This is a genomic window from Roseateles depolymerans (assembly GCF_003387155.1).
Taxonomy (GTDB): domain Bacteria; phylum Pseudomonadota; class Gammaproteobacteria; order Burkholderiales; family Burkholderiaceae_C; genus Roseateles; species Roseateles depolymerans.
On sequence record NZ_QUMT01000005.1, the window covers coordinates 173,015 to 230,685 of the forward strand.

At 65.4% G+C, this 57,671-nt stretch carries 45 protein-coding genes, 1 pseudogene and 1 riboswitch (1 of these 47 cut by a window edge); of the genes and pseudogenes, 24 read left to right on the forward strand and 22 right to left on the reverse strand.

The window, feature by feature from the left end; translation table 11 throughout:
- Positions 1–7, forward strand: the 3' end of a protein-coding gene (mscL, locus tag DES44_RS21335; RefSeq protein ID WP_058934181.1) for a large conductance mechanosensitive channel protein MscL. Its footprint begins 443 nt before the window's first position; only the last 7 of its 450 coding nucleotides appear in the window; its start codon lies beyond the left edge, outside the window; its stop codon occupies positions 5–7.
- A gap of 120 nt (positions 8–127) precedes the next feature.
- On the forward strand, positions 128–2,641 hold the full coding sequence (locus tag DES44_RS21340) for a DUF1631 family protein (protein WP_058934180.1): 2,514 nt from the start codon (positions 128–130) through the stop codon (positions 2,639–2,641).
- Here the strand turns inward: DES44_RS21340 and pdxA are convergent.
- Positions 2,638–3,666 (reverse strand): 4-hydroxythreonine-4-phosphate dehydrogenase PdxA, encoded by a 1,029-nt coding sequence (pdxA, locus tag DES44_RS21345; protein ID WP_058934179.1) that lies wholly within the window; start codon positions 3,664–3,666, stop codon positions 2,638–2,640. The two genes, DES44_RS21340 and pdxA, sit on opposite strands and share 4 nt — an antisense overlap.
- Positions 3,663–4,415, reverse strand: a complete 753-nt coding sequence (locus DES44_RS21350; protein WP_058934178.1) for a Nif3-like dinuclear metal center hexameric protein — start codon at positions 4,413–4,415, stop codon at positions 3,663–3,665. The genes pdxA and DES44_RS21350 overlap by 4 nt, the downstream gene beginning before the upstream one ends.
- On the opposite strand from DES44_RS21350, the gene DES44_RS21355 reads away from it, so the two are divergent.
- Positions 4,414–5,586: a S1C family serine protease gene (locus tag DES44_RS21355; protein WP_198164917.1), complete on the forward strand. Its 1,173-nt coding sequence runs from the start codon at positions 4,414–4,416 to the stop codon at positions 5,584–5,586. The two genes, DES44_RS21350 and DES44_RS21355, sit on opposite strands and share 2 nt — an antisense overlap.
- Before the next feature lie 61 nt (positions 5,587–5,647).
- Here the strand turns inward: DES44_RS21355 and tatC are convergent, their stop codons facing one another.
- The 13 genes and pseudogenes from tatC to argB all read right to left on the reverse strand — a co-directional run bounded on the left by tatC (position 5,648) and on the right by argB (position 14,410).
- Complete coding sequence (gene tatC / locus DES44_RS21360; RefSeq protein ID WP_058934176.1) at positions 5,648–6,457, reverse strand: twin-arginine translocase subunit TatC; 810 nt, start codon at positions 6,455–6,457, stop codon at positions 5,648–5,650.
- The gene (tatB, locus tag DES44_RS21365; RefSeq protein ID WP_058934175.1) at positions 6,454–6,936 is read right to left on the reverse strand and encodes a Sec-independent protein translocase protein TatB; all 483 of its coding nucleotides are present in this window, start codon (positions 6,934–6,936) and stop codon (positions 6,454–6,456) included. Before tatB ends, tatC begins: the two co-directional genes overlap by 4 nt.
- An 8-nt stretch (positions 6,937–6,944) precedes the next feature.
- Positions 6,945–7,172: a Sec-independent protein translocase subunit TatA gene (gene tatA / locus DES44_RS21370; protein ID WP_058934174.1), complete on the reverse strand. Its 228-nt coding sequence runs from the start codon at positions 7,170–7,172 to the stop codon at positions 6,945–6,947.
- Positions 7,173–7,336: 164 nt separating this feature from the next.
- Positions 7,337–7,684 carry a histidine triad nucleotide-binding protein gene (locus DES44_RS21375; RefSeq protein WP_058934173.1) on the reverse strand — a complete coding sequence of 116 codons (348 nt, stop codon included), beginning with the start codon at positions 7,682–7,684 and terminating at the stop codon, positions 7,337–7,339.
- 97 nt (positions 7,685–7,781) lie between these two features.
- A complete protein-coding gene (locus tag DES44_RS21380; protein WP_058934172.1) occupies positions 7,782–8,138 on the reverse strand; it encodes a DUF4870 family protein in 357 nt (118 codons plus the stop codon).
- Between the two features lie 39 nt (positions 8,139–8,177).
- Positions 8,178–8,573, reverse strand: a complete 396-nt coding sequence (locus DES44_RS21385) for a phosphoribosyl-ATP diphosphatase (protein WP_058934171.1) — start codon at positions 8,571–8,573, stop codon at positions 8,178–8,180.
- 3 nt (positions 8,574–8,576) lie between these two features.
- Positions 8,577–8,969 carry a phosphoribosyl-AMP cyclohydrolase gene (gene hisI, locus DES44_RS21390; RefSeq protein WP_058934170.1) on the reverse strand — a complete coding sequence of 131 codons (393 nt, stop codon included), beginning with the start codon at positions 8,967–8,969 and terminating at the stop codon, positions 8,577–8,579.
- A gap of 16 nt (positions 8,970–8,985) precedes the next feature.
- Positions 8,986–9,522 (reverse strand): NUDIX domain-containing protein, encoded by a 537-nt coding sequence (locus tag DES44_RS21395; protein WP_083525395.1) that lies wholly within the window; start codon positions 9,520–9,522, stop codon positions 8,986–8,988.
- 160 nt (positions 9,523–9,682) lie between these two features.
- Positions 9,683–10,549 (reverse strand): annotated as a pseudogene (locus tag DES44_RS21400) (ATP-binding protein); the annotation flags it as partial.
- Between the two features lie 183 nt (positions 10,550–10,732).
- Positions 10,733–11,371, reverse strand: coding sequence for a nucleoid occlusion factor SlmA (gene slmA, locus DES44_RS21405; protein WP_058934168.1), 639 nt, complete (start codon positions 11,369–11,371; stop codon positions 10,733–10,735).
- Between the two features lie 145 nt (positions 11,372–11,516).
- Entirely contained in the window at positions 11,517–12,203 is a 687-nt protein-coding gene (locus DES44_RS21410) for a response regulator (protein WP_058934167.1), read from the reverse strand.
- A gap of 438 nt (positions 12,204–12,641) precedes the next feature.
- Positions 12,642–13,298, reverse strand: a complete 657-nt coding sequence (locus tag DES44_RS21415) for a pyrimidine 5'-nucleotidase (RefSeq protein WP_058934166.1) — start codon at positions 13,296–13,298, stop codon at positions 12,642–12,644.
- Between the two features lie 176 nt (positions 13,299–13,474).
- The gene (argB, locus tag DES44_RS21420; RefSeq protein WP_058934165.1) at positions 13,475–14,410 is read right to left on the reverse strand and encodes an acetylglutamate kinase; all 936 of its coding nucleotides are present in this window, start codon (positions 14,408–14,410) and stop codon (positions 13,475–13,477) included.
- Positions 14,411–14,544: 134 nt separating this feature from the next.
- Here argB and DES44_RS21425 point away from each other — a divergent pair, with 134 nt between their 5' ends.
- The 3 genes from DES44_RS21425 (at position 14,545) to DES44_RS21435 (ending at position 16,709) form a co-directional block, all read left to right on the forward strand.
- Positions 14,545–15,540, forward strand: a complete 996-nt coding sequence (locus DES44_RS21425) for a cation diffusion facilitator family transporter (RefSeq protein ID WP_083526005.1) — start codon at positions 14,545–14,547, stop codon at positions 15,538–15,540.
- A gap of 323 nt (positions 15,541–15,863) precedes the next feature.
- Positions 15,864–16,301: a D-aminoacyl-tRNA deacylase gene (gene dtd / locus DES44_RS21430; RefSeq protein WP_058934164.1), complete on the forward strand. Its 438-nt coding sequence runs from the start codon at positions 15,864–15,866 to the stop codon at positions 16,299–16,301.
- Positions 16,302–16,325: 24 nt separating this feature from the next.
- Positions 16,326–16,709 (forward strand): VOC family protein, encoded by a 384-nt coding sequence (locus DES44_RS21435; protein ID WP_058934163.1) that lies wholly within the window; start codon positions 16,326–16,328, stop codon positions 16,707–16,709.
- A 181-nt stretch (positions 16,710–16,890) separates the two neighbouring features.
- Here DES44_RS21435 and DES44_RS21440 read toward each other — a convergent pair whose 3' ends face one another.
- Entirely contained in the window at positions 16,891–17,856 is a 966-nt protein-coding gene (locus tag DES44_RS21440) for a tripartite tricarboxylate transporter substrate-binding protein (protein WP_058934162.1), read from the reverse strand.
- Positions 17,857–18,126: 270 nt separating this feature from the next.
- Here DES44_RS21440 and DES44_RS21445 point away from each other — a divergent pair, with 270 nt between their 5' ends.
- Positions 18,127–18,855, forward strand: a complete 729-nt coding sequence (locus DES44_RS21445; protein ID WP_147307165.1) for a hypothetical protein — start codon at positions 18,127–18,129, stop codon at positions 18,853–18,855.
- 36 nt (positions 18,856–18,891) lie between these two features.
- Here DES44_RS21445 and DES44_RS21450 read toward each other — a convergent pair whose 3' ends face one another.
- Positions 18,892–19,203 carry a hypothetical protein gene (locus DES44_RS21450; protein ID WP_058934160.1) on the reverse strand — a complete coding sequence of 104 codons (312 nt, stop codon included), beginning with the start codon at positions 19,201–19,203 and terminating at the stop codon, positions 18,892–18,894.
- 169 nt (positions 19,204–19,372) lie between these two features.
- Between DES44_RS21450 and DES44_RS21455 the strand changes: the two genes are divergently transcribed.
- Positions 19,373–20,167, forward strand: a complete 795-nt coding sequence (locus tag DES44_RS21455) for a Crp/Fnr family transcriptional regulator (protein WP_083525393.1) — start codon at positions 19,373–19,375, stop codon at positions 20,165–20,167.
- A gap of 107 nt (positions 20,168–20,274) precedes the next feature.
- Here the strand turns inward: DES44_RS21455 and DES44_RS21460 are convergent, their stop codons facing one another.
- Entirely contained in the window at positions 20,275–20,865 is a 591-nt protein-coding gene (locus DES44_RS21460) for a GNAT family N-acetyltransferase (RefSeq protein WP_083525392.1), read from the reverse strand.
- A gap of 256 nt (positions 20,866–21,121) precedes the next feature.
- A riboswitch (cyclic di-GMP riboswitch) is annotated at positions 21,122–21,197 on the forward strand.
- Between the two features lie 476 nt (positions 21,198–21,673).
- On the opposite strand from DES44_RS21460, the gene DES44_RS21465 reads away from it, so the two are divergent.
- From DES44_RS21465 to DES44_RS24780, 8 genes are all read left to right on the forward strand, one after another.
- Complete coding sequence (locus tag DES44_RS21465; RefSeq protein WP_058934158.1) at positions 21,674–36,160, forward strand: two-partner secretion domain-containing protein; 14,487 nt, start codon at positions 21,674–21,676, stop codon at positions 36,158–36,160.
- A 7-nt stretch (positions 36,161–36,167) separates the two neighbouring features.
- Positions 36,168–36,989, forward strand: a complete 822-nt coding sequence (locus DES44_RS24760; protein ID WP_211326947.1) for a DUF6882 domain-containing protein — start codon at positions 36,168–36,170, stop codon at positions 36,987–36,989.
- A gap of 983 nt (positions 36,990–37,972) precedes the next feature.
- A complete protein-coding gene (locus tag DES44_RS21475) occupies positions 37,973–38,290 on the forward strand; it encodes a DUF596 domain-containing protein (protein WP_116001844.1) in 318 nt (105 codons plus the stop codon).
- Between the two features lie 449 nt (positions 38,291–38,739).
- The gene (locus tag DES44_RS24765; protein WP_147307167.1) at positions 38,740–39,231 is read left to right on the forward strand and encodes a hypothetical protein; all 492 of its coding nucleotides are present in this window, start codon (positions 38,740–38,742) and stop codon (positions 39,229–39,231) included.
- A 387-nt stretch (positions 39,232–39,618) separates the two neighbouring features.
- Positions 39,619–40,464, forward strand: coding sequence for an Imm49 family immunity protein (locus DES44_RS21480; protein WP_157592935.1), 846 nt, complete (start codon positions 39,619–39,621; stop codon positions 40,462–40,464).
- A gap of 85 nt (positions 40,465–40,549) precedes the next feature.
- A complete protein-coding gene (locus tag DES44_RS24770; protein ID WP_147307168.1) occupies positions 40,550–41,038 on the forward strand; it encodes a hypothetical protein in 489 nt (162 codons plus the stop codon).
- A 148-nt stretch (positions 41,039–41,186) separates the two neighbouring features.
- The gene (locus DES44_RS24775) at positions 41,187–42,038 is read left to right on the forward strand and encodes a hypothetical protein (protein ID WP_147307169.1); all 852 of its coding nucleotides are present in this window, start codon (positions 41,187–41,189) and stop codon (positions 42,036–42,038) included.
- Positions 42,039–42,313: 275 nt separating this feature from the next.
- Entirely contained in the window at positions 42,314–42,841 is a 528-nt protein-coding gene (locus DES44_RS24780) for a hypothetical protein (RefSeq protein WP_147307170.1), read from the forward strand.
- Positions 42,842–42,936: 95 nt separating this feature from the next.
- On the opposite strand, the gene DES44_RS21485 is transcribed toward DES44_RS24780, so the two are convergent.
- Entirely contained in the window at positions 42,937–43,308 is a 372-nt protein-coding gene (locus DES44_RS21485) for a hypothetical protein (protein WP_058934157.1), read from the reverse strand.
- A gap of 342 nt (positions 43,309–43,650) precedes the next feature.
- Between DES44_RS21485 and imuA the strand changes: the two genes are divergently transcribed.
- The 3 genes from imuA to DES44_RS21500 all read left to right on the forward strand — a co-directional run bounded on the left by imuA (position 43,651) and on the right by DES44_RS21500 (position 49,255).
- Complete coding sequence (imuA, locus tag DES44_RS21490; RefSeq protein WP_116001860.1) at positions 43,651–44,559, forward strand: translesion DNA synthesis-associated protein ImuA; 909 nt, start codon at positions 43,651–43,653, stop codon at positions 44,557–44,559.
- Complete coding sequence (locus DES44_RS25175) at positions 44,519–46,009, forward strand: Y-family DNA polymerase (RefSeq protein WP_058934155.1); 1,491 nt, start codon at positions 44,519–44,521, stop codon at positions 46,007–46,009. Before imuA ends, DES44_RS25175 begins: the two co-directional genes overlap by 41 nt.
- 87 nt (positions 46,010–46,096) lie before the next feature.
- The gene (locus DES44_RS21500) at positions 46,097–49,255 is read left to right on the forward strand and encodes an error-prone DNA polymerase (RefSeq protein WP_058934154.1); all 3,159 of its coding nucleotides are present in this window, start codon (positions 46,097–46,099) and stop codon (positions 49,253–49,255) included.
- A 10-nt stretch (positions 49,256–49,265) separates the two neighbouring features.
- Here the strand turns inward: DES44_RS21500 and DES44_RS21505 are convergent, their stop codons facing one another.
- Positions 49,266–50,054, reverse strand: coding sequence for an esterase/lipase family protein (locus DES44_RS21505; protein WP_058934153.1), 789 nt, complete (start codon positions 50,052–50,054; stop codon positions 49,266–49,268).
- A 216-nt stretch (positions 50,055–50,270) separates the two neighbouring features.
- Positions 50,271–51,398 (reverse strand): hypothetical protein, encoded by a 1,128-nt coding sequence (locus DES44_RS21510; RefSeq protein WP_058934152.1) that lies wholly within the window; start codon positions 51,396–51,398, stop codon positions 50,271–50,273.
- 162 nt (positions 51,399–51,560) lie between these two features.
- Here DES44_RS21510 and DES44_RS21515 point away from each other — a divergent pair, with 162 nt between their 5' ends.
- The 4 genes from DES44_RS21515 (at position 51,561) to DES44_RS21530 (ending at position 55,491) form a co-directional block, all read left to right on the forward strand.
- A complete protein-coding gene (locus DES44_RS21515; RefSeq protein WP_147307171.1) occupies positions 51,561–51,929 on the forward strand; it encodes a hypothetical protein in 369 nt (122 codons plus the stop codon).
- Between the two features lie 456 nt (positions 51,930–52,385).
- Positions 52,386–53,849 carry an ATP-binding protein gene (locus DES44_RS25180; RefSeq protein ID WP_170156723.1) on the forward strand — a complete coding sequence of 488 codons (1,464 nt, stop codon included), beginning with the start codon at positions 52,386–52,388 and terminating at the stop codon, positions 53,847–53,849.
- An 88-nt stretch (positions 53,850–53,937) separates the two neighbouring features.
- The gene (gene blaOXA / locus DES44_RS21525; protein ID WP_083525391.1) at positions 53,938–54,831 is read left to right on the forward strand and encodes a class D beta-lactamase; all 894 of its coding nucleotides are present in this window, start codon (positions 53,938–53,940) and stop codon (positions 54,829–54,831) included.
- 147 nt (positions 54,832–54,978) lie between these two features.
- Entirely contained in the window at positions 54,979–55,491 is a 513-nt protein-coding gene (locus DES44_RS21530) for a copper chaperone PCu(A)C (RefSeq protein ID WP_058934147.1), read from the forward strand.
- Between the two features lie 64 nt (positions 55,492–55,555).
- Here DES44_RS21530 and DES44_RS21535 read toward each other — a convergent pair whose 3' ends face one another.
- Positions 55,556–56,497, reverse strand: coding sequence for a LysR family transcriptional regulator (locus DES44_RS21535; protein ID WP_058934146.1), 942 nt, complete (start codon positions 56,495–56,497; stop codon positions 55,556–55,558).
- Positions 56,498–56,609: 112 nt separating this feature from the next.
- Between DES44_RS21535 and DES44_RS21540 the strand changes: the two genes are divergently transcribed.
- Positions 56,610–57,638, forward strand: a complete 1,029-nt coding sequence (locus DES44_RS21540; protein WP_058934145.1) for a zinc-binding alcohol dehydrogenase family protein — start codon at positions 56,610–56,612, stop codon at positions 57,636–57,638.
- Positions 57,639–57,671: the final 33 nt, after the last annotated feature.

The following is a 57,671-nucleotide window of genomic DNA, read 5'->3' on the forward strand; positions in this document are numbered from 1 at the left end:
AGCGTAAAGCCTTCTAGAAACGTCAGCTTTTGCGCAACGCCCGTGCGTGCCCCGCCCGATCGGGGGGCTTGCATGGACGATACTGCATGCTGTGGTGTGGTCACCACAATGCGTGCCAGATGCATTCATGAACCGTCTCAATCCCCACCTCGACGCGGCCTTGCAGCGCGTGCGCTCCGCGGTGGAACAAGCCGCAGAGCGCGGCGCCGAAGGTTTGGGCCTCGCCGCCCTGTCCGCTGGACAGGCCAAGCGGCGCGATGCCCTGTTGTCGGCGCAATTCATCTTCCGCAAGCAGCAGGCGCTGTTTTCGCAGCGGTTTGATCAGTCCATGCGCCGACAGGCGGAGGACACCAGCGCCCCTTCCAACGCCGGCCAGCCCAAGAACACGCAGTGGGACGAGCTCTCGCTGATGGATGACGACCAGGTCAATGCGCTGGTCGCGGCGGACCGCATCGGCCTGGCCATCGGTCACCAGAGCGAGTGGGAATTGCGGGAGGTGGACGGCTACATCGGCAGCATCCCCGGCATGTCGGGCAAGGAAGACCGGCATCCGCTGCGTCCCCAGAACATTGCCCAGGCCTTGATCGACGGCGTCTATGCCGCCACCGATGACAGCGATACCCGCCAGATCCTGATCGATGAGCTGACCCGCGCACTGGCCCATGAAATGAAGGCCTGTTATGCGGACATCGCCAACCTGTTCCGCAGCCGCGGCCTGCGTCCGCAGGACATGCGGGTGCGCGCCGGCGACAACTCGCGCGGCCAGTCACTGCGCGGCGGCATGGGCAGCCCCAGCGGCCACGGCCCCCTGGGGACCGACAGCCGCTACGCCACGCAGCCCGGCGCACTGAACAGCCTCAGCGGCCAGGGCTTCCCCACCCGCCCGGGCGGCCTGCATGGCGGCGTGCCAGGAATGGCGCCTGTCATGGGCCCCGCCGGTGGTCTTGGCGTGCCTCACAGCGGCCATGGCGCCTTCCATCCCGGCTATCCGGTGGTGGGCACCGTCGACCCGCAATTGATGGACCTGCTGCGCCGCCTTGCGCAGGCCCCGGTGCCCTCCTTCGGCGGCAGCATCGCCGGGGGCATGAACGGCATGGGCTCGGGCGGCATGCCGCTGGGCCCGGGTCTGGGCACCCCCAGCCAGTGGCAGCACTGGGAGGGCGACACCGTCGGCGCCGGCCTTCCGATGATGGACGGCACGCCCATCGTGCTGCCGCCCAACCTCATCCACATGCACCGGGAGGAGCTGCGCCAGGCCGCCACCGGCTCGCTCGACCACATGGTCATCGATGTGGTGGCCGGGCTGTTCGACCAGATCCTGTCCGACCCCAAGCTGCCGCCGCAGATGTCGCAGCAGATTGCGCGGCTGCAGTTGCCGGTGCTGCGCGCCGCGCTGGGGGATCGAAGCTTCTTCTCGTCCAGGCGCCACCCGGTGCGCCGGCTGGTCAACCGCATCGCCTCGCTGGCGATGGCCTACGAGAACTTCAATGAAGACCCGGGCAAGAGCTTCCTGGCCCTGGTGCGTGAACTCATCCAGGACATCGTCAGCGGCGACTTCGACCGCATGGACCTGTATGACGCCAAGCTGAACCAGCTGGAGCAGTTCATTGCGGAGCAGACGGCCCAGGCGCTGAAGTCGCAGGGCGATGCCGCCGGCCTGGTGGAGCGCAAGGAAACCGAACTGCGGCTGCAGCAGCGCTACATGCAGCAGCTGCAGCAGGCCATGGCCAATGTGGACATGCGCGACTTCCTGCGCGAGTTCCTGACCAAGACCTGGAGCCAGGTGCTGGTGCATGCCTCCCGCCATCCGGACCTGGATGCGGGGCTGGTCGAGCGGCTGCGCAACATGGGCCGGGACCTGGTGCTGTCGGTGCAGCCCAAGACCTCGCCGCAGCAGCGCCAGGCCTTCCTGGCCTCGCTGCCGGTGCTGATGCGCACGCTCAACGACGGCCTGGACCTGGTCCGCTGGCCGGAGGCCGAGCGCAAGAAATTCTTTGCCGAGCTGCTGCCGGCGCATGCGGACTCCCTCAAGGGCCAGGCCCTGAGCCCGCTGGAATACAACCTGCTGGCCAAGCAGCTGGAGACCGTCTTCGGCATTGCGCCACCGAAGGAGCAGGACCTGCCGGCCCACACGCCGCTGGACCTGGACCTCAGCGAGCGCCTGACCGACGAGGAAGCCAATCGGCTGGGCCTGGTGGACGACCAGCATGTGGACTGGGACGGCCAGGTCGACATCGACCTGAGCGGCGAGGACCAGCGTCCGCTGATGGCGGTGGACATCAGCATCGACGGCCTGCCGGCGGCGGAAGAAGCGCCGGAGCCGACCGGCGGGGTGCTGCTGCTGGAGCATCTGCAGCTGGGCTTTGCCTACCAGATGAACCGGGACAACAAGTGGATCAAGGTGCGGCTGGCCCATATCAGCGGCGGACGCAGCTTCTTCATCTTCACCCATGGCGACCGGCATCAGGGCACGCTGACGATGACCTCGCGCATGCTGCGCAAGATGTGCGAGGGCGGACGTCTGCGGGCCTTTGAAAGCGCTTATCTGCTGGAACGTGCCACGGCACGCGCCCGCAAGCAGCTGGCGGCACTGAGCGCCAGCGTGAAGGCGCAGGCGCCGACCGCCAAGCCGAACGTCTAGGCGCTTGCGCTCAACTGCCGCGCCATCCGGATCGCCGCCCGCATGCTGGACGGGTCCGCGCGGCCGGTGCCAGCGATGTCGAACGCGGTCCCGTGGTCCGGGCTGGTGCGCACCAGCGGCAGCCCCAGCGTCACATTGACGCCGTCCTCCACGCCCAGATACTTGACCGGAATCAGCCCCTGGTCATGAGTCATGGCGACCACCGCATCAAACTCGCCCGGGTGCCCCGGCGGCGCATGCCGGGCCCGCATGAAGATGGTGTCCGGGGCATAAGGCCCGGTGGCGTCGATGCCCAGTGACCGCGCCTGCTCGATGGCCGGCGCAATGTGCTGAATCTCTTCGTCCCCGAACAGCCCGCCCTCCCCCGCATGCGGATTCAGGCCCGCCACGGCAATGCGCGGCGCTTCGATGCCGGCACGCCGGAGCGCCGCATCGGTGATGCGCAGCGTCTGCAGCACCTGCCCGGCGGTGATCAGGTCCACCGCCTTGCGCAGCGCCACATGGATGGTCACCAGCACCACCCGCAGTTGATCGTTGGCCAGCATCATGCGCACCGGCGACATCTGGCCCTTAGCATCGGCGCACAGGGCCTGCAGCATTTCGGTGTGGCCCGGATAGGTCACCCCCGCCGCATGCAGCGCTTCCTTGTGGATGGGCGCCGTGACCAGCGCGCAGGACCGTCCTGCCTGCTGCTCGGCCACCGCCGCCTCGATGCAGCGCGCCGCGGCCAGGCCCGCCACGCCGCTGATGTGGCCGACGGGTTGATCCAGCAAAGTCCCGGCGGCGCCGTCCAGCAACCCCGGCGGCTGCCACACCGGCAGACAGTCCGGCGGGGCCGCCTCCGTCGAGGTCTCCAGTTGCACCACCGGCAGGGTGAGCCCCAGCACCTGCACGGCGCGTCGGAACACCCCCACATCGCCCACCAGCCGCAGGTCCGCGCCCCGGTCGGCCGCCCAGGCGCCCACCGCCACCTCCGGCCCGATGCCGCAGGCGTCGCCCATCGTGATCAACAGCGGCCGGCTCATGCGGGATTCGGGATGTCGATGAACTGATAGCCCAGGCCCAGGGTCTGCGCGACCTGGCGGCCCAGGGCCTGCACCCCGTAACGCTCGGTGGCGTGATGGCCGGCTGCGATGAAGGCGACACCGGTCTCGGCCGCATAGTGGGCCTGCGGCTCGGAGATCTCCCCCGTAATGAAGACATCGGCCCCCGCCGCGATCGCCGCTTCGAAGTAGCCCTGCGCACCGCCCGTGCACCAGGCGACACGACGCAGCGGACGCCCGTCCCCCATCGCCTGCACCGTGGCCCGGCCCAGGCGCTGCTCCAGATGATGGGTCAGCGACGGCAGGTCCCCCAGCGCGGCGGGCAGATCACCGATGGCGCCCAGGTCCTGCTCCCCGAAACGACCGTCGGCCGACCAGCCCAGATGCAACGCCAGTTGCGCGTTGTTGCCGAGTTCCGGATGCGCATCCAGCGGCAGGTGGTAGGCAAACAGGTTGATGTCATGCGCCAGCAGGCGCGACAGACGCTGCTTCATCCAGCCCACCACCCGTCCGTCCTGGCCGCGCCAGAACAGGCCGTGGTGGACCAGCACCGCATCCGCGCGGGCTTCAATGGCCGCGTCGATCAGGGCCAGGCTGGCCGTGACCCCACAAACCAGGTGACCGATCTGCGCCCTGCCCTCGACCTGCAGACCGTTCGGCCCATAATCCTTGAAGCGCGAGGGCTCCAATGTGGCGGTGAGCAGCCGCTCCAGCTCCGTGCGATGTGCCATGACAGGGTCTCAATTGCGTCAAACCTGGCTGATTTTCGCCCAGGCCACCACCGTGGCGCTGGCAGGGTATTTCGTGGTCGCCTCGCTGAAGCCGGAATGGCTTCACCAGGGGCCTTCGGTGCTGGCCACCTTGCCTGCGGCCGTCGGCGCGCCGCCGCGTGCGGCCGTGCAGTTCAGCTATGCGGCCGCGGCGCAGGCCGCCTCTCCGGCCGTGGTGGCGGTGCTGGCCAACAAGCCGGCGCTCACCCAGCGAGAGATCGATGCGGACCCGTGGCTGCGCTTCCACTTCGGCCGTCGCATTCCGCAGCGTCAGCAGACCGGGCTGGGCTCGGGCGTGATCGTGTCGCCGGAAGGCTATGTGCTGACCAACAACCATGTGGTGTCCGGCGCCACCGAGATCCGGGTGCAACTGCCGGACGGGCGGGAAGCCGCAGCCAAGCTGGTCGGGACCGATCCGGAAACCGACCTGGCCGTGCTGCGCATCGAGCTGGCCGCGCCGCTGCCGGTCATCCATCCCGGCCGGGCGGAAGAGCTGCAGGTGGGCGACGTGGTGCTGGCCATCGGCAATCCGTTCAATGTCGGCCAGACGGTGACCTCGGGCATCGTCAGTGCGCTGGGCCGCTCGCAGCTGGGCCTGAGCACCTTCGAGAACTTCATCCAGACCGATGCCGCCATCAACCCCGGCAATTCCGGCGGCGCGCTGGTGGATGCGCAGGGGCGGCTGGTGGGCATCAACACCGCCATCTATTCCCGCACCGGCGGCGGCAGCCTGGGCATCGGCTTCGCCATTCCGGTGGACTCGGCCTACCAGGTGCTGGAAGCGCTGATCAAGGACGGCAAGGTCAGCCGCGGCTGGATCGGTGTCATCACCGGCGAGGTGAACCCGGAAGTGGTGGAGATGATGAAGCTCTCGGTCCAGCAGGGGGTGCTGGTCAAGGAGGTCTTCAAGGCCAGCCCCGCCGCCAAGGCGGGGGTGGAAGCGGGTGACGTGGTCACCGAAGTCGGCGGCCGGCCGGTGCGCACGCCGCGGGAGCTGATCAACGTGGTGGCCGCGCTCAAGCCGGATAGCCAGGTGACGGTGCAGGTTCAGCGCGGCCGGCAGAGCCTCAATCTGCAGTTGCAGGTGGGCCTTCGCAAGCCGCAGAACGACGAGGGCGCGCCGGAAGATTGAGTGCTGGCGGCGGCTGCGTCGCGGGTAGCGACGGTCGGCCACGCCGCCAGCCCAGGCCTGATCAGGCCGCGGGTCCCTGCCCGTTCTCGGCCGGATCGGCATCCGGCGCGCGGCTGTAGCGGGCAAAGGCGGTCGAGGCCCAGATGCCCACCTCATACAAGATGCACATCGGGATGGCCAGCGCCAGTTGGGAGACGATGTCCGGCGGCGTGATCACCGCGGCGATGACGAAGGCGATCACGATGAAGTAGCCGCGGAACTGCTTGAGCTGCTCCACCGTCACCAGGCCCATGCGGGCCAGCACCACCACCACCACCGGCACCTCGAAGGCGGCGCCGAAGGCGATGAACATGTTCATCACGAAGCCCAGATAGGCCTCGATGTCCGGCGCAGCGGTGATGCTTTTCGGGGCGAAGCTCTGGATGAAGGTGAACACCTTCGCAAACACCACGAAGTAGCAGAACGCCACCCCCGCAAAAAACAGCAGGGTGCTGGAGACGACCAGCGGCAGCACCAGCCGCTTTTCATGCGAATACAGACCCGGCGCCACAAAGGCCCAAACCTGGTAGAGCACCACCGGCAGTGCCACCAGGAAAGCGGCCAGCAGCGTGATCTTGAGCGGCACCAGGAAGGGCGAGAGCACGTTGGTGGCGATCATCGAGCTGCCCTGCGGCAGATGCGACACCAGCGGCACGGCCAGCAGGTCGAACAGTCCCCCCGGGCCGGGATAGAGGCACAGCACGCCGAAGGCCACGCCCACGGCCAGCAACGCGCGGATCAACCGGTCGCGCAGCTCCATGAGGTGGGAGACAAAGGGCTGCTCGGTACCGGCCAGTTCGTCTTTGGAAGCGTCGTCTTGGGGGCTGCTCATGAAGCTCGGCGTGGAGGACGGAAGCGCGCCACGCGGGCGGCGCCGGATTGGGTATGCCTGCGCACCCCTTGCCGCTGCTTGTACCAGAGCGGCGTGGCGCCGCGTTTGAGGCGCCAGTTCTTGCCGGGGTGGCTGTAGGCTGGCGGGGGCGCGGAAGCGGCCATGGCGGCTTCACTGGAGCCGCCCTCGACGGACAGGTCGGACCAGGTGGAGTGAATGGCCTGATGGGCCGAGTCCACTTCCTGCCGAACGGTGTTCTCCACGTCGTTCACCGCCGTCTGGAACTGGGTCTTCATCTTCTGAAGCTCTTCCAGTTCGATCGAGCGGTTGACCTCGGCCTTCACGTCGGACACATAGCGCTGTGCCTTGCCCAGCAGGTGGCCCACGGTGCGCGCGACCCGGGGCAGACGCTCCGGGCCGAGCACGACCAGCGCCACACCGCCGATCAGCATCAGCTTGTCAAAGCCGAAATCGATCATGCGGACGCTCAGTTGCGGGTCTTGGCGTCAACGTCCACCGTGTTGGGGTCGGCGGCCTTGTGGGCGTTGGCCACTTGTTGGGGCGGCGTATCGCTGCCGCCGTCCTTCATGCCGTCCTTGAAACCCTTGACCGCAGCGCCCAGGTCGCCGCCCACATTGCGCAGCTTCTTGGTGCCGAACACTGCGATGACGACCACCAGCACGATCAGCCAGTGCCAGATGCTCATACTACCCATGACATTCTCCAGAGTGGATATCGAAATTCTAGTGGCCCCGCGTGACATGAACACGGCGCCGGGCCTTCAAGCCCTTCCAGCATGAGCGACTTATGCCCCGGCCGGGAGAGATCAGCACCCCCGCGGCAGCCGTGCGGCGTGAGTTCGCATCACCCAGGGCCTGTTCAGCCCTTGGCCCAGGGGCGCGGACCGCCCATGGCATGCATGTGCAGATGGAACACTTCCTGCCCGCCATCCGAACCCGTGTTCACCACGGTGCGGAAGCCGTTGGTCACGCCCAGCTGCTTCATCAACTGGGGTACCAGCACCGTCATGCGGCCCATGAGCGCGGCATGTTCGGGCTGCAGGTCCACCATGCTGGCGATGTGCAGCTTGGGAATCAGGAGCACATGGACCGGCGCCCACGGATGGATGTCGTGGAAGACCAGCAACTCTTCGTCTTCGTAGACCTTCTTCGACGGGATCTGGCCCGCGACGATCTTGCAGAAGATGCAGTTGGGATCGTGGCTCATGGTGTGCTGAGGTTCGGGAAATCAGGCGTTGAAAGTTCGGAAATCGGGGCGTTAAACGCAGCCGCAGCCGCAGCCGCAGCCGCAGCCGCATTCCCGCTCAAACCGGCATCGGCTTGTTGTCGTTCCAGTTCAGGATGCCCTTGACCAGCCGGTAGATCACCCAGACCGTGTCCACCGCCAGCACCACGAAGCCGATGCCCACGATGAGCAGCGCAATGCCCAGCACGGCCCACAGCAGGCTCCACCAGAAGGTGCGGATCTGCCAGGTGAAGTGGCTGGCGTAGATCGTGCCCTCGGTCTCCTCGCGCTTCACGTAGTTGATGATGATCGCGATGATGCCGGTGAGGCCGGTGAAGAAGCTCAGCGCGTACAGGATGTACGTGATCATCGTCAGCTGCTTCAGATTGGCCAGCCGGTCAGCGGGCGTCGGATTCAGGCTCAGTTCTTCGTTCATCGTGCGCTCTCCCTGGGTGTCAGTGGTCGTGAATGGAATTCAGGCGGACGGTGGGGGGGCCGTGTCGGTGGCGGGCTGGGGCGTGGCCTGCGGCCGCGACCGGGCGGCGAACTCCTCCAGACCGGAGAGCCCTTCGCGCCGCGCCAGCTCGGCCAGCACCTGGCCCGGTTCCACCTTCAAGGCCGCCAGGGCCACGATGGAATGGAACCACAGGTCTGCCACTTCGTAGACCAGTTTCTGCGGGTCGCCGTCCTTGGCGGCCAGCACCACTTCGGTGGCTTCTTCTCCCACCTTTTTCAGGATGTGGTCCAGGCCCTTGGAAAACAGCTTGGCCACATAGCTCTTGTCGGGTTCGCCTTCATCCCGGCGCTGCGCCACCACCTCACCGAGGTGGGCCAGCACATCCGGGCCGGTCAGGGGCGGGTGGGCACTCATGTCTCAACTCTTGTAGATGTGGGCCGGGTCCTTGAGGACCGGCTCCACCGAAGTCCAGCGGCCGTTGTCCAGGCGCTGGAAGAAGCAGCTGTGCCGGCCGGTGTGGCAGGCGATGCCGGGCTCATGCCCGTGCTGGGTGATGGTGAGCAGCAGCACGTCGTTGTCGCAGTCCATGCGGATGCTGTGCACCTGCTGCACATGGCCGGACTCCTCGCCCTTGTGCCAGAGCTTGCGGCGCGAGCGGCTCCAGTACACCGCCTGGCCGAGCTCGGCGGTACGGGCCACGGCTTCGCGGTTCATCCAGGCAAACATGAGCACATCGCCGGAGCCCTGCTCCTGCGCGATGACGGGGACCAGGCCATCGGCGTCCCACTTGATCTGATCGAGCCATTCCATGGCGGCAGTGTAGCCCTCAGCCGACGTGGGTGGGGCCGGTGTGGCCCCGCTCTTCGGCGAACCATCGCAGCACGGGGATGGTGCCCGGCAGCACCGGCTGCACCTGCACCGGCAGGGTCTGCCAGGCCATGGCCTGCTGCTCGCGCATCTCGAACTCGCCCTCCCAGTCGAACACCTTGCAGAAATGCAGGCGCACCCGGGCGTGGGGGTAGTCCATCATCTCCACTTTCCAGGGGTGGGCCGGGCCGATGGTGATGCCCAGTTCTTCCTGCAGTTCCCGGCGCAGGGCCTGCTCGACGGTCTCCCCCTGCTCCAGCTTGCCGCCGGGGTATTCCCAATAGCCGGCGTAGACCTTGCCTTCGGGGCGGGAGGTCAGCAGGAATTCGCCTTCCTGGCCGTCCGGGGTGCGGCGCACCAGCACGCCCACGGCGACATCCACGGGGATGCGGTCTTCGGGCCAGGGCGCAGCGGGCGCGGGTGCCGAAGCAGGCGCAGAAACAGGTGCCGAGGCGGGCGCAGAAACGAGCGCGGGAGCGGGAGATACGTCAGACATGGTCCAGGCCCTGAGGGGCGTCGAGATCGGGATCGTGACCGGATGGGGCGCCTGTCCGATGGCCTGCGGAGGCTGCTGACGGTGCGGACGACGTGGCTGAAGGGGTGGACGTGGCGGCAGCACCAGCCGCCAGCGGCACGCCTGCATCGTCGGTCACGCCGCGCCCCGCCAGGTCCCGGGCAAACTGATAGGCCACCCGGCCCGAGCGGGAGCCGCGCTCCAGCGCCCACACCAGCGCGGACTGACGGGCCGCCTCGATCTGGGCCGGGCTGAGTCCGAAGTGCTGCAGCCACTGGCCGACGATGGTCAGGTATTCCTGCTGGCTGAAGCTGTAGAAGCTGATCCACAGGCCAAAACGCTCGGACAGGGAGATCTTTTCCTCCACCGCCTCGCCGGGGTGCACCTCCACGTTGCCGTCGCGCTCGCCATGGGTGTAGGCCAGGTTGTCCTTCATCTGCTCGGGCAGCAGATGGCGGCGGTTGCTGGTGGCGTAGATCAGCAGGTTGTCAGTGGCCGCGGCGATGGAGCCGTCGAGCATCGACTTGAGGGCCTTGTAGCCGGCCTCGCCTTCGTCGAAGGAGAGGTCGTCGCAGAAGATGACGAAGCGTTCCGGCCGGTCAGCGACCAGGTCGGCCAGCTCGGGCAGGTCCACCAGGTCGGATTTGTCGACCTCGATCAGCCGCAGGCCCTGCGAGGCGAATTCATTCAGGCAGGCCTTGATGAGCGAGCTCTTGCCGGTGCCGCGGGCGCCGGTGAGCAGCACATTGTTGGCGGGCTGGCCGGCGACGAACTGCCGGGTGTTGCGCAGCAGCCGTTCCTTTTGCGGCTCCACTTCCTTGAGGTCTGTCAGCTGGATGCTGGAGAGGTGCCGCACCGGTTCCAGGCGGGCGCTGGCGCCGCGCTTGCGGTAGCGGAAGGCGACAGCGGCGGACCAGTCCGGCGCGGTCAGCGGTTGCGGGAGCACCGCCTCCAGGCGGCTCAGCAGCGCGTCGGCGCGCTGCAGCAGGGCATCAAAGGCGTCGGACATGGAAGCGGCTCGGGAAGCGGCTCTGGGAGCGGGACTGGCAGATCGTCTGGCAGCCACTGAGGCTGACAGTCTGCCATTGAATGAGGCAGGCAATCGGGACTACCAATCGGGGCAGCCAATCCTGACTGCCATTCGGGGCAGCCAATCGGGCCAGCCCCTGGCGCCAGCGAATCGGAAGTTGCGTCAGGCCAGCATCCGCATGGCGGCTTCGAGTTGCTCGGTGGGCAGGCGCTTGAAGCCGGAGCGGGCATAACGCTGCAAGCGGCCGATGATGAAGCTCACCAGCACCGAGGCCTGGGCCTGGGCTTCGACGGTGGGGGTGCTGGAGCCCGATGCTTCGGCGGCGGAGCGCAGCGCCTGGCGCAGGGCGGATTCGACCTTGTCGAAGAACTGGTTCATGCGGGCAACCAGTCGTTCGTTCTCGTAGACGAGCGCGTCGCCGACCATGACACGGGCCATGCCGGGATTGCGTTCGCCGAACTGCAGCAGCACGGCCACGATGCGCTGGGCTTGGGCCAGGCCGGAGGGTTCGCGTTCGGCGATCTGGTTGAGCAGCGAGAAAATGCTGGACTCGATGAATTCGATGAGCCCTTCGAACATTTGCGCCTTGCTGGCGAAATGGCGATAGAGCGCGGCCTCGCTGACCTCCAGGCGTGCGGCCAGGGCGGCGGTGGTGACCCGTTCCGCGCCGGGCTGTTCCAGCATGCTGGCCAGGGTTTGAAGGATCTGGACGCGTCGTTCCCCGGGCTTGAGGCGCTTGCGCGGCAACTCGGCGGCTTTGGGCGCGGCGGGATCCGTGGTGTCGGGGGGGCTGGTGTGCATAGGCGGGGCCGGAACGTGTGCGTGGATTCTGGCACATGCTTTGCCCTTGCCCGGTGATGATCGCGCCCCGGGCGGTTCGTGTGGCCCGGGGGTGGGTGCTGGAACGTCTGTGGCGCGACGGTTGGGAAAACTGCCGCGGGCCCGCTCAGTCGCGCAGCCAGCCGAGGCGGCGGGCCTCGTAGATGGCTTCCACCTTGGAGCGCACCTGCAGTTTGCGGTAGGTGCGTTTGACGTAAGTCATGATGGTGTGCGGCGACACATTCATGAACTGGGCGATCTCATCAAAGGTGAAGCCCTTGGCGGCCAGGTGCAGCACGCGGGACTCCTGTTCGGAAAGGGCCACCACCTGCTCATCCACGAGGGGCATGGAGGCCGAGTCGGTGAAGGGGCGGCCGCTGTGGCCATTCTGCGGAGCCAGGCGCAGCAGCAGGCGCCGGGCAATGACCGGGCTGATGGGACTGCCGCCCGCGCGCAGGGAGCGCAGTTGGCCAGGCAGGTCCAGGGCAAGGGAGTCCTTGAGCAGATAACCCGTGGCACCGGCTTCGATGCTGGACAGCACATGCTGCTCATCCCCAAACACCGAGATGACCATGACCTCGCATTCCGGCGCCACATGCGCCGCATGACGGATCAGCTCGATGCCAGACCCGCCCGGCAGGTCCAGGTCGACCAGCAGCACATCCGGCCGCGTTTGGTCGAACATCTTCCGGCCTTGCGGAAGGTCGGTGGCCATGCCGACCAGCCGAATATCTGGCGCCTTCTCAAGCGCATGGGCAAACCCTTCGCGGAAGCGAAGTTGGTCCTCGACAATCAAGACGCTGAACAGTGACATGCATTCCCTCACGGCTTAGAGGCCGTCCCAGCACATTCTGTGTGTCAGCACAACACACCGGCAATCCCCAGCTTGGAGTGGAGTGACCAAAGACAGGTCGCGGTGTGTGGCGCTGGTAGAAATGACTGGGTCTCCCTCGAGGAGGCGTCAAGGGCAAGGGGTGATCCCGAGGAGTTTCTAAACGTCACTGGGCTCGGGGGTGGAAGGTTCGGCCGGCCCCGCGAATCAGGGGGGGTGGGTTGGGAGCGGTGGACACGGACATTGGGAGCCCAGGGGCCCTTTGCTTCATGTCATTCCTGTCCGGCTCCGCCGGCCATTCCCTTCTTTACTTCCGCAAAGGGCCCCTGGGCTCCCAATGTCCTGCACCGAGGGGTGGGGAGAGAGCAGGCGTGCGGAGGTTGGCGCGGTGACATGCGCTGCAGCATGCCGCGGATGCTTTCATGGCCATGACTTCAGGTCGCGGAGGCGCGAGACGCGTCGGTCCACGATGGCAGGACGCTGCGCGCATGCGGTGGGAGCCCAGCCGCGCATCCACACCGTGCGCATGCCCAGGCTGCGCGCGGCTTTGAGGTTGGCGAGGCTGTCCTCCACCAAAATGCATTGGGAAGGATGGACTTTGAGACGAGCGCACACATGCCGAAACATCCGCACGTCGGGCTTGGGCCGCCAGTGGCCAAAGATGCGCATCTCTTCCACCGTGATGACCTCATCAAAGGTCTGCTGCAGTTGTAAGGCGTGCAGTACGCGACGCGCATAACGCGCCGGCGCATTGGTCAGAAGCACCTTGCGCCCTTGAAGCCGGCGCAGCCAGGCCACATCCGGCGCCGAGGCCCGCAGCCCTTCCTCCAACCGAGGCAGCGCATGGGTCTCATCGAGGAAGTGAGAGCCCACGATGGCGTGATGCCGCACCAGCCCCAGCAGCGTAGCGCCATACCGTCGCCAATACCGCCGCCGCAGCTCCTGGGCCTCATCGCTGCTCACCCCCAGGTGGCGGACGATGTAGTCATTCATCGCCACGCCCAGCTCCCCAAAGATGCCAGCCGACGCGTGGTGCAGCGTATCGTCCAGATCAAACAACCAGACCCGTTCCCGCATCACGCCCCTCTGCCCTCAACGATCCGCCAACCCTCCCCTGCGCAGCGACAACCCAAACCCCTCCCGCCTTAAAGCCCGGCGCAGCCCGGGCACCCTCCAGCGGACTCTGGGGATCCGGCTTTGCCGGGCCCCGAGGCGCCCCCCTGGGGGGGCTGGCGAAGCCAGTAGGGGGGGGGTCAATGAGACCTGATCATGGTGCCGTAGGCCTGCTCGGAGAGGATCTCCAGCAGCATGGCGTGGGGCACGCGTCCGTCGATGATGTGCACGGCCTTCACGCCGCTGCGGGCGGCATCCAGGGCCGAGGCAATCTTGGGCAGCATGCCGCCGGACAGCGTGCCGTCTGCAAACAGCTCGTCGATCTCGCGGGCCGACAGGTCCGTCAGCAGATTGCCGGCCTTGTCCAGCACGCCCGGCGTATTGGTCAGCAGCACCAGCTTTTCCGCCTTCAGCACTTCCGCCAGCTTGCCCGCCACCACATCTGCATTGATGTTGTAGCTCTCGTTGCTTTCACCAAAGCCGATGGGGCTGATCACGGGGATGAACTGGTCGTCCTGCAACGCCTTCACCACGCTCGGGTCGATGGCCACGATGTCGCCCACCTGGCCCACGTCGTGTTCCTTGGCCGGGTCGTCCTTGTCGACCATCTTCAGCTTCTTGGCGCGGATCATGCCGCCGTCGCGACCGGTCAGGCCCACGGCCTTGCCGCCGGCCACGTTGATCAGGCCCACGATGTCCTGCTGCACCTCACCGGCAAGCACCCATTCCACCACGCTCATGGTCTCTTCATCGGTCACGCGCATGCCCTGAATGAAGTGACCCTTCTTGCCCAGCTTGTTCAGCGCGTCCTCGATCTGCGGGCCGCCACCGTGCACCACCACCGGATTCAGACCCACCAGCTTGAGCAGCACCACGTCCTCGGCGAAATCCTGCTGCAGCGCCGGATCGGTCATCGCGTTGCCGCCGTACTTGATCACGATCGTTTTGCCGTGATATTTGCGGATGTACGGCAGCGCTTGGGACAGCAGCTCGGCCTTGTCCCGCGGCGGGATGTGGCTCAAGTCGCCCTGGGCGTGGCTGGTGGCGGTAGCGGGGGCGGAAGGATCTTGCTTCATGGTGATGGATGCTCAGCAGACGCTTGGAGCCAAAGGTTGGAGCGAGGTGTTTGGAGCAGACAGCGGGGTTCGGCGGGTGCGGGATGCAGTCCGACAAAACTCCGCAGGATTGTAGGACCGGCACAATGCCGGGCATGCAAGTCCAGCACTATTTGAAACTATCGGTCGTGGTCGCCCTGGTGACCATCGCCCTGAAGATGGCGGCCTGGCACTGGACGGGTTCGGTCAGCCTGTTCTCCGACGCCATGGAGTCCCTCGTCAACCTGGCGGGCGCCCTCTTTGGCCTGGGCATGGTCACCATTGCCCGGCGCCCGCCCGACGAGGACCATCCCTTTGGCCACCACAAGGCCGAGTACTTCTCCAGCGCCTTCGAAGGGGCCCTCATCCTGGTCGCGGCGCTCGGCATTGCCTGGACGGCCATCGACCGTCTGCGCACACCCCAGCCCCTGGACTCGCTGGACATTGGCCTGGCCCTGTCGCTGATCAGCACCGTCATCAATGGCGTGCTGGCCTCGGCCATGCTCAAGGCGTCGCGGGAGCATCGCTCCATCGCCCTGGAAGCCGATGCCCGCCACCTCTTCACCGACGTCTGGACCTCGGTCGGCGTCGTCATCGGCCTGCTGGGCGTTCGTTTCACCGGCTGGACCTGGCTCGACCCGCTGCTGGCCCTGCTGGTCGCGCTCAACATCCTGCGCGAGGCGGTGCACCTCATGTGGCGCTCCACCGGCGGCCTCATGGACCAGGCGCTCTCCTCGGAGGACCAACAAGCCATCCATGCCGTGCTCCAGCGCTTCACCGGCCCGGACCTGCGCTTTGACCATGTGGCCACACGCATGGCGGGCCAGCGCCGATACGTCGACCTGCACCTGCACGTGCCCGCGCCCTGGACCCTGGGCCGCGCCGCGGCACTGCGGGGCGAAGTGGAACAAGCGCTGATGCAGGCGCTGCCCGGACTGCGAGCCAGCATCCAGTTGCTGCCGGTCAACGCCGAGACGCGTTTCGACGAACTGGAGCGCACCCCCACTACACCGGTTAGCGAATCGACCTCTTCTGACGCCTCGCCGACAACTCCACGCATGCAGGAGCCGGCGGACAAAAGTCAGGCCCTGGGTCCATCGACGGGGGCTTAGGTCTTGATGGGGAAGGTGGTCGGCGCAGGCCAGACGGACGTCGTTGCGGCCATTGGCCTGCCAGCCTGGATGGAGTTCCAAGTCAGACGCTGGCCGAAGCGCTACGCTGCTGCTTACCCTTTGCACGCCTCGGTGCCCGATCGTGATGGTGCACGGTGCAGGACGCCGACGGGGCGGGGGGTATTTGCGGAAGTAAAGAAGGGAATGGCCGGCGGAGCCGGACAGGAATGACATGGAGCAAATACCCCCCGCCCCGGCGGCGTCCGACGCGCCTGCAAAGAACGCCCTCTTCCCCCACCCCAACCCAGCCCCCAAGAACACCCATGATTGCCCTCCTCCAACGCGTCCAACAAGCCCGAGTGGATGTTGGCGACCGCTGCACCGGTGCCATTGATGCCGGTTTCCTGCTGCTGCTGTGCGCCGAACCGCAAGACACCCCAGCCACTGCGGAAAAGCTGATCCAGAAGGTGCTCAAGCTGCGCGTCTTCAGCGACGACGCGGGCAAGATGAACCGCAGCCTGCAGGACACGGCGGGGGGCTTGCTCATCGTCTCGCAATTCACGCTCGCGGCCGACACCTCCAGCGGCAACCGTCCCAGCTTCACGGGTGCCGCGCCGGCTGCACTCGGCCGTGAGCTTTACGAACATGCTGTCGCCTACGCCCGCCAGCAGCATCCCACCGTGGCCACCGGAGAATTCGGAGCCGACATGAAAGTCAGCCTCGTCAACGATGGCCCTGTCACCATCCCTATCCGTCTGTGAACGTTTCAGAAAGAGATTGCCCTCATGATCAGCTACGTCACCCTCGGCAGTAACGACCGCGTCAAGGCCAAGGCCTTCTTCGATGCCACACTCGCCCCCCTGGGCCTCACGGCCACCTATGCCGACGATGAAATGATCGGCTACGGTCCTGCTGGCGGCGAGACCCAGCTCTGGGTCGTTCAGCCTTATGACGGCCTGGACGCCACGGCCGGCAACGGCAGCATGCTGGCGCTGTCGGCCTCCACGCGGGCGCAAGTGGACCAGGTCCATGCGGCGGCACTGGCGGCGGGCGGCCGCGACGAAGGCCGCCCCGGCCTGCGCGACCACTATGGCCCCAACTACTACGCCGCCTACTTCCGCGACCCGGAGGGCCACAAACTGGCGGTGGTCTGCCGCACCCCGGCCTGATCCACCGGACCAGACCGGACCGCCCCTATTGGTCCACCCAGGACCGCGCTGGACCGCGATGGATGGCCATGCACCGCGCCAGGCCCCATCGGCCCCACCCACAACGACAAAGCCCGCCAATTGGCGGGCTTTTCCTTCAGGGCCTCTGACCGCTCCTCGCGGCCAGATCCTCCCCACTCGATCAGTCGGCGTACTGCCCGGCGGCCTTGATCACCGGCCCCCACTTGTTGATCTCCGCCTCCACAAACTTCTTGTGGTCCGCCGGATTCACCCGCGCATCCGTCACGATCACCGCCCCCAGCGCTTCCTCGCGCTTGTGGAAGTCGGCGTCCTTCAGCGCCGTCTTCAACGCGGCATTGATCTTTTCCAGCACCGGCTTGGGCGTGCCCTTGGGCGCGTACAGCCCGTGCCAGATCGTCACGTTGAAGCCCTTCAGACCGGCTTCCTCCAGCGTCGGCAGCTTCGCCAGCCCACCGCCCAGCCGCTTGGGCGTCGTCACGGCAAAGGCCTTCACCTTGCCGCTCTCGATCTGGCTGGTGGTGTTGGTCGTCTGGTCGCACATGATGTCCACCTGACCGCCGATCAGGTCCGTCATCGCCGGGCCCGTGCCCTTGTACGGCACCGTCGTCATGTCCGTCTTCAGCGTGCTCTGGTACAGCAGCCCGCACAGATGCGACGCTGACCCCAGACCCGCATTGGCCAGGTTGATCTTGCCCTTGTTGCCGTCGATCCACTTCGCCAGCTCGGCATAGCTGTTCGCCGGCAGCGTCGGGCGCGAGATGATGGTCATCGGCACTTCGTTGATCAGGCCGAGGTACTCGAAGTCGTCCAGCGTCTTGTACTGCAGGTTGCGGTAGAGCGACGGGGACGTGGCCATGCCGATGTGATGCAGCAGCAGCGTGTAGCCGTCCGGCGATGCCTTGGACACCTTGGTCGCACCCAGCGTGCCGCCGGCACCGCCGACGTTCTCGATCACGATGGTGGCATTGAGCGGCTTGCGCAGGGCCTCTGCCAGGTCACGCGCCACCTTGTCGGTCGGGCCACCAGCGGCAAACGGCACGACGATGGTCACCGGCTTCTCGGGGTAGTCGGCCCAGGCGGCGCCCACGCTCAACGCCGCGATGCAGGCGAGCAAAGTCTTCTTCATGGCTGTCTTCCATCAGGAGTGTTTGGTGCCAGGAATGCTAAAGAACCAGACCCCCGTGCGACTAGCGGAAACTACGTAAGCGCGTGCCGGGGCCAGGCGGAACCGGCCGGTGCAGCGGGAGGCACCCAGAGGCGTCTTCATTCGTGACGCCTCGGCGTCTTCCCCATGTACGCTTTCCGCATCGCACATTCACCTGTGGCTCTCCATGACGCTCACCTCCAGCCGGTGATGTTCCAGCCGTCTCTGAGCCCACGTGATACCCGTCGCCTGATGAATACGATCATCGACAACCGGTCTCTCGCGCATGAAATCCTCTCCCACATCAAGACAATAGATCCCAAGTCGATCAGCCTGCGGAAGGAACGGCAGCAGGAGATCATGGACTACTGCAACGCTGTCTGCGACTACCAAACCCTGTCGAACGACGTTGCCGCCGGAACGCACCGCTCACACCACACCGGTTCCTTCAAGCCACCGTCGCCACTACTGCCCAAACATGTCGAGCTTGCGCAGAAGGACCGCGCGATGCTGAACATCTTCATGAGCGAACTCGCGCATGTGTCGAAAATGGTCCGCGAGGATGCGCGCGGACAGCTTGAGCAAAGCATGCGCACGTTGCAACGACTCGCCAAACACATGACCGTGGAGCCCCCCGTTCTTCGCCGCGCGGCCGAATTTTTATCGCTCCTCGGCCCCAGGCACCACAACGCGGGTGCGTTCAAGCTGGAGAGGGACCGCGACCTTGAAGCGCTCCGCACTTTGAAGTCCCGCGTCGAGGAATGCTGCCGCGCCCTCGAACTGGTAAAACCCTTCGCCGACGCCGGCGCGCCCAAAGGGAGACACCACTTGATGGAGGCGGCCTACTTGAATCACTTGAAAAACGCCAAAGAGGCCGCCATAGAGCGCGATTGGAGCCGGTTGTATGGCCAACTGGATGAGCTGGAAGCCATCGCCAGTCTGACCGGCCACGTCCCTGCCGTGCCTCTCTCGCAGGCCTGACAGAGCCCGGCGCCGGGACCAGCGCCCTCAAGCCCCTCAATCGTCCTGCCACTGCAGCAGGCGGCGTTTCAGCTCGTCCTGCAGCTTGCGCACATCGGCCGCATTTCGGCAGACCCGGCTGTCCCACTCGGGGCTTCGCGCGGGCCGCTTGGCCAGCCGTGCCAGCAGTTGATCCCCCTGGGCCTCAAGCGTCAGGACGTCCTGCCCTTCGAAGCTGAAGCTGTCGCCCCGCTCCTTGAGCGTGCGCTGGTCCCGCAGCGCGCGCTTGAGTTGCACCAGGGCCGTTTCAGCATTGAAGGGCGGGAGTGCAAAGAAGGATCCGGGGTCGTTGTCTGCATCGGCAGTCATGGGAATCTCCAGCAAGCCGGGAGGGAGTCGTCAGCATCGTGCCGCGCGCTCTGTGTGGATTTGACGCGCCCTCCCATGAATCGCGACATTCCTAGGGTGAACACGGGGGCGTATTTTCCCGAAAAGGGACTGTCCGTACGGTGTCAACCAACGGCAGGATGATCGCGCCATGTCCGTCTCTGACACCTCCTTCTCTGCCGAAGCCCGCCCCGTGCCCAGTGTGGCGCCGCGCCCTTGTGTGCACGAACGCGCGAGGCCGGCCACGCCCGCGGAGCTGGCGACCATTCCCTGGATGGCAGGACTGCTGCCCGCGGAGCGCCAACAGGTCGCCACCGGCTTGCAGGTGGCCGAGGTGGAAGGGGGAGAATTGCTGTGTGCCAGCGGCCCGGCCGCCGCTTACTGGTTCGGCGTCATCGAGGGACTCTTGAAACTCAGCGAGCCCACCAGCGCCGCAAAGCCCGCCGGCACCAGCACCGCCCGACCAAGCGGGTTCCACGGCGTGGCGCCCGGCGGCTGGTGCGGCGAGGACACGCTGCTGCGGCGTGGTCCGTATCGCCAGGACCTGCGGGCGCTGCGTCGCAGCAAGGTGGCCGCGCTGTCGCTGGAAGACTTCCATGCGCTGCTGGCCGTCAGTCTTGCTTTCAACCAGTATCTGCTGCACCAGATGAATGAGCGGATGGCCCAACTCAGCACGTTGCGCGACATGGAACGCCGCAGCGACCCCGACCTGCGCGTCGCGCGCCATCTGGCGGCGCTCTCCCATCCTCGCCTTCATCCAGGCGTCGGGGATCTGCTGCGCATCACCCAGCAGGAACTCGGTCAACTGGTGGGGCTGTCGCGCCAACGGGTGAATGAGGCGCTGGGCCGGCTGGAGACATCACGCCTCATCCAGGTGGCGTATGGCGGGGTGCAGGTGATGAACTGGCAGCGCCTGCATCAGTATCCCGACATCGCCGCTGCCTGAGAGACCCCCACAGCGCCCGACCCAAGCGCGAATAGGCATCGGCCCACGCACGAACCGGGATCGGCGCGCGGCAATGGGCGAGGTCTCAGCCGCGAAAGCGGATCAGCTCAAGCGCCGAAGGGCGTCGGCTCCGGCTGCTCAGGCGGGCACGCCTGGAACTGCGCCACGTTGATCTCGTACAGCAGGCTGGCAGCTTCACCGGGATGGTCCGCCACCGAGCCTTTCAGCCGAAGACCGAGCCGCTCCACCGTCTTGCGCGCCGCCACATTGCCGGGCGGCAACAGCGACTGCACCTCTCCCGACTTCAATTCCAGAAAGGCCATCCGCAACGCCGCCAGCGACATCTCGGCCGCGTAACCGCAGCCCCAGAAGTCCGAGCGGAAGTGGAACTCCAACAGCAGGGACGGCACGCCGGTGACCAGCGCCCGGCTGAGGCCCCCAAAGCCGATGGCGCCCCACTCCGGATGCTCGCGCAGCTCGACGGACCAGGGACCGAATCCGTCAGTGGCCCACAACGCCTGCCATCCGGCGAGGCGGGCTGCGGCACCGGAGCACTCGTTGCCGAAGCGCAAATTGGCCGGGTCCATCAGCGCATCGTGCAGCGCGCGCAGGTCACCCGGGGCGGGGGCCCGCAAGCGCAGGCGTGCCGTGAGCACGTCCGATGCCAGGCCGGGAGAGGGGGTATGCGGCATAAACATAGGGTAAGTACCTAAATTATGCGCCGCGACTGTCACATCACCGCAAAAGAGATGGTTCGCCGACTCTAAATCAAGGCCATTTGACGCGATGCGAACGAACAAGGCGTCCAGCCTTTCGCTTTCAAGCGCGGTACTGCAATCCGCGCCATCAGGTCAACCACCCGTGGGGGGAGGTGTATCCAAAATGTTTCCGTCGGATACAGTTGGCTACATCAGTCGCTCGAGCCCTCGCTGCCCGCTCCGGACATCGAGTGGCGACTGATCAGGGCAAAACCGGCGTGAGCCGGCGACGCAAAGCCTCCGGTCTCGGTTGAGATAGCGGGGTTGCCGGACCGGTCACGCCGGTTCGTCCGCATCGCCGCGCCTGCCGGTCCGCCCTGGACCGAGATCCAACAAGAAGCAGGCAGGGATGAAGCAACGACGCACACAGCGGACCGCACCGCGGACCTCCGTCTCGCGCCCCTCGGGGTGGCGACTCTTTTGGTGTCCAGACCCCGGCACAGGGGTGGCGATCTCCATCGCCGCCTTGATGGCGCCCTGGGCCGCCAAGCCCCCCCTCGCGCCTGCCTGCCGCCGGACTTAGTGGTTGGCGGCCGCTGGCGGTGGGCTCCCCGCGCTGCGCTCGCGGTATCGGGTCCGTCTTCCGTTGCACCGGCCGTCCTCCCGCTGCGGTCCATCCACCGCCCCTCTGTCGTGCATCCGTCGTGCATGCGCCGTGCGTCCTTCATGCATCCGCCCTTCGGCCTGCATCCAGCCGCCCTGCCCGCTCATCGACCGTCCGTGTTGAGTTCCTTCCATTGACATCGCCATGAACCGTCTTCAGTACCGAATCGTCTTCAACAAGCAACGCGGCCAATTGATGGCCGTGGCAGAGACCGCGCTGAGCCATGTCAAGGGAGGCAGCAACGGCGAAAGCACCGGCCCCACCGCGCCCGCCCTCACCAGCGCCGAGACCGTGCCGGCCACCTCCCGCGGTCCGCCCACGCTGCTGGCGCTGGCGGCCGCCCTGGCCATGGGCGCCGCGGTGACTCTGACGCCCGATGTGCTGGCGCAAGTGGTCGCCGATCCGAATGCACCAAAGAACCAGCAGCCCACGGTGGTCACCACCGCCAACGGCACGACGCAGGTCAACATCCAGACGCCCAGCGCGGCGGGCGTTTCACGCAACACCTACAGCCAGTTCGACGTCAACGCCAAGGGCGTGATCCTGAACAACGCCCGCACCGATGCCAGCACCCAGCTCGGCGGTTATGTGCAGGCCAATCCCTGGCTGGCCAAGGGCAGCGCGCGGGTCATCCTCAACGAGGTCAACAGCAGCGCGCCGAGCCAGCTCAAGGGCTTTGTGGAAGTGGCCGGCCAGCGCGCCGAAGTGATCATTGCCAACCCGGCCGGCATCCAGGTGGACGGCGGCGGTTTCATCAATGCCAGTGCGGCGGTGCTGACCACCGGCACGCCCCGCTTCAACACCGACGGCAGCATCGCCGGCTACGGCGTCCAGGGCGGCCTGATCCGCATCGACGGCCAGGGGCTGGATGCCTCGCAGACCGACTACACCGCCCTGCTCGCCCGCGCCGTCGAAATCAACGCCGGCCTGTGGGCCAAGGACGCCCGCATCCAGACCGGCACGCAGGTCATGTCGGTGGACAGCAACGGCGTGACCGCCGGCGAGACCCTCGCGCCCACGGGCGAGCGCCCCCGCTACGCGCTGGACAGCACCGCGCTGGGCGGCATCTATGCGCAGCGCATCACCCTGGTGGGCACCGAGGCGGGGCTGGGCGTGCGGCAGGACGGCCAGGTCGTCGGGGGCCAGTTGACGCTGCGGGCAGACGGCTGGCTGGAGAACACCGGCACCGTGTATGCGCAGCAGGCGGACGCGAACGGAGCCCCGGCGCTCACGGTTCAATCGAACAGCGGCGTGCGCAATGCCGGCTGGATCGCCTCTCGCGGCACGGCGCAAGTCGAAGCGCCGCAGTTGAAGGGCGACACCGGCAGCGTCACGGCAGCCGGCATGGCGTCCGACGGCACGCTGGTGGCGGGCGCAGGGTCGCTGTCGCTGTCGGCCCAGCAGTCGGTGTCGCAGAGCGGCCAGTTGCTCGCCGCCGAGCGGCTGACGGTGCAGGCACCGAGCGTGGAGCTCGGCGGTGCGCAGGCGCAGGCCGGGACCCTCACGCTGAGCGGCGGTTCCGTCGCTGCGCGCGAGGCATTGCTGGTGGCCACGGGCGCGGTTGAAGCGACCGCGTCCACGGCCCTGGATCTGACCCGTTCCCAGGTTCAGGCCGCGTCCATCGCCGCCACGGCTCCGACACTGACGGCGGACGGCGCCCAGTGGTCCGCCAGCGGCACCCTGAGCCTGCAGTCGGCAGGCACCCTGAGCACCCGCGCCGCCAGCCTGGCGGGCGGCAAGTTGTCCGTGACAGCACGCGACATCGACCTGCGCCAAGCGGAATGGCTGCAGATCGGCACCGAGGCCCTGTCCGTTCGCGCGGGCGGCACGATCACCGCCGATGGCGGCCGCATCGCCAGCAACGGCGCCAGCCTGACGCTGGCCGCCGATGCCTTCAGCGCACTGGGTGCCAGCGTGGAGCATTACGGCTCCGGCGCCCTGGGTCTGGAAGGCCGCAGCCTGGACTTCAGCGGCGCGACGTTGTGGTCCAACGGCGCCTTGTGGGCCCGCGGTGCCCAGGTGACGCTGAGCGGCGCGGACGTACAGGCGCGCGCCTTGTCCCTCCAGGCAGACACCCTGCTCAGCCTGCAGCGCGCCACCGTGCGCACCCCCGGCGTGGCGGACTTGCAAGGCCAGCGACTGGACACCCGCGATGCGCGTCTCGTCGCCGACAGCGGCGTCACCGCGCAGGTGGGCAGCGAATGGCTGCATGACCGCGGCGAACTGCTGTCCGCTGCGGGCGGCATCCGCCTGACCGGGCAAGCCGACATCCGCCAGCAGGCTGGCACGATCGCGGCACGCGACGATGTGTCGCTGCAGGCGCGATCGCTGACCCAGGACCAGGGCGCGGCGCTGAGCGGGCAGACCGTGTCGCTCTCGCTGCAAGGCGACTTCCGGCAAGACGCCACCGCGTCGCTGTCGGCCGCCGGCAGCGCGAACATGCAGGCCCAGACCGTGTCGGCACAAGGTCAACTGCGGGCGGGCGGATCGCTGGAGGTGTCCGCGCGGGACGCAGCGTCGCTGGGCGGGTCGGTGTATGGCGGCCAGGTGTCGGTCTCCGCCGGCACGGATCTTGGCGTCAACGGCCTGCTGGCCGCGCAGGGTGCCGTGACCGCCACGGCGGCGCAGCAGCTCAAGGCGGGTACCACCGCGACCATCGCCGCTGGACTGGGCACGGACGGCCGCATCGACGGCCAGAGTGCCCTGCAGATGAGCGCCGGCACCGACTTGACGGTGCGGGGCCAACTGCTGGCGGGAGCGACCCGCCTCAGCGGCGCCACGGTCGATCTGGCAGGCGCGCAGGTCCAGACCAGCCAGACGCTGGCGGTGAGCACCCCTGGCACCTTCACCACCGAAGGCGCCCGCCTGAGCGCCGGCGCGATGACGTTGCAGGCCCAGGACTGGCACCACGCCGGCGGCCAACTGGCCCTGAGCGGCAGCGGCGACTGGTCCGTCGCGCTGACTGGCCAGCTCGACAACCGCCAGGGCATCATCCAGTCCAACGCCGCGGCCCTGTCCCTGAGCGCTCGGGCGCTGGACAACAGCGGCGGCAAGATCGTCGGCGGCGGGCAGTCGCTGACGCTGCAGGCAGCCACCCTGGACAACCAGGGCGGCACGGTCGCGTCAGCCGGCGACCTGACGGTCCATGCCGACCAACTGCGCAATCGCGACGGGGAACTCAGCGGCCGCCAGATCGCCCTCACCAGCGGTCTCCTCGACAACACCGGCAGCGGCCTGATCCGCGCCAGCGGTGCGGCGACTGTCGATGCCGACACCCTCACCCACACCGGCCTCATCGCCGCCGGCCAGTCCCTGACCGTGCGAACGGGCGACCTGACCAGCAGCGGCACCCTCGCCGCGGGCCTGGGCACGGACAACACCGTGGGCACGACGGGGGACCTGACTCTTCGCAGCAGCCGCACGCTCACCCACACCGGCACCGCGCTGGCCGGCGGGCTCGCGCGCATCGACGGCGCGCAGGTGCAGCTGCAAGGCAGCCAGACGCAGGCGAGCGATGTGTCGGTGACCGCCCGCAGCGGAGACCTCCGCCTGGAAGGCGCGACCATGGTCGCCACCAACGCCCTTGACCTGACGGCGGCCTCGCAGCTGGTCTCCAACCAGGCCCGCCTCAGCGGCGGAAGCGTGACGGTGTCCGCAGGCGATTGGCGCCATGTCGGCGGTGAACTCAGTCAGACCGACACGGCCGGCCGGCTGACGGCCACCGTCAGCGGCAGCCTGGACAACAGCAGCGGCCGCATCGCCGGCAACGGCGCGGTGATGTCCCTCAGTGCGCAGCAATTCAGCAACGTGGCCGGCCAAGTGATTCAGGCCGGCGGCACGAGCGGCGAACTGCGCATTCAGGCCGAGACGCTCAGCGGCGCAGGCGGCACGCTGGCCGGCGCTGGCGGCGTGACGCTGCAGGTGACGGGCCTGGCGGACCTGAGCGGCACGCAAGCCCTGACCCAGGGCGACCGCATCAGCATCACCGCGGGGCGCCTCAGCACCCGCGACGCCACACTCAACGCTCAGCGCTCGGTCCACCTTGCGGTCAGCGGCGAGATCGACAACACCGGGGGCCTGCAGCAGTCCGGCGGCGCCTGGGTGGCGTCGGCGGGCTCGCTGATCAACCGCGACGGCCAAATCGGCGGCACCGATGTAGCGCTGACCGGTGGCAGCGTGGACAACGGCGGTGAGGGTCTGGTTCTGGCGAAGCAGCGGCTGTCGATGGACGTGGCGCAACTGACGAATGCGGGCACCCTGCAGTCCGGTGGCGACGTCGATCTGCGCGCAAGCGGCCGCCTGGACAACAGCGGGCTCATCCGCGCATCCGGCAATGCCCTCGTGCGGGCCGACACGCTGACCCACACCGGCACCCTCGCCGCGCAGCAGTCTGTCCACGTCGACGCGGGCAGCGTCGACAGCAGCGGCGCGATCGCGGCAGGCCTGAAGGACAACAACACCGTCGGCGCGACCGGCGACCTGACCGTCACCACCACCGGCCTGCTGCGCCAGAGCGGCACCACCCTGGCCGGCGGCGCGATGACGCTGAGCGGCGGCACGCTCGCGCTGCAGGGCGGCAAATTCCAGGCGCAGCAGGTGGCGCTGAACGCCAGCACCGGCGACCTGCGCCTGGACGGTGCGGCACTCGCAGGCGGTGAGCAACTGCGGCTCACGAGCGCGGGCCTGCTGGACACCTCGTCCGCCACGCTGAGCGCGGGCTCGATCTCGGTGACGGCTGCGGATTGGCGCAACACCGCCGGCGACCTGGCCCAGACCTCGGCCAACGGCCAACTCACGGTGGCAGTCACCGGCACGCTGGACAACCAGCGAGGGGCCATCGCCGGCAACGCCGCCGACGTGACCGTCGCGGCGCAGGTGCTGGACAACCGCGCAGGCGCCATCGTCCATGCGGGCGATGCCAACGGCACGCTGGCCATCACCGTGGCGCGTCTGGACGGCGCGGGCGGACAAATCCTCGGCAAGGGCGCCCTCACCTTGCAGGCCGACGAGGCCGTGACGCTCGACGGCGCCCTGACCCAGGCCCGCCGCATCGACCTGAGCGCGGGCAGCCTCAGCCATCGCGGCGGGCAGCTCGTCAGCGAAACCACGCTTCACCTCACGGCCAGCGGCGCCGTGGACAACACGCAGGGCCTGCTCCAGTCCGCGCAGGACCTGCAGGTGGATGCGGGCGCCCTGGACAACAGCGGCGGGCAGATCAGCGGCCGAGGCGTCACGCTCTCAGTCACGGACGCGCTCACCAACGGCGCGCAAGGGCTGGTGACGGCCTCGCAGGCGCTGACGATCGGCGCGGGCCGCATCACCAATGCCGGCGCGCTCCAGTCGCAGGCCGAGATGGCGGTGACGGCGCAGAGGACCTTCTCCAACACCGGCACCACCTACGCCCGCGGCCCGCTGACCGTCTCGGTCGGTGATGCGCTGAGCAACGCCGGCCTGATGGCATCGCAAGGGGCGCTGTCGCTCACGGCAGGTCAGCTCAGCAGCAGTGGCTCGCTGGCCGCCGGCTTGAACGCGGACAACACGCTCGGCACCCAGGGCGACCTGTCCGTTCGCATCAGCGGCACGCTGCAGCAGAGCGGCCTGACCATGGCGGCCGGCGCCATGAGCCTGAACGGCGCCACTGTGCAGCTTCAGGACGCCAAGCTCCAGGCGCAGTCGGTGGACCTGAACGCCACGGCGGGCAAGCTCCAACTGACGCACGCGCAAGTGGCCAGCAGCGGCGGCTTGACGCTGACCAGCACCGGCGCGCTGGATTCCAGCCAGGCCTCGGTCTCCGGCGACCAGATCACGATCCGGGCGCAGAGCTGGTCCAACGTCGATGGCACGGTGACCCAGACCGGCACCGCCGGTGCCTTCAGCGCCACGCTGCAGGGGCCGCTCGACAACACGCGCGGTGAGATTGCCGCGGCGGGCCGCACCCTGTCCATCAGCAGCGGCGCGATGACCAACACGCAGGGCCGCGTCGTGCATGCAGGCGCGGACGGCATGCGCATCGATGCCAGCTCGCTGTCCGGTGTGGGGGGGCAGATCCTTGGTGCCCAAGCCGTGACGCTGAACGTCACCGGCGCCGCGGACCTCAGCCAGGCGAAGACCCAGGGCAGCCAGATCACCCTCGACGCGGGCAGCCTGCGCCATCAAGGCGGTCAACTGCTGAGCACCGGTGATGCGCATTTGAATGTGTCGGGCGCTCTGGACAACACCGGCGGTGCCCTGGTGGCCGCCGGCACGCTCCATGCTCAGTCGGGCAGCCTGGACAACACGGGCGGCCAGATCGGCGCCCGCACGGTCGAGCTGGCAGCGGGCGTGCTGAACAACGCAAGCTCGGGCCTGATCGCGGCGCAAGGCCAGTTGACGGTCGACGCGCAGCAGATGACCAACGCCGGCGCCCTGCAAGCCGGCACGGATGCGCGGCTCACCGTCACGGGCGGCTTGAGCAACAGCGGCTCGGTGTATGCGCAAGGCAATGCCGTGCTGGCGGTCGGCCAGGCGCTGGACCACACCGGCGCCATCGGCGCGCAAGGGTCGCTGACGGTGGACGCCGGATCGCTGTCCGGCACCGGTTCGCTGGCGGCAGGACTGCGGCCGGACAACACACTTGCCGCGCAGGGCGACCTTACCGTCCGCACCAGAGACCAACTGCAAGCGGGTGGCCCGATCATCGCGGCGGGCGCGTTGACCCTCAGCGGACGCGACCTGGCGCTGCAAGACAGCCGCGTGCAGGCGGGCTCCGCCACCCTCAACGCCACCGCCGGCGACCTGCGTCTGGACCGCGTCGTGCTAGCCAGCGCGGGCGGCCTGATGCTGTCGACCGCGGGCCTGTTGGCCACAGATGGTGCGGCCCTCAGCGCCTCGTCCATCGGCCTGACGGCCGCCAACTGGCGCAACGTCGGCGGCACCCTGACGCAACTGGGCAGTACGGGATCGCTGACCGCAACGGTCTCCGGACAGATCGTCAACACCGACGGCCGCATCCAGTCCAGCGGCGCCCTGCTCCAGCTGCAGGCCCAGAGCGTGGACAACACACGCGGCGTGCTGATGCAAGCCGGCAGCGGCCCGCTGACGGTCTCGACCGGCAGCTTCTCCGGCGCCAGCGGCCAGGTGCTGAGCAACGGCACACTGGCGCTCAACGCCACTGGCGCCGTGTTGCTGACCAATGCCCAGACGCAGGGGGCCGGTGTCAGCCTCACCGCCAACAGTCTGGATCATCGGGGCGGCAACCTGGTCAGCACCGGCGCGGCCCAGGTGACGGTGGACGGTGCCTTCAACAACTCCGGCGCCACACTGGCAAGTGCCGGTCCGCTGGAGCTGCGCGCGGCGAGCGTGGTCAACGGCGGCAACGGCGTCGTGCAGAGTGATTCCACCTTGCAGATGACGGTCGGCGGCACGCTGGACAACCAGGGTGGTCGCCTTCGCAGCGGCGGGGCGATGACGCTCAACGCCGGCACCGTGGACAACCGCGGCGGCTGGGCCGCCACCGATGGTGCGCTCACCGTGACCTCGGGCGGCGCCCTGCTCAATGCGGGCGGCAACCTGCTGGCGCAGCGGGACCTGTCCCTGACCGCAGCCTCCATCGGCAACCAGGGCGGCGTCATCAGCAGCCTGCAGGGCCCGTTGACGGCGCGGTCCCAAGGCGCGCTGGACAACACGCAGGGCGTGATCCAGGCGGCGCAGACGGTCGATCTGCAATCGACCTCCCTGACCAACCGGCTGGGCGAGGTGTCCGGCGCTGCGGTGCGCATCGACACACGCGGTCAGACCCTGGACAACAGCGGCGGTCGCCTGATGGCCTCGCAATCGCTGACGGTGGACAGCGGCACCTTGGAGAACCGCGGCGGCCTGCTGCAATCCGGCGGTGACCTGTCGATCGAGACCCACGGCGCGGCCCTGAACAACACGCGGGATGCGGCGATCGGCACTCCGACAGGCGTGGTCGCCGGAGGCACCCTGACGGTCAACGCGGGCGCGCTGGTCAATGAGACCGGGCTGCATGCGGACGGCTCCGCGCAGATCTCGGTCAGCCAGCTGACCAATCGCGCAGAACTTTCTGCGGCAGCACTGGGGCTCACCGTCGGCGGCACCCTGGACAACCAGGGCGGTCGCCTGATCGGCGGCCAGTCGCTGACCGCGTCGGCTCAGCAAGTCCTCAACCAGCACGGCCTGATCTATGGCGGCAATACCCTGTCGCTGAGCGCCGCAGGCCGCATCGACAACACCGGCAATGCAGGCAGCAGCCAGGGCATCCAGGGCGGCCATGTCAGCCTGCAGGCCCAGCAACTGGACAACCTGGGTGGCCAGGTGCTGGCCAGCGGCAATCTGGCGCTGACGATCAGCCAGTCCTTGAACAACAGCGGCGGCGCGCTCGGTGCGTCGGGGGTGCAGACCATCGGGGATGGCACTCAGGCCTCGGCGCTGTCGCTGAACAACGCCGGGGGACGCATCTGGTCCGGTGATGCCATGGGGCTCAACCTGCGTGAGCTGGCCGGTGGCGTCGGAGGGCAGATCCGCAGCGCGGCCGGCTTGTCGGTGAAGCTGGCGGGGGATTTCAGCTACGGCGCGGGCAGCCAGTTCCAGTCGGCGGGGGACATGACGCTGAACGTCGCGGGGAATTTCAGCAACCAGGGCGTGCTGCGCAGCGGCGGCGCGCTGTCCATCGCGGCGTCCAATATCGACAACGCCGCCAGCGGAGAACTGAGCGGCACGTTGACGATCCTCAGTGCCGCAGGGCAGCTGACCAACCGCGGCTTGATCGATGGAGACGGCGTCATGCTGACGGCGGACCGGCTGGTCAACATCGGCACTGGCCGGATCTATGGCGGTGACATCGTCATCGACGGCGGGCAATTGGTGAATGGTGCAGAAGGCGGCGCATCGGCTGTGATCGCCGGGCGACGCTCCATCGATGCGGCCATGACGCGCGACCTGTCCAATACCGGCGGTGCGCTGATCTTCGCGGACGGCGTGTTGACGATGTCCGGCGCCAGCCTGCTCAACGAGAACTCGATCATCGAGGCCAGCAGCGGCCTGGGCCTCAACATGACCGGGGCCCTCGTCAACCGCACGGTACTCAGCGGCATCACCACCGGCAACGTCGGCACCAGCGGCGGCGGCACGGGGGGTGGTGGCGGCGGGGGTGGCGGCGGGCCCGGCGGTGGCATTGACCAGCCCATTAACCAGCAGCAGCGCATGATGGCCATGCGCACCATCGAGATGGACCAGCCTGTGCCGGATGGCACTGGCGGCGGCACCGCTGGGGACACCACGACCTTCCTGACGCCTCAGGCCTTTATTCGCAGCGGTGGCGCGATGAGTTTGAAGGGCGCGTCGCTGCTCAACAGCGGCGCCAACATCGAGGCGCGCGGCGACCTGCTGCTGCAGGCCAGCACCATCGACAACGTCAATCCGTATCTGGCGTGGACGACCAATTCCACCGGCCCGTCGGCCACGGTGACGCAGTCGCTGGCGGCCAACATCATCGTGGGCGGACAGTTGACGGTGGTGGGCGCGTCGTCCATCACCAACGACATGAGCCGCGTGGTGGGCTACACCGGCGTGGCCATCAGCGGTGGGCAGGTGAACAACGTCGCGCACCTGGTGGACGTGGTGGACTCGCAAGGCGTGACGCGCAAGGTGGCGCTCACCCTGCCCTCCCAGGCGCAATCCTTCATTCCGGGACCACAGGATGTGGAGGACCGTCAGCAGGCTGGTGGCGTGAGCGCTGGCAGCGGGGCCTCGCAGCAGGCGGCGGCCGGTGGGGGCCGCGCGACGGCAGGCGGCGGGCGTGGGCTGGGCGGCTTCTTTTCCCGCGCGCTGGCGATGGTGAACGGCGGACAGGCCGCGCAAGCCAATGGCAAGCCCATGGCCGTGGTGCGGAGCGGTGGCGTGCTGGTGGCGCAGGCGGTGGACGCTGGCGCGGCGAGCGGCGGAGCGGGCGGTGCTCAGGTGGAGGTCCGCAACGCCAGCAACATGATGGTGCGCGCCATTGGTGATGTGCAGTCGGGCAGCGCCGATGGGCAGGTGCAGGGAGAGACCCGCACAGGCCGCCTGTCCGTGGCGCAGGCGTTGCGGGCGGCAGCGGCGGCTCAGGCCGATGGCTCCAGCGCAGCAGCGGGCAAGGCGGTGACGCAGGCCGGCAAGGTCCTGGCGTCGTCGGCATCTGCATCGCAGAAGCCGGGGGCTGCGCAAGGCGTGACGCTGCGGGGCTCCGGTGCCACGTTCAACGGCAAGCCGCTGGCACTGAGCGTGCGGGTGAACCTGACGCCACCGTCCAACAGCCTGTTCAAGACGCACAAGGAGCCGACGTCCAAGTATCTGATCGAGACCGATCCGCGCTTTGCCAACTATCGCGAGTGGCTGTCCAGCGACTATCTGCTGCAGGCCCTGGCGCTGGACCCGACGGTGACGCAGAAGCGGCTGGGGGATGGGTTCTATGAACAACGGCTGGTGCGCGAGCAGATCGGCCAGTTGACGGGATCCGGCTACCTGAGCGGCTACGCCGACGACGAGGCGCAGTACCGCGCCCTGCTGAACAACGGCGCGACCTTCGCCAAGGAGCATCAACTGGTGCCGGGCGTGGCGCTGACGGCGGAGCAGATGTCGCAGCTCACCAGCGACCTGGTGTGGCTGGTCGAGCAGACCGTGACGCTGGCCGACGGCTCCACGCAGCGCGTGCTGGTGCCGCAGGTCTACCTGGTGCCGCGTGAAGGCGATCTGACACCCAGTGGGTCGCTGATTGCAGGCGGCCGGGTGGAGATGGCGCTGAGCGGGGATTTCAACAACGGCGGCAGCGTGCGCGGCGGGGATGTGAGCATCTCGGCGCAGAACGTGTCCAACACCGGGGAGATGCGCGGCACGACGCTGGCGCTGAGTGCGAGGGAGGATCTGCGCAATATCGGCGGTTCCCTTGCGGCGACGGGTGATATGAGCCTGGCCGCCGGTCGCGACATCGTGATGGAGACCACCACGGCCAGCGGCGGCATGAAGGTCGGCAATGTGACAACCAAGGCCACGGTGCTGGATCAGGTGGCGTCGCTGAGCGCTGGCGGCGTGATGGTGATGCAGGCTGGCCGGGACGTGTCGCTGGAAGCGGTCAAGATCACGCAAGGCGGGGCCGATGGAGCTGGAGCCAATGGCGGAGTGCTGATCAGCGCTGGGCGCGACCTGACGCTGTCGACGGTGCAGACCTCCAGCTCTCGCGACGAGATCAAGAACGCCAACAACTACAAGAAGGAAAGCGTCAGCCAGGACAACGGCACATCGATCGCTGCGCAGGGCGCCATCTCCCTCAAAGCCGGCCAGGACCTCGTGGCCACCGCGGCAGAGATCAAGAGCACGAGCGGTGCGGTTTCGCTCAGCGCGGGGCGTGATGTCGAGTTGCTGGCTGGGGAAGCCAATCAGGTCATCGAGCAGATGACCCAGAAGAAGAAAAGCGGCTTCCTGAAGAAGAAGGTGACCACCACCTACAGCAAGACCGATGAGACCGTGGCCGTGGCCACTACGGTCTCGGGGAACACGGTGTCCGTTCAGGCCAACCAGGATCTGTTGATCAGCGGCTCCAACGTTGTCTCCGATGCCGGGACCACGTTGCTGGCAGGCCGTGACGTGACGATCGACAGCGTCACCAACACGCTGACCAGCCAGAACTTCAGCAAGACGGTGAAGTCCGGGTTGATGAGCGGTGGTGGCCTGGGCTTCACCATCGGCAAGCAGTCGCTGGAGCAGACCAACAAGAAGACCGAGCTGACCAGCGCGGGCTCGACAGTGGCCAGCGTGCAAGGCGATGTGACCGTGGTGGCGGGCGGGGCTTACAAGCAGGTGGGATCCACCGTCTCCGCTCCCGCCGGCGATGTGAGCGTGCTGGCCAAGAGCATCGACATCGAGGAGGCGCGCAATAAGTCGGTGCAGAACAGTGAGACGAAGTTCAAGCAGAGTGGTTTGACGGTGTCCATCAGCGCCCCGGGTGTGGCTGCAGCGATGGGCGCCGTCTCTGCGGCGGAACACGCGACGCAGACCGAAGACGACCGGATGAAGGCGCTTGCCGCTGCCACGGCGATCTCCAAGGCGATGCAGGCTCAAAAGGAGATCTCCGGCTTCTATGACGCCATCAAGGCGGACGACGCCAAGAAGAGCATCAGCGTCAGCATTTCGGTGGGCAGCTCCAAGAGCACCAGCCAGCAAACCAATCAGGCGGATCAGGCCGCTGGCAGCAGCGTGCTGGCCGGCGGCGCGTTGAGCCTGGTGGCCGCGGGTGCGGATAAGGACTCCAACGTAACAGTGCGCGGCAGCTCGCTGGCGGGCCAGGACGTGACGATCAAGGCGGACAACGCCATCAACCTGGTCGCGGCGGCCAACAACAGCGAGCAGCACAGCAACAACAAGAGCACCAGCAGCTCGGTGGGGGTTGGCTTCTCCTTGGGACAGAAGCGCGAGTTCGGCGTGACCGTCAGTGGCAGCGTCTCCACCGGGAATTCCGATGGACTGAACACCAGCTTCACCACCACCGACGTCAAGGGCGGCAACAGCGTGACGCTGGAGTCCGGTGGCAACACGGCGCTCAAGGGGGCGGTGGTGACGGCGCCGCAGGTCACGGCAAAGGTGGGTGGTGACTTGAAGGTGGAAAGCCTGCAGGACACGGCCACCTTCGACAGCAAGAGCACCAGCGTCAGCGGCAGTGTGACCTTTACTGGACCTGCAGTGACAGGGGCTAATGCCTCATTTAGCAACTCCAAGGTCTCTGCCGACTATGCGGCGGTGGGCACGCAGGCCGGCATTCGTGCGGGGGATGGCGGGTTCAACGTGGTGGTGGCGGGGAATACCGACCTCAAGGGCGGTGCGATCACGAGCAGCCAAGCTGCGATCGACGCCGGGAAGAACTCGCTGACCACCGGGACGCTGACGTCCAGCGATATCAACAACCGCAGTCAGTACAGCGCGAGTGCGGTGACGGTGAGCGTTGGGACCAGCGGTGGCATGGCTGGGGGCTTCAAGGACAGTGGGGACGAGCGGAGCACGACGAAGAGCACGATCAGTGCCGGCGCGACCACCATCACCAGTGGGGATGCTTCCAGTCAAGCGGCGCTGGACAAGCTGGACCGGGGCGCGACCAATGACGCGACCGCCGGCAAGCTGGCCCAGGGCTGGGATGGGCAGAAGCTGGGGGAGCAGGCGAAGCTTAATGCGCAGATCGTGGCGGATTTTGGGGCCGAGGCGGCGAAGCAAGTTGCGGCCTTCGCGAAGGAGAAGCTGAGTGAGGCAGCAAAGCTTGAAGCCCGTTCAATCGCTTTGAAAGACACGCCAGAAGGCGACGCACTAGCAGCAGAGGCTGCAAAGCTTCGTAGTCAGTGGGATGTAGATGGATCACTCAGAATCGCAGCGCACGCTGTCGTCGGAGGCTTGACCGGGAACATTGAAGGCGCCCTCGGCGCGGCTGCCGGAACGGCACTCGCTCCAAAGCTTGGTGATGCGCTAACTGCAGCGGGCGTCGATGGCGATCTGGCGCAGAACCTGGTAGCGCTTACGAGCGCGCTCGTTGGCAGCGCTGTGGGCGGTGCCAACGGCGGGGTTGCTGCGCTTAATGAGGCAGAAAATAACTACCGCTCAACAAGCCCTTACCGAGATGTACGCAATGCGGTAACTAAAGCTTCGGTTCAGCTATACGCCGCATGCGGTGCCGATTGTTCAGAGGAGCGCTATCGCCAGATTGACATTCAACTTGCGAAAGTTGAAAGTGCTGCAACGCTCGTCCATTTGGCGGTTGCAGGGAAAGCACTAACTACCAAAGAGACTAAAGAACTCGCGCAGTTCTTAACAGAGCTTCTACCTGTATTTGGTACTGCGGAGTCTTTACGTCAGGCGATCACCGGCAAGGCGTCGCTCTCCGGCGAGGAGTCCGACCAGTTGCTCGCGACCGTTGGCGCGTTGCCTGTGTTCGGGGCTGTGTTCCGCCGCGTACCTACAACAGTCGCAGGAAAGGTTAGTGCAGCTGTAGATGACGCAAAAGCGTTTCTTTTTGCTGGCGATACGGCAAGAGCAGCCGCCAAATTGGCGGAAGCAGCAAAGCTCTCTGGATCGACAGTTGACGTGGCGACAGTGACAAAACGCCTTGACGAACTCACTGAAGCCGCTGACGTCCGCAAAATTACGGTTGTCCAACCCGGCAGTAAATATGATTGGGGGAAAGTACTAAACGGGGAGCTAGAAAAGGAATCAGCATATCTTTTGACCAACGGCCACGCTTATATAACGGATGTTTCTGGCCGAGTGAAAGAGGTAGTGGGTGATTTGAATCTAAACAAGCTGGATCGAAATGGATATGTTCAGTGCACGGTCGGAAAGTGCGGAAATGCAGGGGATGAAGGCGGACATTTGATCGCCACCGTTTTGGGTGGAGCAGGCGACGGAATAAATATTGTTCCTCAAGATCGTGTACTTAACAGAGGGCCGTGGAGAGACATGGAGCGGAAGTTGGTTGAGGAGCTCCAATCCGGAAAAAGCGTATCTGTAAAGATTGAGGTTTCGTATCCAGCCGATGGGATTCGACCCCAAGAATTTAAGGTCACAGCATTAATCGGGGACGGCACAACCAACATTGAACGAAACTTCACTTTCACTCAATAAAAAATTTATGCGCGATATTACGCAAGAATGTTCCATCATTGGTGAAGAGCTAGTTGCCTTCATCGCAAACAGGCCATTCGACATTGCATATGTTGAATATATAGTATCGAATCAATTGACGCAGACCGCGCGTTGGTTCAAAAAGGATTCTGTGACGACAGGGACTGGGCCGACCATTCCCAGAGAACTGGAGAGGTCGGCTTGCAAAGCAGCTCGAACAATCCTTGAAGCTCTTAATGAAAATTCAAGCCATAAAGCTTGGGGTTTCAATTTTGTTTTAGATCCTAACGGCAGTTTTCGATTGGAATACATCTATGACAAACCGTCCTGGATAGATTCTGATGACGACGATGAAATATCCGAAGATGCTCTGATAGGCCCGAAGTCAGACGAAGAACGCGCCGCGATGGCTTGGTTGCAATCAACCACAAATAATCAGACCGCCGCCTGGAATCTCGGTAAAGAGAAAAGTTGGAACATAAACACAGAGAGCGGGAATATTCACTGGACCTTTCCGGATGGCAGCATGCGTAGCGCTTCGGTGCAGTTGATTGGGACGCTTCAAAAGGAGAATTCGGAGTTTAGATGGGCTTGGTCGAATCCGTCCGTCCCAGAAGCACTGCGGCAGGCAGCCAACACCTTACGGCAATGGGGAAAAACGCGTGGATTGCCCGAATTCCTAGAAACGAAAACAACGGTCGATGAACTGCGAGCCTGGAGCTGGACCGCGTTGGCCGCGCAATTATCGAATGCAGACGGCGGATATCGTGTCGACACCGGAAACGGCACTTGGCTCTACCTTGTTTTCAGCAATGTCAGGCCAATATAGACAATAGGCCGGCTCAAGGTTGAGGTGCCTGGGAGTTCTGGAGGGCTCGTTCGCTGGCTGCTGTGGTCCACAGTCCGCCTGAGCCGCAAACTCCCCCCCGAGTAGGCAACTGCAATCAAGGAGAGGGGCGCGAGGTCATCGACGCATTCATCGATGTCGTCGAGCGCAATGGGCGTCTGGCCTTCTGAAGTACCTCGCTCGGCTACGCCTAGATGGCTGACCATGGAACCACTAGCAAGTCTGGCGGTGTTCTCACCGACCGCCACATAGGAGCCAATTTGTGATCGGCATGTAGGAGTCAGGCGCGGACCACCATATGGGAGCCACTGCGTGATTGGCGTATTGGAGCCAGTGCCGGATCGGCACATAGGAGCCAGCAGGCGCGGTGACGGGCGTCTCGAATTGAGCGAGACCATCTCTACCCTTGGGCTTTTGCCCGAGGGAGCAGGGATGGCGCGCAGGAGATTCGACATGCATCACTATCTACAGTCGTTGCTGCGCATGCGGCAGGGCGACTCCGACCGCGACATCGCCGCGGCCCGGGTCATGGACCGGCCCAAGGCTGCACAGTGGCGGCATATTGCGAGGTCGCAGGGCTGGGGCTCGATCCGCAGATCCCCCTGCCGGACGGCGAGGCCATTGCGGCGGTGTTACAGGGCCCGTGCCGTGCCACCCAGGCGCAAACCCGCTCCCGGTGAGTTTCGGAGCAAGGCGTCTCTGGCACTGCCATTCACGCGGCCTTACGGCGCGGTACTCCCCCAGAGCGCGGCTTCGATGATGTCGACGCAGCGCGCAACTGGGCGGCGGAGTTCACGCGTTGGTACAGCGTTGAATACCGGCATAGCGGCATCAGCTACGTGAGCCCGGCCCAGCGACATGCAGGCCATTGATCCGCTTCGATTCTTCGAGCCACACGAATCGCTAGTCCCCGCTGGTCTTGACCCGCTGGCTCTCGTCGAGTCGAAATCAAACTTAAATGGCATATGGATAAGAAATTCTTCAATCACATACGAGAAAATATTGAGGGCATGGAGCTGGACGCGCTATGGGATTACGCTATTGAGGCAAGCCCAGACTACAGCGACCAATGCGAATTCTTTTTCGAGGTTTTAGAAGAGTTAATTCAAACCGGCGCCATTGAACTGGTCAATATGTACACCAAGCAGCCGTTGAATGGCCCGATTGAAGAACGCTTGAACACTTTTCGATCGTCATTTCCGACTGACCCAGTGGAAATGAATGGTGGACTTTGGTTTTTCAGCAGCAGTTGCCCGGCAGGGCCTTTATGGACACAAAAATAACCGAGCAAGTCATCAGGCGAAATTCAAACTATCAGCACAATCTATAAATTATTGAATTTGAATTTCAGCGTTTTTGTCTACACATCAGCCATGGGATGGTAATCGAAATCACAATTGGCGAATTAGTTTGTCGGCAAGACGTAACCAACAACGGGAGATGCGCGGGACGGAGCTAGCGCTGAACGCGCAGGAAGATATGCGCACCATCAGCGATCCCATGACGGCGACTGACGATAGAGGCTTGACTGCCGGCGGACGGCGGTTATCGTGTCGATACCGGGAACGGAACTTGGCTATACCTTGTCTTTAGCAATGTCAAGTAGAAACTGAGAATTGCCATCCTGGATCAGTACAACATCGAAGCGGCCCCTATTGCTCTGCAAGCACTCCGACATATTCCAGGTTCAATTAAATTTGACGCACTCTGTAGCGATTCGAATGGGGAAAAAATGTCTGCGAAAGAATTGATCGTTTTCATTCCTGAATTTTCGTTAGACAAAAGTGCGCTAACCGTTTTAGCAGAAGATCTTTCCCTAAACGTCGATGTAATTCCGACTTCCCGCGGCTTTAGCTTTGACTTTTCTGCCCAAAAGGGAGCGGGCAAAAGCCGCTTGGCTATCGAACACAAGGCTGACGATTGCCTTCTAATCCGCGAAATAATGGATTGGACTCGCCCAAGCGCCTCATATAAAAGCATGCTTACAGCATGCAAATCTACCCTAACGGTCTACTACAGAGACCCAAGTATTGCCAAGGATGCGCTGAGAAAACTAGGAACGATTCTCCAGGACAGAAGCTCAAACTGCATTGTAGATAATGGATTTGGGTGCCTTCTTAAACTTGACGTTATGCTTAGCTGCATTGATGAAGAGCCGCAATGGTCTTGGGAAAAGGAACAATTTCCAGAGCTAGAAGGCGTGGCTGACTCAGAATGGAAATAAATTCTTCAACTCCACGAATTTTTGCAACTGATTGCTGATCGCACGCCTCAGATCACCGTGGATGAACAGTCCGAAGCTGCAGCTGAGCGGTTTGGATTTGCAAACCGGAAAGAGTTTTTTAAGAAAATGAAGCATGCCTTGGCATCCATTACCAGCGATGGAATCTTGGTGAGGGCCACGAGACGAAAATGAAAAAGTGAGGACTTTATGTCCACCGCGGCCGATCCATCGGAGGTCGTCCCGCCAGACGTCAGTCCGGGGCGTTTAGAACAAGCCATAAAGACTCATCTGACTTGAAACGTCGTGGATTCCGGCGCTGGGTCCGCGACCATATCGTTAAGACGATCAATCCAACCTCCCCATAATTTCATTATTTGAGGAGCAGAATTGAATTACGAAGACCTTATAAAGAAGGGGATCAATCACCTCTCGGGCGGGAATGCAGATAAGGCTATTCAACTCTTGAACAGCAACCAGGGTTCTCGCTCTGGCTGTCTGAGTCTCGTATTCACTCACGCAAAGACTGAATGCCTACTGTCTTGGTTTAAAAACAAGGACCTCGCCGCAGCTAAGCAATGGGCCTATGTCGCCGCCAAAGTAAGGCGAATGATGTTTCAAATGACCCCATGGTCCTCCTTTCCCGCTTATGAACCTCTCTTCGCGCTGATTTCTGACCACTTGGACGCTATCGCTTGGTACTCCAATCATCGAGTTCCATTCTTCGTTGAAGATGATCTCAGGGGAAACGAGTCAACGAACAAGGACGATCCGGCCACGATAACCTTCCATAGTTATCAGACCTCACTTGCTTTAAGACGTGAATGGGAGGAGCTCCATCGACGCTGCGCGCTCATCTTGTCTCACCCATCGGAAACTGAATGGAAAGATCTGTTGGTCGACCATCGCTTCTTCCTCGCGTTGGCTGAGGGAGACAAAAGGGGAATGAAGGCCGCACTTGACGAGTTGGCGGGGCCCGTGCTCGCCCCTCGACGAAACTTCGATTTTGCGTTTGGTCTGACGGAAAACCTCATCGCCACACACGCGACGACCTACGCAAAGATTGCTTGGTGCAACGGCTATGAAATCGGCGTGGATTCGCCATGGGTGCCGCGGCAATGGCTTCCGATAGCACCGCTTCCTACGTACGTGGATCCATGGCCGTTTTTAGCCGAATTCGATTTTTGGACACATTTTGAAGGCGATTACGAGAATTGGTCACCCAAACGCCAGTAAGTTTGCTTGAGCTGCAGCTAAGACGCTGAACGCGTACGACAGATGCAAATCTGCGCCCAAACCGCTCTAATCTCTAAGGCCCACTATGAAACAAGAGATATATGACTGGTTAGAAGTTTGGCTTGTAAGTTTCCTAACGTACGACTCAATAACCCCTAACTTTTTAGTGTCAGCCTCTTCATTATCAGAGTCAGAATCGCACCAGATTGCGGTCGATTTCATGTATGCTGGACTAAAGTCTGGCATTCTTGAGCTTTTACCGCAGGGTGTTTTGTTCAAAGGAGGAGAGTTTGGTTTTCATGGGCCTTTGGACTACGCACAAGAGCTAAGAAAATTTAACCCATTTGACTACGACGAAGTGTTCGCAGGAAGAGTCGCTTGGGGCGGGCCACAAGTTGCGCTGTCCGCCTTGGGTCGTGAGGTATTAGAAAATTCCGGATTAAGTTTTGGCGATACAGTCGGCGACGATAAAGCAGAAAATAGGAAAAAGTTTCTGGACGGTGTCATAAATCAATTTGAGAGCCTTGGGGTAAATTTGGGCGACTCCCCATTTATTTTAGAAAAACCCTCGTGAAACAGTGCCACAAGGCCTTCTATTACCCGGGCAGTCAATCTCTGACTGAATGGGACACCCAAACGCTTTGCGCGTAGGTTTCCTACCGAACTCGACGCAGTCCGCGACAAAACCACAACTAATCAAAATATCCAACGGAAGTGAAGTGATGCAATTTCGCGACGCTTGGAATAATTTCGTCTTAGCAAATATTCAGAGTGCCACCGGGTTCTCCAGCATTGTGGCCGCTGAGGAACTAAGCGGGGGACGGTTCGCTAATTGGCATCGGGTGACGCTCCCGGAACTGGCTGTTGGGATGAATTATGAATTGTTCATCGAGGTCGCGATTGGCGCATGGCACCACCCGTACAAGACACTTTTTCTTCAATGGACGCGAGAATCGGCCAATTTGGCTTTAGCCGATCCACGTTTTAGCATTCGATCGGAAAATTCAAGGAATGGCTGGAAGAACCCCGGGATCTTTCCGGGCAATCATGGCGTCGTTCTTGCGATTTCAAGTCTTGCAGAAGCTATCGAACGTAATTCGGACCCAGGCGTCTTAAAGCTGGTTGAAGCAGCCGATGAAATAAAGGACTGCGGGCTTCAAATGAAAGGGGAGGATTGGAACACTTATATTGCACAAGGGGGATATTTGAGAGCCATCCAGCTCTTCATGATTGCTGGAAAAGCTGATCTCGCTCGGTCTGCCTTACAGACTCGCCGCAATTTCAAGTACGTGAACGCGCACCGTCAATGGCTGGTCAACGTACTTAACTTCATTGCGCCTGGCGCGCAATTTCATCAAGCAACTGCTGAACAGACAATGCTTTTCGACAGCCAGTTTGACGTCATCCGTAACCCTGCGTTTAAGACAGCCCCACCTAACGATCTGTCAGACAAGCATTTAGGTCAGGACCTGATGCAGATGCGGCTTGACCTAGCGATCATCAGGCAAAGATATATTGTCGGCCAACCAATTTCAGGAAACTGGGAGACCATATTTTCTTCAATTTCTCGCTAAACCATCCAACCTAAGCATGTTAATCTTTGGGAAGATGAGTCGTTGATAGCCACGCAAACGAGTTGACGCAAACTAGCCAACGCACCATGAACAGCGAATGCTACGAACGGATCAAATGCAAGGCGAGTTCCAAGAAAATCCGCGGTATCGTCCTGGCGCCGGCTTTGAGGCGGCGGGCGCATGGAAGCCGGAGAAATCAACTAGTCCGGTAGGCCGAATTCGTCAGGCCCAAATGACCGAACGCCTATGTTCGATAGCTCTCAGAAAGTACCCACATGAATATTGGCATCTTGGGCGGAAGTTCCGTTTATGAGGTGGGAACTGTTTCTGACACTGTTCTATTCTTCGACTGCGTACAAGCATTTATTGGCGAAGAAAGGACTGTGCAGGACTGGAGCCTTATTACGGACCGCCTTTATCGAAGATATTTAAGGCTGGATGAATTATCCGCCGCAAGTTCAAAAATGGATCAAATACGAGCAATATTTGAGACCAAGCCAGCCTGCTCTGTTGAATGGTTAGAATCCACAAAAAGTTCTTTACTTAACCGGCACCAAAACAATCTCGCAGAGGTTTTCGCAAAATACTTTGATAGTTTTATTGAAAGTTGCGATTCAGCCCTTGCTTTTAATGACGCGTTCAATATCTATCAGCCGGTGCGCTTTGTGAGATCAGATAATGTTTGGCTGACTATTGAAAAAATGCACTCGTTGGCTGACTATGAAGCATTAACCGAAAAGCCGTTCTGGCTGGAACCTAATTTCCACTCACACGACCTTGTTCGCCGTGAAAGTGGAATGTAGTCGCGGAAATCTTTGCGCGATAACCAACATGCTCAAAGACAGATCACCGTGACGGACGGAGTTGACTAAACAGCGTCCCCCAGCAGCAGGCAGCCTTATTCCGGATTAACGTCCCAACTCTTCAGCGCATTGGCAATGATGATGAAGCCCAAGATGCTGCCGATCGGGAAGGCAAACATCAGCGGTAAGGCTGCGACCACGCTGACGAATCGCGCCCATTCCTGCTTCCGGTCCGCCGCTTTGGACAGAAACAGGTGGAATGCACCCAGCACTCCCAGAACGACCATCGTAGAGAGCTGAGCCATGTCGATGCCGCCTTTCAGCGACAGGCAAAGCGCCAGTGCTGCCAACGCCGCGAAGGCCAGGTACAGGTACCCGACGATCTTGAGTGAACCGGCCACTCGGCCCGACGGATGCGGCTGCCATGACTGGCCGCTGCTGCTGAAAGATCCTCCGTACCCTTGCATATGAAGCTCCCTCTGAACTTTGAATTGAATGAGTGGGGTGGGTCGTCCCCGAGGAGAATTGGAGCCGCGGGGGTGAAGCGATTTCCATCGCACTTGCGGGGGAGCGAAGCCACAAAATGTCACGTTTGGCTGCTCACCTTGATCTGTCAAGCCTGAGAGCACCGCTCACCTCTAACCGGGCTGCCGCGGTTTGCCCGCCTAACGAACCCCGCACCCGCCCTCCGTGCCGGATTCCCGCATCCCGCCCGCCATCCGCCCCATGCCCCTGTTCGGGTGACCTGAACCTGCTTGCCGGCGTGACATCGACTCCTATACTGTATGCCCATACAGTCTTTTTCGATCATGTCACCCCAGCTTGCCGACGGGGGGGCCCTGCCCTCTCCAGCGGGACTGCTGTCCCCCTCCCAGAATGCCGCCGGGTCTGCGCCCGCCCCCTTGCCGCCCCATGTGGCGGAGGCCTTGTGGCGCGGAGACTCGCTGGGCCGGTCCTGCAACACCCGCTGGTCCAGCGGTTTCCCCGCGCTGGACGCTGAACTGCCGGACGGCGGATGGCCGTCCCGTCAGATCACCGAGATCCTGCAGCCCCAGTTCTCACTGGCCGAATGGCGCCTGGTCGGCCCTTCGCTGCGGGAGGTGGTGGCCGATGGCGCCGCAGTCGCCCTGGTCGGTCCGCCCAAACGTCCGCACCTGCCCGGCCTCATGCACCTCGGTCTGAACGACCGTCAACTCGTCTGGATCTCCGCCCGCGCCCCGTCGGAGCGGCTGTGGTGCGCTGAGCAGCTCATCAAGTCCAATGCCGCCGGCGCCATCATGGCCTGGTTGCCTCAGGCCGCGCCGGAACAGCTGCGTCGTCTGCAAGTGCTGGCGCAGTCCTTTGACGGCCCGGTGTTCCTCTTCCGCCCATTGCAAGCCCGTCATGACCCTTCGCCGGCCCCGCTGCGGGTCACCGTCGAGCTGGATGTGGACTGGCAACTGCGCGTGACCCTCATCAAGCGCAAAGGCCCCGCCCATGAACAGCCAGTGGTGCTGCCCTCCATCCCGGGCGGCCTGGAACTGGTGCTGACGCCCCGGGTCATGCGGCCCAGCGACTGGCGGTCCGCTCCTGATCGCGTCGTGGCCCCTGGCGTTTCCACGGCGGTGGCCTCCACCGCTGCCCTCTCCGCGCCGGGCGTGGTCCCCCTCGCTGCGTCTGCCCTGAAGGAGGTCCACCATGCTGTGGGTCGCCCTGATTCTTCCGCCCTCTCCTACTGACGACCCGCAGGCGCCGCCGGCTGTCTCGCCCGATGCACTGCGCGGGCTGGCGGTGTGGTGTCTGCAGTTCACGCCCCGGGTGGCCCGCATGGAAGATGCGGTGGTCATGGAGGTGGCGGCCAGCCTGCGTCTGTTCCGCGGACGGGCTGCGCTGCAGGCCCGGCTGGCCGATGAGGCGCCGGACCTGGGCGTGTGCAGCATCGGCTGGGCGCCCACCGCCACTGCCGCCCTGATCCTGGCCCGCTGCGGCATCTCCGGGCTGGGCGACCGGCTGTTGCAGGCGGTGCTGGACCCGCTGCCGCTGGACGCCCTGACCGCTGCGGCGACGCATGCGGCTTCGCTCAATCGCGCGGGCGTGCGTACGCTGGGGCAGCTTCGTCAGTTGCCACGCGGCGGCGTGAGCCGTCGTTTCGGGGCGCCTCTGCTGGCCGCGCTAGACCAGGCCTACGGGTTGCGTCCGGAAGTGCATGCCTGGGAGGCCTTGCCCGAAGACTTCCATGCCCGACTCGAACTGCCCAGTCGCGAAGACCGCGCCCCGGCGCTCTTGATGAGCGCCCGCCCGCTGTTGATGCAGCTGTGCGGCTGGCTGGCCGCGCGGCATGCCGGCGCCACCGGCATCACCCTGCACTGGGTGCATGACTCGATGCGAGCCCGGGACGTTGGCGACCACGGCCAGTTGACCGTCCGCACGGCCGAACCCATCCGGGAGCTGGAGCATTTCTGCCGTCTGCTGGCCGAGCATCTGGCCAAGACCCAGTTGCTGGCGCCGGTCGGCGAGCTGCGCCTGGAAGCGCTGGGCGTGCAGGCCCTGCAGGAGGACAGCGCTTCGCTGCTGCCCGACGAGGTGCGCACCGGCGAGACCCTCTACCTCACGCTGGAGCGCATTGCCGCGCGGCTGGGTCCGGAGCAGGTGTTGCAGCCCGCGCTCGCGGACGATCACCGCCTGGAATGGATGACCCGCTGGCAGCCCTGCGACCCGGGCCGCGCCAAACGCGGCGGCCGGCCCCGCCCCTGCGCGGCGCCGCAGACGCCCGAGCCGGCCTTCCTGCTGGACGAGCCGCTGCGCCTGGCGGTGCGGGACCATCGCCCACACTACCAAGGCCCGCTGACCCTGCTGATCGGCCCGGACCGAGTCGAAGGCGGCTGGTGGGACCGCCTGCCCGAGGCCCCGGCCGCCCCGGCTCCCGATGCCCAGGGAACCGATGCCACGGAGAAGGCGCACAGCGCCAAAGCATCCACCCCAGCCAGCGCCACCGCATCCGCCACAGCCAGCGCCCCACGCGCCGCCCACACCACCGTGACGGTGCCCACCGCCCCCCACCCCGGCCACCGCAACGTCATGCGCGACTACTGGGTCGCCGTCAACGAGAACGCCGGCGTGCTGGCCATCTTCCAGGAACGCCTGGCCGATGGTGAAGGCGCCTGGTATCTCCACGGCGTCTACGCCTGATGGGACGGAGGCTGCATGACGTCATCCTCCGCGGACCGCCCCGCGGCCCCCCGCCCCTCCCTGGATCTCTCCGCCGCCGCGCAGGCGATGGGCAGTCAAGCGCCGCAGTTGCCGGACTATGCCGAGCTGCGCTGCATCAGCAACTTCAGCTTCCTCAAGGGCGCCAGTTGGCCGGAGGAACTGGTGGAGCGGGCCAAGGCGCTGGGCTATCAGGCCCTGGCCCTGACCGATGAATGCAGCATGGCCGGCATGGTCCGGGCCCACATGGCGGCCAAGGAACACGGGTTGCGCCTGCTGGTGGGCAGCCAGTTCGAGATCCAGGAAGCGCCCTGCGATTTCACCCTGGTGGTGCTGGCCTGCAACCTCAATGGCTACGGCAATCTCTGCCAGCTCATTTCGCGTCTGCGCCGCGCCAGTGAGAAGGGCACCTACCGCTGCACCCTGCGCGACATCGGCCCGCAGGACCTGGACGACTGCGTGGTGGTGGCCTGCCCCGACCGCTTTGCGCAGCCCCAGCCGCTGATGGCGCTGGCGCGCTGGCTGCTGTCGCGTTTCATGGGCCGCTGCTGGCTGGGAGTGGACCAACTGCGGCGCAGCGACGATGAGATCCGCCTGCTGCGTCTGCGTGAACTGAGCGCGCTCACCGAGATCCCGCTGGTGGCCGTGGGCAATGTCACCATGCATGTGCGCAGCCGCAAGCCGCTGCAGGACGTGCTCACCGCCACGCGCCTGTGCAAGCCGCTGACCGAATGCGGCCAGGCCCTGGAGCGCAATGCGGAGCGGCATCTACGCGCCCGGGGCCGCCTGGGCATCAGCTTCCCGCCCGACCTGCTGGCGGAAACCCTGCAGGTGATGGCCCGCTGCGACTTCAGCCTGGACGAGCTGCGCTACCGCTACCCCAGCGAAGTGGTGCCGGACGGGGAGACACCCGCGTCGCACCTGCGCCGCCTCACCTACGAAGGCGCGGGACGCCGATGGCCACAGGGCATTCCGGCGTCGGTCAGCGAGCAGATCGAGAAGGAGCTGACGCTCATCGAGGAGCTGCAGTACGAGCACTACTTCCTCACCGTGGCCGACATCGTCGACTTCGCCCGCTCCCAGGGCATTCTTTGCCAGGGCCGGGGCAGCGCCGCCAATTCGGTCGTGTGCTATTGCACCGGCGTGACCGAGGTGGACCCGGCCCGCATGCAGGTGCTCTTCGAGCGTTTCATCAGCAAGGAACGCAACGAGCCGCCGGACATCGACATCGACTTCGAACACGAGCGCCGCGAGGAGGTCATCCAGTACCTCTACCGCAAATACACGCGGGACCGTGCGGCGCTGGCGGCGGTGGTCATTTCCTACCGGGTCAAGAGCGCGCTGCGCGACGTGGGCAAGGCGCTGGGTTTCGACCCGGAGGCGCTGGATGCGCTGTGCAGCAATCACCAGTGGTGGGACGGCATGGAGATCGATGCCGCGCGACTGGCCGAGGTGGGGCTGGACATGCAGCAGCTGGCGGTGCGTCAGCTGCTGGACCTGACCCGCACACTGCTGGGGTTTCCGCGTCACCTCTCGCAGCATCCCGGCGGCTTCGTGCTGACGCAAGGGCCGCTGACCCGCATGGTGCCGGTGGAAAACGCGTCCATGCCGGACCGCACCGTCATTGAATGGGACAAGGACGACCTGGATGCGGTGGGCCTGCTGAAGGTGGACGTGCTGGGGCTGGGCATGCTGACGGCGCTGCGCAAGACGCTGGCGCTGATCAGCGATCGGGACGGCGATGTCTTTGGCGTGCAGGACATTCCTTCGGAGGACCGCAAGACCTACGACATGATCTCGCGTGCCGAGACCATCGGCGTCTTCCAGATCGAAAGCCGGGCGCAGCGCAGCATGCTGCCGCGTCTGAAGCCGCGCTGCTTCTACGACCTGGTGATCGAGGTCGCCATCGTCCGCCCGGGCCCGATCCAGGGTGGCATGGTCCATCCCTACCTGCAGCGGCGCCAGCAGCTCGAGCCGGTGGACTATCCCAGCGAAGCCTTGAAGGTGGTGCTGGAGCGGACGCTGGGCGTGCCGGTGTTCCAGGAGCAGGTGATGCAGATCGCGATGGTGGCGGCGGGGTTCACCGGCGGCGAAGCGGACGGCCTGCGTCGCTCGATGGCGGCCTGGAAGCGCAAGGGCGGTCTGCAGAAGTACTACGACAAGATCGTGCAGGGCATGACCTCGCGCGGTTATGAACTGTCTTTTGCGCAGGCCATCTTCGAGCAGATCAAGGGCTTCTCGGAATACGGTTTTCCGGAATCCCATGCGGCCTCGTTTGCGCTGCTGGTCTACAGCAGTTGCTGGCTCAAGTGCCACCGCCCGACCGAATTCCTGGCCGGCATGCTGAATTCCCAGCCGCTGGGTTTTTATTCCCCCAGCCAGCTGGTGCAGGATGCCAAGCGCAACGGCGTGGTGGTGATGCCGCCGGACGTGATGTTCAGCGACTGGGACTGCACGCTGGAGCCCTGCGAGTCCAGCCGCGCAGCGGATGCCTGGAACGGCGCGGCCCAGACCCGTGCGCCGATGGCGGTGCGGCTGGGGCTGCGGCTGGTGAAGGGGCTGCAGAAGGCCTCGGCCGAGCAGATCCGGCTGGCGCGTGCGCAGGCGCCTTTTGAAGATGCGGAAGATGTGGCGCGGCGGGCGGGCCTCAACCAGCAGCAGATGACGATGCTGGCGGCGGGGGATGCCCTGGCCAGCCTCAGCGGCCACCGGCGCCAGCAGATGTGGGACGCCGCGGCCCAGCATGCACCGCCGCCCCTGCTGCGCGCGGCCCCGGTGCAGGAGGACTTCCTGGAGTTGCCGCAGGCGCCGGAGGGCGAGGACATCGTCTTTGACTATGCGTCGCTGGGCCTGACGCTGCGCAGCCATCCGCTGCTGCTGCTGCGTCCGCTGCTCCAGCAGCGTCGCCTCATGACGGCGGCGGAGCTGGACGCCTCACCGGATGGACGGGTGGTGCGCGGCTGCGGCATCGTCACCGTCAAGCAGCAGCCGGCGACGGCCAAGGGCACGATCTTCATTTCGCTGGAGGATGAGACGGGGGATGTGCAGGTGATCGTGCACCGCGCGCTGTGGCAGCGGCAGCGTCAGGTGATGCTGCATGCGCGGCTGCTGGCGGTGCGGGGGCAATGGCAGCGCAAGGGCGAGGTGCGCAACCTCATTGCCGGTCACCTGGAAGACCTCACGCCGCTGCTCGGCCGCTTGCAGACCGAGAGCCGGGACTTCCACTGACGGCGAGCGTTCAGGCCGCGGAGGCTAGGCGCCGCGCTGCGGCCCGCTCGCCAAGCGCGGAGGTCGGCTGGGAGATCTGGGGCATGGGCGCCGGGATCGGCGCCTGCGCCAGCCGCTGGGCAATGATGCTGAGCACGGCGGGGTTCCAGCAGAGTCCGCAATGGCTGCCGTCCACTTCCACGTTCTCGATCTGGTCGTGGTCTTCGGGCTGCAGGCAGGCTTCCCAGGCCACCACGCCGTCGCTGCGACTGTGGATGGCGGTGAGGGGCTGGGGCGGTGCGGTCATCAACTGCTGCTTGAATGCCGGATCCAGTTCGGGCACGGCGCCGCTGATCCAGTGGTACAGCAGGCTCACATTGGTCTGCGCGGCTTCGCCGGTGATGGGGGTGCCGATGGTGATCACCTGCCGGATGGGCAAGGCCATGCGCTTGGCGATTTCGCGGGCGTAGATGCCGCCCAGGCTCCAGCCGATCAGGGTGATGCCGTCCGCTGCGGGGCTGAAGCGGTCATTGACCTCTTCGGCCAGCGTGTCGAGCCAGGCCTCGACGTTGCCGCTGGGGCCGGTATTCATGCCGCGGCCCCAGTCGCGGGCGTCATAGCCGAGCTTGCGACAGAACTCCAGCAGCGGCGAGACCGTCTGGGCATCGGTGGCCAGTCCGGGGAACACGACGACGGGATGTCCGTCGCCGGCTTCGAAGCGGCTGTGGTCCATCCAGCGGCTGCTGGCGTACTCGAAGGCCGCTCGAAACGGCTCGATGCCCAGGAGGGTCCAGGACGGGGACAGGATGGCGGACTTCATGATGCAGGGACCCCGTTTCAAGTGAAGCCCGATATTCAGGCCCGGGTCCTGCGCTGGGAACCCCCTGAAGGCCTGCAAATCAGGTCGGACGTGACCTACACCACGTGCGCAATTAACGGATCAGCGCAATCAGGATGATGATGGGGATGGGCACGCCAAGCAGATACAGAAGAATGGATCGCATGAGAGTCTCCAGTGATGAAGGGGGATGACGCCTTAATCGTGCTGATCGCGCTGACGGCCGCCGATGGTGGCGAGCCAGCTGGCGGTGAATGCGCCGATCAGCAGCGCCACGAACATCCACAACGCAGCCTGCATGGCGGCCTTGCGGGCGGTGTCGGCGGCATCACGCGCGCGAGCCTCGGCGGCCTGCGCATCGGTGCGAGCCCGTTGCAGCAGCTCATTCACGCGCCGCTCCGCATCCACCTGGCTCAGCCCGGTGCGCTGCGACACCAGCGCGCCGGCCTGACGCTGATCTTCGGGCGACAGCGTGCCGCCCTGACGCCAGGCGTGCATCAGCAGACGGCTGAGCTCCGGCAGCAGGTTCGCCGTGCCCACATCCGGCTGCGTCCGCAGCGTGGCGGGGTTGGCGCCATTCAGGCCCGCATTGCTGCTGCCCGTGCTGCCAGCCGCTCCTGCGGTGCCCATGCTGCTTCCAGCCGCGGTGTTGCCCGCCGCTGTCGCCGATGTTGCCGATGTCGCAGCCGGATCCCGGCGCAGCATCGCATCCAGGTAGTAGCCCAGATCGAAACCGGTGGCGTCACGCAGGCCGGACTCACTGCCCCCGCCTGTCATGGATGCAGAGCCGGCATCGCGTCCTGCGCTGCCGATTGCACCGACCCCTGCGCCGGCTCCTGCGGCTCCTGCGGCTCCTGCGGCGGCCACTGTGCCACCGGCGACGGTAGAGGCCGCCTTCACGCCAGCCCCGAGGATGCCGCTGATGGTGGCGCCCAGCAGTGCTGCGGTGAACAGCGTGGCCACGGCCCAGCTCAGCAGGCCGTGGGCGGTATCGCGGAAATGCACTTCATCGACATGGGTGTCGCGCCAGCGGGTCCGCAGCCGACCGGCCAGATAGCCGCCCAGGCCGGACGCGGCCAACTGCGTCAGTGCCAGCCACACGATGCCGGTCACCCCGATCGTCTGGGCCTGTGCGCCTTCACCGGCCCAGGGCGACATGGCGGCCAGGCCCAGCCCTGTGCCCAGCACCAGCAGGATCAACGACAGTGCGGCGGCGGCGGCGGCACCGGCCAACACGGATGCCCATGACACGGCGGACCATGTTCCGCTACTGGCTGAGCGCAGTGCGCCGGCCTCACTGCTGTACCAGGCTTCGTTCGCCACCATGACGGTCTCCTTGAGATGATGACCACCATTGGCAAGCCGCGCACCCAGCGCAGCGCGAAGACCCATCCGAGGGACGTTACCCCGACCGCTTCTCGCCCCTTGCCCTCAAAAACCGGTATGCGCCGCATGCCGTCCTGCCGGCCGCAGGCGCAGAATCTCACCATGTCGACCGCCTTCATCTACCTGAAGCTTCCCACTCACCAGCTCCCGGCGGACCATCGCCTGGAGGACCGCATTGACCAGGCGCTGCGTGAGGCGGGCGTGGGAACGGTGCTGGGCTGGGGCAGTTCGCTGGGGGATGCGCCACCGGGCCAGATGCGTCCGCTGGCCTTTCTGCGCATCGACATCGAGGCGGACGACCTGAACGGCGCACGCCAACTGCTACGTGCCTTCCTGCTGGACGCTGGCATGCCGACGGGCACTGAACTGCATTTCACGCGGGACCATCATCCGCTGCAGGATCTTTTCGACGGCGCGGACTGGCGGCTGGACCAGCCGGTGGCGGGCAGCCGGCGCAACTTTCATCGCTGATTCGTTCTCTCGCAATCAGCCTCTGTCCTGCTGCTGCTGCTGCTGCTGGCATGCAGGCTTGTCGAAGGTCGAAGCGCTTTTGAGGAGTTCGTGGTTCGCGGAGGATGCAAGGTCTTGATGGGGGAGGTTGGCCGGGGCCTTGTCGTTCTCCCATTTCTGCTGCACTTACGCGTCCCCGCACGGCGGCATAGTCGGCAAAGCGCGGTGTAGACGCGTGGCAGTCCTCGGTGGGGAAAGGAAGGGGCCAGGGGCCATTTGCGGAAGTTAAGAAGGGAATGGCCGGCGCAGCCGGACAGGAATGACATGGAGCAAATGGCCCCTGGCCCCTTCCTTTCCGGCGCAGTGCACCCGCAATGTAACGCCCGTTACCCACATCCCTCCCACCCCTCAGAATCCCCCAAGCAAAATCCGGCACGCCCCCCCACCGTTACCACCGTCCCCCCAGCAGTGTCCCAAGTGCGCCCCCCTCCCCCGGACCTTCCTGAAGAGATCCGCATTGAACTGCACCCCACCGGCCTTCGCCTGGGCGCTGACCTCACGCTGATCCGCAGCCGCCTGCTCCCACGCCTGATGGCGGCGCTGCTCCAGGCCCATGAAGACGGCCTGGCCCGACGCGACAGCCCTTGCAGCCGCGCGGACCTGTGCGCGCGCATTGCCGGCATGGCCGAGCTCCACCGCACGCAGGTCTGGCGTGCCATGGCGCAGCTCGCTGGCACCGCGCTGGAAACGCTCATTGCCGCCCACACCCCCAGCGGTGGTCCCTTCTGGCTGCACGAGCCCTTGCTGTCCCGCTGCCGGTTTTACCTGGACACAGGCGCCCTGGCCCAAGGCGCGGCCCTCGCCGACTGGCTCGGTCAGCGCCGGACGGCAACACCCGCCCCTACCGCGCCCCTCCTGCCCTGGACCTACACCGAAGCCCTCGCCCGCGCCGACCACCTGCTCGATCGCGGCGAGCTCTACCCCGCCCGCCTGGCGCTCCAGCAAGCAGCCCCCCACCTGCCCGCCGACGACCCACTCGCCGCCGCCGCCCTGGGCTGGCGCCGCGCACGCATTGCCCGCCGCCTGGGCGACTGGGGCGCTCTCCAGGACGAACTGCGCGACCTCTCCAGCGCCCTCAACGACAACCGCCTCGCGGCCCCGGAACGCCAGCAGCTCCAGGCCCGCATCGCCATCCTGGCCGCGTGGCACTGGTATGGGAGCCTCGGCCAACCGGCTGCCGCCCTGGCGCGCCTCGAAGACGTCCCGCCCGTGGCGCTGGCCTTCGACCCCACCTTGCGATGCGACCACGGCAACCTGCGCGGCATCGCCCTGCGTGAACTGGCCCTGGCTCAATCCGACCGCGACCTTGCCGCCGCCTCCGTCGCCGCACTGGGTGACGCCCTGCGAAGCGCCTCCCTGGCCGGCCTGCCCGACGCACTGCAGATCTGCGCCGCCAACCTGGCCCACGGCATCGGCCAGCTCGCCCATGCGGGCCTGCTCGGAGACGCCAACAGCCTCGAGGAGGCTCTGCGCTGGCTGCTGCTCAGTGATGCCATCTGCAGCAGATGGCAACTGGGTCGCAGCTCCCTGCTCAACACCATTTTCCTGCTGCGCCTGTGCGGCCTCGGCGGCTTTCGCTTCTCCGCCGTCCGCCGCCTAGCCGACGCTGCGGGCCACCCGCTCCAGGCCGACTCCTACGCCGCGCTCGCCGCCCAACGCTGGGAAGCCTGCCGCGGAAGACAGTCTCAGATTCCGGCCGATCAGCGCTGCGCCTTCCTGCTGCTCTGGGCCCGCCATGCGGCGGCCGAATGCGACAGCTTCACCGCTGCGGACCTCATCCGGCAGGCTCGCTTGCAGGCCCGCAAGCTCCGCGACCCGCAGGCCCGTTTGCGCTACCTGGAAGAGGCCCGCGCCCTCAGCCATCAGCCGCAACGCGCGTAACGACAGAACGGCGCCCGCGCTGCGGAGGTCCAGTCAACACTGCGCTCTCGAATCGACACCCCATCGACACACCACCGGGAGCCCAATCATGAACACCTCGCCACACGCGCCCAAGCGACACACTGTCCCCACGGTCTCCGTGATCACCGCAGTCGTTGCGCTCTGTCTGACCCTGACCGGCTGCAATGCGGCCGTCGCCCAACCAAACTCGCAAGACGCCAAGGCTGGCATCCCCGACCACCGCGAGCACTGGACACCCCGCCCCGACCTCCAGCGCGCCTTCGACGCGCTCAAGACCCGCGGCACACTCGTGCTCATGGACACCGCCAGCCGCCAGTGGATGGCCTCCGACTCGGTCCGTGCCCATGCCGGCTACATCCCCGCGTCGACCTTCAAGATCCCCATGTCCCTCATCGCCCTGGAAACCGGCGCCGCTCAGGACCAGAACACCCGCTTCCCCTGGGACGGTCAAAAGCGCCGCATGCCCGACTGGAACCAGGACCAGACCCTGGCCAGTGCCTACAGGTATTCCGCCGTCTGGGTCTTCCAGCATCTGGCCCGCACCGTCGGCCAGCCCACCGTGCAGCAGTTCCTCTACGACTTCCGCTACGGCAATGCCAAGGCCGGCCCGGTCGGGGACACCTTCTGGCTGGAGGGAGACCTGCGCATCAGCGCCGTCGGCCAGATCGAATTCCTGCGCCGCCTGCACGACCGCGAGCTGCCGCTCTCCGACGCCACCTACAACACGGCCCGCACGGTGATGCGACGGGATACCGGCCCAGGCTGGACGCTCTATGCCAAGACCGGCTGGGGCGACAGCACCCAGCCCGCCATCGGCTGGTTCGTCGGCTGGCTCGAGCGCGATCGGGACCCACGGCCGGTCTACTTCGCGCTCAACATGGACATGGTGCGTGACGACCTCGGTCCCAAGCGCGAGGCCGTGGTCAAGGACAGCCTGCGCACCCTCGGCTACCTGGACTGACCCACCCGCGCTGCCGGGGGGCCTGCGCAGACGGCCGGCCAGGGATCGGAAAACCTTCACCAGAGCGATTGACCAAAGCGACGGCGCGGCCATGGCAGATGGCCGATACTCCCCGGCGTCATTCATTTCTGCAGGCAGGTGCCCTCCATGAAGCTGCTCCCTTCCTTGTCCGTTGTCCGTGCCGCCCTCCCCGCTGCGCTGTCTGCCGCGTTGCTGACCGTGGCCGGCCCGGTGCTGGCCCAGGTCACCGTCACCGCGCCCTGGGTGCGCGCCACCGTGGCCCAGCAATCGTCCACCGGCGCCTTCATGCAACTGAAGTCGCCCAAGCCCGTGAAGCTCGTCTCGGTCACCACCCCGGCCGCAGGCATCGTGGAAGTGCACGAGATGACCATGGACGGCCAGGTCATGCGGATGCGGGCCGTGCCTGCGCTGGAACTGCCGGCCGACAAGATGGTCGAGCTCAAGCCGGGCGGCTATCACGTCATGCTGATGGACCTCAAAGGCCAGGTGAAGGCGGGCGACACCGTGCCGCTGACCCTGGTGTTTGAAGGCGCGGACCAGAAGCGCGAGACCGTGCAGGTCAAGGCCACGGTCAAGCCGCTGGGGGCGGCGGCGCCTGCCATGGATGAACACGGCGGGCACGGCGGACATCAGCACTGAGCGTCAGCACTGATGACTGACCGCCAACATTGACGGCCAGTATTGAGGCTGCACGCCCCCGGCCTCAGCGCGCGGGCCGGGCCAGCCCAGCGGCCAAATGGTCCACCAGCGCCTTGATCCGCTGCGGCATGAATCGCTGGCTCGGCATCAGCGCATGCAGCGGCATCGGCCGCCCGACCCAGTCGGGCAGCACATCCACCAGCGCGCCGCTGGCCAGGCTCTCGCGCACGTCCAGCTCGCTCTTGTAGGTCAGGCCTCGGCCTTCCAGCGCCCACAGGTGGGCAATGCCGCCGTCGTCGGCACTGCGTCGTCCCTGCACGGCCACTTCCACGGCGGGTCCGTTCAACTGGTCCTTGCGCCAGAACTTCCACTGCCGCTCCAGCCGGTCGCCGATCTTGAAGCGGATGCACTCGTGTGCCGTCGCCAGGTCCTGCGGATGCTGGGGCCGGCCGTGCCGCTTCAGATACTCCGGCGACGCGACCAGCAGCCGCCGACCGTCAAACAGCCGGCGGGCCACCAGACGGGAATCGGCCAGTTCCCCGTAGCGCAGGGCGACGTCCACCTCGTCCCTCACCACATCCTGCAGGCCGTCCCCGACGTTGAGGTGAAGTTCCACCCCCGGATGCCGCTCCAGAAAGCTGTCCAGCAGCGGCAGCACCACGCGGCGCGTCAGGTCACTGGACGCACTCACCCGAATGCGTCCCCGCAGCACCGGCGCGGAGGCCTTGCCGCGCCCGGGCTCACCCTCGTGCAGTTGGGCCAGGCCTTCCTCCAGCAGCTCCAGCGCCCGCTGGGCGTAATCCCGCAGACGCTCCCCGGCGGCGGTCAGCCGCAGGGCGCGGGTGCTTCGCTCCACCAGCCGCGCGCCCAGACGCGCCTCCATCTTCTTCAGCATCGCGCTGGCGGCGGCGGGGGTGATGTTCATGACCTTGGAGGCCGCGGTCAGGCTGCCCCCGCGGGCGCACTCCACAAGCAGGCGCAGCTCGGCGGTATTTTCAATTTCCATTTAAAACTGATTGCGATTGAACGGGCTTCATTGATTGTGCTCAAAGCGGGAGGATCTCGGCCATCCTGTGGGAATTGCCCCATGACAACCTGCTGCTGAACCGGAGCCCCTCATGAAAGCTGTTGGATATTTCAAGAACCTGCCCATTACCGACCCTGAGTCGTTGATCGACCTGGATGTGCCCATGCCGCAAGCCGGTCCCAGCGACCTGCTGGTGGAGATCACCGCCGTGGCCGTGAACCCGGTGGACACCAAGATCCGCAAGAGCCGCCCCGCCGCGGAGAACGCCCCGGTGGTGCTGGGCTGGGACGCCGTGGGCCATGTGCGGGCCATCGGTCCGCAGGTGCAGGGCTTCGCGGTCGGCGACCGGGTCTGGTATGCGGGCGACCTCACCCGCATGGGCAGCAATGCCCAGTTCCAGGCGGTGGACCACCGCATCGTGTCCAAGGCCCCGACCTCGCTCAGCGATGCCGAAGCCGCCGCCCTGCCGCTGACCGCCATCACTGCCTGGGAGATGCTGCATGACCGACTCCAGGTGAACCGCGACAGCCGTCCCGTCAGCCTGCTGGTGACCGGTGCGGCCGGTGGGGTGGGCTCCATCCTGGTCCAGCTCGCCCGCCAGTCTCCCCACCTGACGGTCATCGGCACCAGCTCCGACCCGGACGGTGCAGGCGGCGACTGGCTGCGCCAGCTCGGCGCTCACCACGTCATCAACCATCGCGAGCCGCTGGCGCCCCAGGTCGCCGCGCTGCAGACCCAGGGCCTGGCACCGGTCCGTCATGTGGCCAGCCTCACCCACACGCCGCAGCACTTCAAGGACCTGGTCGAACTGCTGGAACCGCAGGGCCAGCTCTCGCTGATCGACGACTTCGGCGCGGGTGACATCGACGTCATGGCCCTCAAGCGCAAGGCACTCTCGCTGCATTGGGAATTGATGTTCACCCGCAGTCTGTTCACCACACACGACATCGCCGAGCAGGGCCGCCTGCTGGCCGAGGTGGCGCGCCTGGTGGATGAAGGCAAGGTCCGCACCACGCTGGCGGAGGTGCTGGGCCCGATCAATGCGGCCACGCTGCGTCGTGCCCATGAGCTGCAGGAGCGTCAACGCCAGCAAGGCAAGCTGGTCCTTCAGGGTTTCTGATAGGTCCTGGATCACGACCGATTCGTGAAACCT

Coding starts and splice junctions, on each gene's coding strand:
- DES44_RS21465 (WP_058934158.1), top strand. CDS start 21,674: ATGAACCGTCTTCAGTACCGAATCGTCTTCAACAAGCAACGCGGCCAA.
- DES44_RS21500 (WP_058934154.1), top strand. CDS start 46,097: ATGGGCAGTCAAGCGCCGCAGTTGCCGGACTATGCCGAGCTGCGCTGC.
- DES44_RS21395 (WP_083525395.1), bottom strand. CDS start 9,522: ATGTCTGACGTATCTCCCGCTCCCGCGCTCGTTTCTGCGCCCGCCTCG.
- DES44_RS21460 (WP_083525392.1), bottom strand. CDS start 20,865: ATGTTTATGCCGCATACCCCCTCTCCCGGCCTGGCATCGGACGTGCTC.
- DES44_RS24780 (WP_147307170.1), top strand. CDS start 42,314: ATGAATATTGGCATCTTGGGCGGAAGTTCCGTTTATGAGGTGGGAACT.
- blaOXA (WP_083525391.1), top strand. CDS start 53,938: ATGAACACCTCGCCACACGCGCCCAAGCGACACACTGTCCCCACGGTC.
- DES44_RS21445 (WP_147307165.1), top strand. CDS start 18,127: ATGAATACGATCATCGACAACCGGTCTCTCGCGCATGAAATCCTCTCC.
- DES44_RS21485 (WP_058934157.1), bottom strand. CDS start 43,308: ATGCAAGGGTACGGAGGATCTTTCAGCAGCAGCGGCCAGTCATGGCAG.
- DES44_RS21355 (WP_198164917.1), top strand. CDS start 4,414: ATGACAGGGTCTCAATTGCGTCAAACCTGGCTGATTTTCGCCCAGGCC.
- DES44_RS21425 (WP_083526005.1), top strand. CDS start 14,545: ATGCAAGTCCAGCACTATTTGAAACTATCGGTCGTGGTCGCCCTGGTG.
- imuA (WP_116001860.1), top strand. CDS start 43,651: ATGTCACCCCAGCTTGCCGACGGGGGGGCCCTGCCCTCTCCAGCGGGA.
- tatC (WP_058934176.1), bottom strand. CDS start 6,457: ATGAGCAGCCCCCAAGACGACGCTTCCAAAGACGAACTGGCCGGTACC.
- DES44_RS21385 (WP_058934171.1), bottom strand. CDS start 8,573: ATGAGTGCCCACCCGCCCCTGACCGGCCCGGATGTGCTGGCCCACCTC.
- DES44_RS21450 (WP_058934160.1), bottom strand. CDS start 19,203: ATGACTGCCGATGCAGACAACGACCCCGGATCCTTCTTTGCACTCCCG.
- DES44_RS24760 (WP_211326947.1), top strand. CDS start 36,168: ATGCGCGATATTACGCAAGAATGTTCCATCATTGGTGAAGAGCTAGTT.
- slmA (WP_058934168.1), bottom strand. CDS start 11,371: ATGCACACCAGCCCCCCCGACACCACGGATCCCGCCGCGCCCAAAGCC.
- DES44_RS24765 (WP_147307167.1), top strand. CDS start 38,740: ATGTCTGCGAAAGAATTGATCGTTTTCATTCCTGAATTTTCGTTAGAC.
- DES44_RS21535 (WP_058934146.1), bottom strand. CDS start 56,497: ATGGAAATTGAAAATACCGCCGAGCTGCGCCTGCTTGTGGAGTGCGCC.
- DES44_RS21350 (WP_058934178.1), bottom strand. CDS start 4,415: ATGGCACATCGCACGGAGCTGGAGCGGCTGCTCACCGCCACATTGGAG.
- DES44_RS21410 (WP_058934167.1), bottom strand. CDS start 12,203: ATGTCACTGTTCAGCGTCTTGATTGTCGAGGACCAACTTCGCTTCCGC.
- DES44_RS21375 (WP_058934173.1), bottom strand. CDS start 7,684: ATGAGCCACGATCCCAACTGCATCTTCTGCAAGATCGTCGCGGGCCAG.
- DES44_RS21540 (WP_058934145.1), top strand. CDS start 56,610: ATGAAAGCTGTTGGATATTTCAAGAACCTGCCCATTACCGACCCTGAG.
- dtd (WP_058934164.1), top strand. CDS start 15,864: ATGATTGCCCTCCTCCAACGCGTCCAACAAGCCCGAGTGGATGTTGGC.
- argB (WP_058934165.1), bottom strand. CDS start 14,410: ATGAAGCAAGATCCTTCCGCCCCCGCTACCGCCACCAGCCACGCCCAG.
- DES44_RS21505 (WP_058934153.1), bottom strand. CDS start 50,054: ATGAAGTCCGCCATCCTGTCCCCGTCCTGGACCCTCCTGGGCATCGAG.
- DES44_RS21455 (WP_083525393.1), top strand. CDS start 19,373: ATGTCCGTCTCTGACACCTCCTTCTCTGCCGAAGCCCGCCCCGTGCCC.
- DES44_RS24770 (WP_147307168.1), top strand. CDS start 40,550: ATGAAACAAGAGATATATGACTGGTTAGAAGTTTGGCTTGTAAGTTTC.
- DES44_RS21435 (WP_058934163.1), top strand. CDS start 16,326: ATGATCAGCTACGTCACCCTCGGCAGTAACGACCGCGTCAAGGCCAAG.
- DES44_RS21530 (WP_058934147.1), top strand. CDS start 54,979: ATGAAGCTGCTCCCTTCCTTGTCCGTTGTCCGTGCCGCCCTCCCCGCT.
- DES44_RS21340 (WP_058934180.1), top strand. CDS start 128: ATGAACCGTCTCAATCCCCACCTCGACGCGGCCTTGCAGCGCGTGCGC.
- pdxA (WP_058934179.1), bottom strand. CDS start 3,666: ATGAGCCGGCCGCTGTTGATCACGATGGGCGACGCCTGCGGCATCGGG.
- DES44_RS21515 (WP_147307171.1), top strand. CDS start 51,561: ATGTCGACCGCCTTCATCTACCTGAAGCTTCCCACTCACCAGCTCCCG.
- DES44_RS21415 (WP_058934166.1), bottom strand. CDS start 13,298: ATGCGGGAACGGGTCTGGTTGTTTGATCTGGACGATACGCTGCACCAC.
- DES44_RS21440 (WP_058934162.1), bottom strand. CDS start 17,856: ATGAAGAAGACTTTGCTCGCCTGCATCGCGGCGTTGAGCGTGGGCGCC.
- DES44_RS25175 (WP_058934155.1), top strand. CDS start 44,519: ATGCTGTGGGTCGCCCTGATTCTTCCGCCCTCTCCTACTGACGACCCG.
- hisI (WP_058934170.1), bottom strand. CDS start 8,969: ATGGAATGGCTCGATCAGATCAAGTGGGACGCCGATGGCCTGGTCCCC.
- tatA (WP_058934174.1), bottom strand. CDS start 7,172: ATGGGTAGTATGAGCATCTGGCACTGGCTGATCGTGCTGGTGGTCGTC.
- DES44_RS21380 (WP_058934172.1), bottom strand. CDS start 8,138: ATGAACGAAGAACTGAGCCTGAATCCGACGCCCGCTGACCGGCTGGCC.
- tatB (WP_058934175.1), bottom strand. CDS start 6,936: ATGATCGATTTCGGCTTTGACAAGCTGATGCTGATCGGCGGTGTGGCG.
- DES44_RS24775 (WP_147307169.1), top strand. CDS start 41,187: ATGCAATTTCGCGACGCTTGGAATAATTTCGTCTTAGCAAATATTCAG.
- DES44_RS21510 (WP_058934152.1), bottom strand. CDS start 51,398: ATGGTGGCGAACGAAGCCTGGTACAGCAGTGAGGCCGGCGCACTGCGC.
- DES44_RS21475 (WP_116001844.1), top strand. CDS start 37,973: ATGGATAAGAAATTCTTCAATCACATACGAGAAAATATTGAGGGCATG.